This window comes from Streptomyces sp. NPDC046860 (assembly GCF_040645115.1).
In the GTDB taxonomy this organism is placed as follows: Bacteria; Actinomycetota; Actinomycetes; order Streptomycetales; family Streptomycetaceae; genus Streptomyces.
Map to the genome: position 1 here is coordinate 1 of NZ_JBEYXQ010000024.1, position 56,168 is coordinate 56,168.

Consider the following 56,168-nt stretch of genomic DNA (forward strand, 5'->3'; position numbering starts at 1 on the left):
CCTCCGCCTTGCAGCCGCACGCACCAGACCCCGCTCGGGTCGGCCGACAAGGCGCCGTCGGCCCGAGCCGGCCTGATCCGGAAGAAAGGCCCTAGGCCGGGACAACGGAAAAGACCCCCGCGATGCGAGGGTCTTCCACTGGTGTCCGAGGGGGGACTTGAACCCCCACGCCCGATAAAGGGCACTAGCACCTCAAGCTAGCGCGTCTGCCATTCCGCCACCCGGACAAGGTGTATGTCGCCTTGCGGAGGCGTTCCCCGCGGCGACATGGACAACAATACCAAGGTTTCGGAGTGCCTTTCACCTGCGTATCTGTGCCCCTCGGCGCCCGCGGGGACAGAAGGTGACCGTGCCGTCACGCACGGGCCGGGGCCGCCCCTCAGGGGCAGCGGATCACCTGGCCCGCGTACGACAGGTTGCCGCCGAAGCCGAACAGGAGGACCGGGTCGCCGGTGCGGACGGCGCCCTGCTCGATCAGCTTGGACAGGGCGAGCGGGATGCTCGCGGCGGAGGTGTTGCCGGACTCGGTGACATCACGGGCGACGACGGCGTTCACGGCGCCGATCTTCAGCGCGAGCGGTTCGATGATGCGCAGGTTGGCCTGGTGCAGGACGACCGCGGCGAGGTCCGCCGGGGCGATGCCCGCCTTCTCGCAGGCACGGCGCGCGATCGGGGGCAGCTGGGTGGTGGCCCAGCGGTACACGCTCTGCCCCTCCTGGGCGAACCTCGGCGGCGTGCCCTCGATCCGCACCGCGTTGCCCATCTCCGGCACCGAGCCCCACAGCACGGGCCCGATCCCCGCCTCCTCGCCCGGCGCACACGCCTCCACCACGGCCGCGCCCGCGCCGTCACCGACCAGGACGCAGGTGGTGCGGTCGGTCCAGTCGGTGACCTCGGACATCTTGTCGGCGCCGATCACCAGCGCCCGGGTCGCCGCGCCCGCCCGTACGGTGTGGTCGGCGGTGGCCAGCGCGTGGGTGAAGCCGGCGCAGACCACGTTGACGTCCATCGCGGCCGGCTCGGGGATGCCGAGGCGGGCCGCGACCCGCGCGGCGGTGTTCGGGGAGCGGTCGATCGCCGTGGAGGTGGCGACCAGCACCAGGTCGATGTCGCCGGGGGCGAGCCCGGCGGCGGCGAGCGCCTTGGCGGCGGCGTGCGCGGCCAGCTCGTCGACCGGCTCGTCGGGGCCCGCGATGTGCCGGGTGCGGATGCCGACCCGGCTGGTGATCCACTCGTCGCTGGTGTCGACCATGCGCGCCAGGTCCTCGTTGGTGAGCACCCTGGCGGGCTGGTAGTGGCCGATCGCGGCGATACGCGAGCCGTGCATGTCGGGGTCCCCTCGTTGCTGCCGTGGGTAGCGGGACTCTCCAGTCTGTGCGGTGACTCACGGGTACGGGGGCACGTGAAGCCACAGGAATCGGGCATCCCCTTTGTCGGCTTCTTGCAGACCCCGTACAGATGCTCGGACATCCGAATTCCGCTCATACGCTCGGCGTTTCGCCCGTGAGGGAGAGGCCCGGACCGGGCGCCCGTGCGGGAGCGCGGTCCGGGCCTCCGCCCCGCTGTCACCCCGTGAAGAGCTGGGTGGCCTTCCGTACCAGTTCGTACAGCCCGTAGGCGAGCGGGGCGGTCACCCAGAGCCAGGACAGGGCGATCAGGGCGCGCCGGTCAGGCCGGCTGCTCTCGCTGGACATCGGGGGCCTCCTTCTCGGCGGGGACGTGGTGGCGGGGGTCGACGGGGCGGACGAGTTCGTTGGCGACGAAACCGACGAGGAGCAGGCCGATCATGATGGAGAACGACAGCCCGTACAGCGCCGGGCCGTGCTTGCCCGCCGCCTCCTGCCGGTCGGCGATCCAGTTGACGATCAGCGGTCCGAGGACGCCCGCGGTGGACCAGGCGGTGAGCAGGCGGCCGTGGATGGCGCCGACCTGATAGGTGCCGAAGAGGTCCTTCAGATAGGCGGGGACGGTGGCGAAGCCGCCGCCGTAGAAGGAGAGGATGACCAGCGCGCACAGCACGAACAGCGGCTTGGCCGTGTCGCCGAACAGGGCGAGGAGCAGGTACATCACCGCGCCGACGCCCAGGTAGACGCGGTAGATGTTCTTGCGGCCGATGAGGTCGGAGGTGGACGACCAGCCGATCCGGCCCGCCATGTTCGCCGCCGACAGCAGCGCGACGAAACCGGCCGCCGCCGAGACGGAGACGGGCGTGGAGCTGTCCGCGAAGAAGTCCGTGATCATCGGGGCGGCCTTCTCCAGGATGCCTATCCCGGCCGTGACGTTGGTGCACAGCACGACCCACAGGCACCAGAACTGCGGAGTGCGCAGCGCGCTGCGGGCCGACACCTGGACGCCCCCGGTCGCGCTCGGCCCGCTCCGCGCCCGCTCGTCCGGCCGGGGCACCCGGACCAGCAGGACGCCGAGCGTCATGAACACGGCGTACGTGAGGCCGTGGACGAGGAAGGCCAGCGCGATCCCGGAGTGATCGGTGCCGAAGGACTCCAGCATCTGGGCGGACCAGGGCGAGGCGATCAGGGCGCCGCCGCCGAAGCCCATGATGGCGATGCCGGTGGCCATGCCGGGCCGGTCCGGGAACCACTTCATCAGGGTGGAGACGGGCGAGATGTAGCCGATGCCGAGCCCGATGCCGCCGACGAAGCCATAGCCGAGGACGATCAGCCAGTACTGCTGGGTCTGCGCGCCGAGGGCGGAGATCAGGAACCCGGAGGAGAAGCAGACCAGGGCCACGGTCATCGCCCAGCGCGGGCCGTTGCGCTCCACGAGGGTGCCGCCGAACGCGGCCGACAGCCCGAGCATCACGATCGCCAGCTGGAACGGCAGCGCGCTCTGGGTGCCGTCGAGGTCCAGCGCGGATTCCAGAGGCGGCTTGAACACGCTCCAGGCGTACGCCTGGCCGATGGACAGATGGACGGAGAGCGCGGCGGGCGGTACGAGCCAGCGGCTCCAGCCCGGGGGCGCGACAGGGGGGCTGCTCATGGGGCCGGACGGTAGGTCGGGGCAGGTGGGATGAGAAGGCGGGGAGCGGGGCGGTGCGGTGAACGGTCGGCTCCGTGCGTCGGGCGGTCGGCGGGGTGGCCTGCGGCCGCGCGCCTGCTCCCCGCCTACGCGGTCAGTCCCCTTCCCGCCCGAACTCCAGCCGCGCCGCCGTGGTGACGGTGCCCAGGCGGGGGAAGTCCAGCCGTACGGACGCCTCGTGCTCGGCGGTCGTGAACGCGGCCATCGCGTCCTCCACGAAGACCAGCTGGTAGCCGAGGTCGGCGGCGGCGCGGGCGGTGGACTCCACCCCCAGGTTGGTGGCGATGCCGCCGAGGACCAGGGTGTCGACGCCGTGCGCCCGCAGCCGCTCGTCCAGGCCGGTGGCCTGGAACGCTCCGATGGTCCGCTTGACCACCTCCAGGTCGCCGTCCCTCAGCAGTCCGGCGGCCAGCCCGCTGCCGGGCGGCTGTTCCGGGACGCCGGGCCGTTCGACCCGGACGAGCACGACGAGCACGCCCTCGGCGCGGCAGCGCGCCGCCAGTTCCTCACCGGCGGCCAGCACGTGGGTGCCCTTGTGGGGTTCCAGCGGCAGCGCGACGAGGCGGTCCATGAGGTCGACGAGGACGAGGGCGGTACGCCCGGGGTCGAGTACGGGAGCTGCGGTCATGACGGAACGTTAGCCGTCGCGGCCTGTCCGTGCCGGAAATCCGGCGGGAAGGACCCGTGAACGGGACGCGTTCGGATGCCTACGGGGCTCCGCGCCCGCCGGGCCGCACACGCGGACGGGGTACGCGCGCGGTCGGCTCCGCGGGCTCCTCCAGGTCGCGGGCGCGGCGTTTGGCGATGACCGCGCAGACCATGAGCTGCATCTGGTGGAAGAGCATCAGCGGGAGCACGGCGAGGGAGGCGTGGGCGCCGAACAGGACACCGGCCATGGGCAGTCCGGAGGCGAGGGACTTCTTCGACCCGGCGAACTGGATGGCGACGCGGTCGGCGCGGCCGAAGCCGAGGGCGCGTGCGCCGTACCAGGTCAGGGTGAGCATGACGGCGAGCAGGACCGCCTCCACCAGGAGCAGCGCGCCGAGCCGCGCGGGGCTCACCTGATGCCAGATCCCCTGGGCCATGCCCTCGCTGAAGGCGGTGTAGACGACCAGCAGGATCGAGCCCCGGTCGACCAGTCCGAGCACCTTCTTGTGCCGGGCGACGAAGTCGCCGATCCAGCGTCGCAGCACCTGTCCGGCGAGGAACGGCACCAGCAGTTGGAGCACGATCTTCACCAGCGCGTCGGCGGAGAGACCGCCGCCCGGGCCGCCGAGCAGGACGGAGGCGAGCAGCGGGGTGACGACGATGCCGACGAGGGAGGAGAAGGAGCCCGCGCAGATGGCGGCGGGCACGTTGCCGCGCGCGATGGAGGTGAAGGCGATGGAGGACTGGATGGTCGACGGCACCAGGGTGAGGAAGAGCAGGCCCTGGTAGAGCGGCTGGGTCAGCAGGGCGGGGACCAGTCCTCGCGCGGCCAGGCCGAGCAGCGGGAAGACGAGGAAGGTGCAGGCCAGCACGGTGAGGTGCAGCCGCCAGTGGCGCAGGCCGTCCATCGCCTCGCGGGTGGAGAGGCGGGCGCCGTAGAGGAAGAACAGGAAGGCGATGGCGGCCGTGGAGGCGCCGGAGGCCACGTCGGCGGCGACGCCCCGCGCGGGCAGCAGCGCGGCCAGGCCCACCGTGCCGAGGAGCAGCGCGATGTACGGGTCGATGGGCAGCCGGCGTTTCACAGTTCTCCGTGGCTTCTCGGTACGGGCGGACGATCTCCATCGTGCCTGTCCGCCGCCGATCACGGAATCCGGCATACCGCTCTGACAGCGATCGCGTCTCGTGATGACCGAGCTATCGTGGCCGTCATGTACGACCCCACCCAGCTGCGCACCTTCCTCGCGGTGGCCCAGACGCTGAGCTTCACGCAGGCCGCGCGGCGGCTGGGGCTGCGGCAGTCCACGGTGAGCCAGCACGTGCGCAGGCTGGAGGAGGCGGCGGGCCGCCAGTTGTTCGCGCGGGACACCCACTCGGTGGAGCTGACCGGCGACGGGGAGGCGATGCTCGGTTTCGCGCGGCGACTGCTGGAGGTGCAGGAGCAGGCGGCGGCGCACTTCTCCGGGACGCGCGTACGGGGGCGGCTGCGGTTCGGCGCCTCGGAGGACTTCGTCCTCACCCGCCTCCCGGAGATCCTTGAGGGCTTCCGTCACGACCACCCCGAGGTGGACCTCGAACTGACGGTGGAGCTGTCCGGCACGCTCCACGAGCGCCTGGCCGGGGGCGGGCTGGACCTGGTCCTGGCCAAGCGGCGCCCCGGGGACCCGCACGGCCGTCTGGTCTGGCGGGACGACCTGGTGTGGATCGGCGCGCCACGGCTGCGCCTCGACCCGGACCGCCCGGTCCCGCTGATCGTCTATCCCCCGCCGGGCATCACCCGGGCCCGCGCGCTGGAGACGCTCCAGGCGGAGGGCCGGGAGTGGCGGATCGTGTGCACGAGCGGCAGCCTCAACGGCCTGATCGCGGCGGCCCGGGCCGGCCTCGGCGTGATGGCCCACTCCCGCCGCCTGATCCCCCCGGGGCTGGTCCGGGTGCCCGACCGTGCGGGCCTGCCGGACCTGGGCCCCGTCGACTTCGCCCTGACCCACGGCCATCGCGGCGGGCCCGCCCAGGACGCGGCGGACGCGCTGGCGGACGCGGTGCTGGCGGGCGGGGAGCGGCTTCGGCGGCGGGACGGCTGAGAGCGGGCGCCGCCCCGGCGGGCCCCGTGACAGGCCCGTACAGATTCGGTGGAGATTGCGCCAGCGGTACGTACCGACCCCTCGGTATCGTGTCCGGCCCTTCCCCATGTGCGGTGATTTTCCCGGTGCCGTCCGCGAGGTACGTGAGGTTTGGCCGGTTTCCGGACCCCTCCCATCCGGCCATTCGGTGGGGTAGCTTTCACGGCGCTGTGCGGAGCGTCGCGGGGTGTGACCGAAGAGCGAGGAAGGGGGAGCGAGGTTGCGCGAGTTCACCAACCAGTTCACCGACCCTGTGACGGAGACCGAGCCACCGGTCGGCGGGCTGGCCGACGCCGTCTTCGACAACGCGCGCAACGATCCGCAGCACGTCGCCCTCGGCCGCAAGGACGAGAGCGGGCAGTGGCGTGACGTGACCGCCGCCGAGTTCCGGGACGAGGTCGTCGCCCTCGCCAAGGGCCTGCTCGCCCAGGGCGTCCGCTTCGGCGACCGGGTCGCCATCATGTCCCGCACCCGCTACGAGTGGACCCTGTTCGACTTCGCGCTGTGGACGATCGGCGCCCAGGTGGTGCCCGTCTACCCGACCTCCTCCGCCGAGCAGTGCTTCTGGATGCTGCACGACGCCGAGGTGACCTCCGCCGTGGTGGAGCACGAGGACCACGCGATGACGATCGCCACGGTCATCGACCGCCTCCCCCGGCTGAACCGGCTCTGGCAGCTCGACTCGAACTGCGTACGGGAGCTGTACGACGCCGGGGCGCATCTGGACGACGAGGTGGTGCACCGGCACCGCAAGGCGGTCACCCCGGACTCGACCGCGACCGTCATCTACACCTCGGGCACCACGGGCCGCCCCAAGGGCTGTGTGCTCTCGCACGGCAACTTCATGTTCGAGGCGGACACGGTGATCCGCCGCTGGGAGTCGGTGTTCCACTCCAAGAAGGGCGACCAGGCGTCCACCCTGCTCTTCCTGCCGCTGGCCCATGTCTTCGGCCGCATGGTGGAGGTGGCCGCGCTCAGGGGCCGGGTCCGCTTCGGCCATCAGCCGCAGCTGCACGCGGCCGCCCTGCTGCCGGACCTGGCGGCGTTCCGGCCGACGTTCATCCTGGCGGTGCCGTACATCTTCGAGAAGGTGTTCAACTCGGCCCGGCGCAAGGCGGAGAAGGAGGGCAGGTCTGCGCCCTTCGAGAAGGCGGTCGAGGTGGCCGTGAAGTACGCCGAGGCCCTGGAGGCGAAGGCGTGGGGCATCGGCCCCGGACCCTCGGCGGGCCTGCGGATGCAGCACCAGTTCTTCGACAAGCTGGTGTACTCCAAGGTCCGCGCGGCGATGGGCGGCCGTATCCGCAACGCGATGTCGGGCGGCTCGGCGATGGACCGCAGGCTCGGCCTGTTCTTCGCGGGCGCGGGCGTGCAGATCTACGAGGGGTACGGCCTGACGGAGTCGACGGCGGCCGCGACCGCCAACCCTCCCGAGCGCACCCGTTACGGCACGGTCGGGCAGGCCGTTCCCGGTGTGACGGTGCACGTCGCGGACGACGGCGAGATCTGGCTGCACGGCGGGAACGTCTTCCAGGGGTACCTGAACAACCCCAAGGCGACCGACGAGACCCTGCACGACGGCTGGCTGGCCACCGGCGACCTCGGTTCGCTGGACGAGGACGGCTACCTCACGATCACCGGCCGCAAGAAGGAGATCCTGGTGACCTCCGGCGGCAAGAGCGTCTCCCCCGGTGTGCTGGAGGAGCGGGTGCGGGACCATCCGCTGGTCAGCCAGTGCATCGTCGTCGGCAATGACCGCCCGTACATCGCCGCGCTGATCACCCTGGACCAGGAGGCGGTCGACCACTGGCTCCAGATGCGGGGCAAGCCGAGGTCGACGCCGGCCGACCTGGTGCGCGACGGGGATCTGGAGGCGGAGGTGCGCCGGGCGGTGGTGGCCGCGAACACGCTGGTGTCGCAGGCGGAGTCGATCCGCACCTTCCGCATCCTGGCGCAGCCGTTCACCGAGGAGCACGGGCTGCTGACACCGTCGCTGAAGCTGAAGCGCAAGGCGATCGAGAAGACGTACGAGCGTGAGGTGGAAGCTCTTTACCGCTCCTGACCGGCAGGTCAGGAATGCACTTCGGCGTGTGATCGTTGACGATGGGTGGAGCACCTGTCCACTACCGAAGGATCATGAGCCCGTGAGCAGCAAGGTCCCCCCGATCATCCTCAACAACGGTGTCGAGATGCCCCAGCTCGGCTTCGGCGTCTGGCAGGTCCCGGACGACGAGGCTGAGCGTGCGGTCTCCACGGCGCTGGAGACCGGGTACCGCAGCATCGACACCGCGGCGATCTACGGCAACGAAGAGGGCACCGGCAAGGCCATCGCCGCCTCCGGCGTCCCCCGTGAGGAACTCTTCGTCACCACCAAGCTCTGGAACAGCGACCAGGGGTACGACTCCACCCTGCGTGCCTTCGACACCTCGCTGGAGAAGCTCGGTCTCGACTACCTCGACCTCTACCTGATCCACTGGCCGCTCCCCGCGCGGGACAACTACCTCGACACCTACAAGGCGTTCGAGAAGCTGCTCTCCGACGGCCGCATCCGTGCGATCGGCGTGTCCAACTTCCTGCCCGAGCACCTGGAGCGGCTGATCGCGGAGACGTCCGTCGTCCCGGCGGTCGACCAGATCGAGCTGCACCCGCAGCTCCAGCAGCGCGCGGCGCGGGAGTTCAACGCCGAGCGGGGCATCGCCACCGAGGCGTGGTCGCCGCTCGGCCAGGGCAAGGGCCTGCTGGAGGTCCCGGCGATCGTCGCCATCGCGCAGAAGCACGGGCGTACGCCGGCGCAGGTGGTGCTGCGCTGGCACATCCAGCTCGGCAACATCGTCATCCCGAAGTCCGTGACGCCGTCGCGGATCAAGGAGAACATCGAGGTGTTCGACTTCAGCCTGGACGACGAGGACCTCGCCGCCATCAGCGCGCTGAACGAGGACAAGCGGCTGGGTCCGGACCCGGCCACCTTCGACATGGTCTGATAGCCGTACGCCCACAGGGCCGTCCGCCCCCGCACGGGGGCCGGGCGGCCCTGCGCGCTACGCCGAGCTTTCGCCGACCGAAGGGCCACCGCGCCGTGCGTCTTCGTCCACTGGGTCTCGCCACCGCCGCCGGGACCGTCCTGCTCGCCGCCGCGGCCCTCGCCGCCGCCACCGGGGACTCGCCGAGGCGGGCGCGGGAGGGCACGGTCGCCGCGGCCGACCTGCTGGCGAAGGTGCGGTCGTGCGACCGGATCTCCGACGGCCTGTACCGCACCGACGCGGAGAGCGCCGCGACCGTCCCGGTGTGCGGGCTGAAGGGCGCGGTGTTCTGGAAGGCGGACATGGACGTGGACTGCGACGGGCAGCGCACGGCGGACTGCAACGAGGACCGCGACCCCTGGTTCCAGGACGACACCGCCTTCCACCAGTCGGACGGCCGGCCGCTGCGCGCCGACACGCTGCCCTACGTGGTGGTGCCGGGCAAGAGCGCCCTGTGGGACCACGCGGCGGCCGGCATCCGGGGCGGCGGTGTGGTCGCCGTCGTCCACGGCGACCGGGTGGAGTACGCGGTCGTCGGGGACACCGGCCCGAAGGAGATCATCGGGGAGGCGTCGTACGCCGCCGCCGAGGCGCTGGGGATCGACCCGGACCCGGCGACCGGGGGCGCCGAGTCCGGGGTCACGTACATCCTCTTCAAGGACTCCCTGGTCTCCCCCGTCGAGAGCCACGCGGCGGCGGTCGCCCTCGGGGACCGGCTGGCGCGGGAGTTCCTCGCCGCGAACTGACCCTCAGCGGGGGCGTACGGCGGTGTGGACGGTGTAGGCGTCCAGCACGAACAGGTCGGCCCGCCGGTGCACGCTCGCCGGGTCGGCGGGGTCGAGGAGGCGGTTCAGGGTGTCGCGGTCCTCGGCGTCCAGGGTGTCGCCGAGGCCGTCGCGCAGCCGGGTGAAGTAGGCGGCGGCGTGGTCACGGGCGGCGGCGCCGGCGGGGGCGGGCAGGTCCAGCAGGAAGGTGCGGGTGCGGGTGGGCTTCAGCCCGGCCGAGGAGAGCAGGGCGGGCCAGTCCTCGGTCTCGGAGACCGCGCCGGGCAGTTCGGCCCGCATCCGGCTGAACCACTCCTCCTCGGCCGCGCCGAGCCGGGACTGGAGGCCGGGGCGGCCGATGCCGATGTCGCGGGGCAGATGGCGCGCGGGCAGGCCGCCCTCCAGGAGCGCGAGGGTGCCGCCGGGGGCGAGCCGGTCGGCGAACGCGGCGAGTCCGGCCCGCTGGTCGCCGAGGTGGTGCAGGCTGCGGCTGGCCCACAGCAGGTCGGCCGGCCGGTCCAACTCGTCCAGGGCCTCCGGGAGTTCGCCGGTCACGGTGGTGAAGCGGCCGGCCACCCCGAGGCGGTCGGCGCGGGCGCGGGCGCGCTCCAGGAGCGGTCCGCTGCCGTCGACGGCGGCCACCCGCGCGCCGGGGAACTCCTCGGCGAACAGGCAGGCGACGACGCCGGGGCCGCTGCCCGCGTCCACGATCAGCTCAGGCGCGGGGGCCTCCTCGGCCAGCCAGCGCATCGCCTCCCGGTACAGCGGCGCGAGCAGCTCCGCCTGGGACTCCAGCACCGGGCCCATCTCGGCCCAGTCGATGTCGGTGTCGTGCCCGTGCGCGTGTCCCTGTGCGTGTCCGTGCCCGGCGGGTGCGTGGTGGTGGTCGTGCGCCATGCTGGTCGGCCTCTCTTCCCCGGTTCTGCTCCGGCTGCGCCCAGCGTGCGACGGCGTGGCCTCCTGCGGCAAGCTCTGTTGCCGATACCGCAAACCGGCAACGGCGGAACGGTTCGGTGTCCGCGGGCGTCCTGGACCGGCGAGGCACGAAGGCCGTGCCGCGGGAGGGGACCGGGATGAGCGACGGCGGCTTCGGCCGGTGGGCGGACGCGTTCGAGGCGGAGCGGACACGGAGAGCGGCCCGGGCCGACCCGGACTGGACGGCCGCCGCGCGGCAGGACCCGGCGGTGTGGGCGAGCGTCCAGCGCTTCCAGACCGGCGAGGACGGTGACGGCGCGAACCTCATCGCCAAGGCCGACCGGGCGGGCGACCCCGCGTACGCCCGCGCGGTACGGCTGTTCGTCGCCGAGGAGCGGAACCACGCCCGCCTCCTCGCCCTGCTGCTGGCGGCGGGCGGCATGCCGACCCTGGCCGGGCACTGGACCGACACCGCCTTCGTCCGGGTACGCCGGCTGCTGGGCCTGCGCCTGGAGCTGCTGGTGCTGATGGTCGCGGAAGTGGTGGCCCTGCGCTACTACCGCGCCCTGCGCGACGGCAGCGAGGACGCCCTGACCTCGGAGGTGGCGGCCCGCATCCTCGCGGACGAGGAGCGGCACGTGCCGTTCCACTGCGCGCGGCTGCACGACGCGGTGGCCGGACTGCCGCGCGGGCTGCGGCGTCCGCTGCTGGTGCTGTGGCGGGGGCTGCTGGCCGGGGCCTGCCTGGTCGTCGTCGCCGACCACGGCCGGGCCCTGCGGGCGCTGGGCGTGAGCCGGTCCCGCTTCCTCGCCGACGTCCTGGTGTCGTCCCGCCCCATGGTGGCCGCGATACTGCACCGGCGCCCTGATGCGTGGACGGACACCACCCCTACCCGGACCGCCGATAGGCGTGCAGGGTGAAGACGGGGTCCGCGCGGGGCCGGTCCTGGTGGGGCAGCCTGGCCAGCCGCTCGGCGAACTCCTCGGTACGCGGCTCACCGGGCGGCAGCAGGGTGAACCACCCCCGCCGGAGGTCCTTGACGGTCCGGCGGGGGCTGCGCCCCTGCCCGACCCCGGTGAACCGCGCCTGACCGGTCCTCACCAGCCCGGCCTCGGCGGCGTACGCGTCCACCTTGGCCGGGTCGTCGGAGGCGGCCCGCCGGGGCCGCGGGCCGAGCACGGCGTCGATGTCGCTGCCGACGTCGTGCGCCTTCGCCTTGTCGACGGTGGTGACGTAGGTGCCGCCCGGCCGCAGCACCCGTGCCGCCTCGGCGAGCACGGCGCGCAGGTCGGCCGGGTCGTCCATCAGATGCAGCAGCCAGACGGTGGTGACCGCGTCGAACGTGCCGTCGGGGAAGGGCAGCCGTCGGCTGTCGGCGCGCACCACGCCCCCGGGCAGCCGGGCGGCGGCCCGCTCGGTCATGGCGGGCGTGACGTCCACCCCGGTGATCCGCAGCCCGGGCCGCGCCCCGGCCAGGAGACGGGTGACGATGCCGGTGCCGCAGCCGTTGTCCAGCAGGCGGCCTTCGTGGTCCGGGATCAGGCCGAGGACGGCGTCGGCGGCGGCGCGGGCGCGGGGCTCGCCACCACGGAGCGTGTCGTAGGACTCGGCTTCCTTGTCGTAGTCGAGCACAGACTTCAGTGTGCCCGCGCCGGGGGGTGCCATGTCCGTTGACTCCAGGGGGAGTTGACGGATTCCGGTGCGGTGGCCGGACCCGCCGCCGGAAGCGCCCGGTGCGCCTCACCCTGCTCACCGACTCCGCCCTCACCCTGCCCACCTCGGCCAACTCCCGTCCCAGGTTGGCTGATTGATCCCCCGTGTGCGGTGGGCCCACGCGTGGCACACTGCCCGCAGGCTTCGGGGGAGGGGAGGTCGGGGTGTGAGTGAGCGGCGGGCCGCTCCCACGGTGGGGCAGGTGGTGCTCGGCAGACGGCTGCAGGAGCTGCGGGAGTCGACCGGGCTGAGCCGGGACGAGGCTGCGCGGGTGCTCCGGGTGGCGTCGGCGACCGTGCGCCGGATGGAGACGGCCGAGGTCGCCCTGAAGATCCCGTACGTGCAGGCGCTGCTGGCCGCCTACGGGGTGGGCGAGGAGGAGGCCGCCGCCTTCGTGGGGCTGGCCGAGGAGGCCAACCGGCCCGACTGGTGGCAGCGGTTCCACGACGTGCTGCCGGACTGGTTCAGCCTGTACGTGAGCCTGGAGGGCGCGGCGCGCCTCATCCGCTCCTACGAACCGCACTTCGTCCCCGGCCTGCTCCAGACCGAGGCGTACGCGCGGGCGGTGCTGGAGGCCGGGACGATCGGGCAGCACGGCCCGGAGACGGTGGAGCGGCATGTGGCGCTCCGGCTGGAGCGGCAGCAGCTGCTGGACCGCGAGGACCGGCCGCACCTGTGGGTGATCATGGACGAGACGGTGCTGCGGCGCCCGGTGAGCACCCGCTCCGAGGTGATGCGCGACCAGCTCGACCATCTGCTGGAGTGCGCCGAGCGGGACCGGATCACGCTCCAGCTCGCGGAGTTCGCGGCGGGCCCGCACCCGGGGACCTACGCCCCCTTCACCCTGTTCCGGTTCGCCGAACGGGAGCTGCCGGACATGGTGTTCACCGAGTACCTGACCGGCGCGCTCTACCTCGACTCGCGCGAGGAGGTGGCCGCGCACCTGGAGGTGCTGGACCACATGACGGCGCGGGCGGCCTCCGCGCAGCGCACCCGGAAGCTGCTGCGGGAGTTCCGCGAGAGCCTGTGACCGGTGCCGCGCGCGTGACGCGGCACCGGGGGGCGAGGAGGCTTCAGGCCAGCTCGGCCGTGAGGGTGATGTCGGTTCCGGTCAGGGCCTGGCTGACCGGGCAGTTCTTCTTGGCGTCCTCGGCGGCCGCGTGGAAGCCGTCCGCGTCCAGGCCGGGCACCTCGCCGCGCACGGTGAGGTGGATGCCGGTGATGCCCTCGCCGGGCTGGAAGGTCACGTCGGCCTTGGTCTCCAGCCGGGTGGGAGGCGTGCCGGCGCCGGTCAGACCGTGCGACAGGGCCATGGAGAAGCAGCTCGAGTGGGCGGCCGCGATCAGCTCCTCGGGGCTGGTGCGGCCGTTCGCCTGCTCGGCGCGCGACGGCCACGACACCGGCTGGGAGCCGATGCCGGAGGAGTCGAACGTGACGGTGCCGCTGCCCGACAGCAGTTCGCCTTCCCAGACCGTGTGTGCGGTGCGCGTGGTAGCCACGGTGGTTCCTTTCGCGTGAGTTCCCGGTTCTCCGGGTCCTTCTTGGTGCCCCCGTACCCCCATCCGATCACATTCCGGGGCGCGGCAGCGTGAGGACCCCTCGGCGCGCTCAGGCCGCCCGGCGCTCGGGGTCCGCGTCCAGCGGTACCTCGGGCCCGCTCAACTCGCCGAGCCAGCGGCGCAGTACGTCGTGCACCCGCTCGGCGCCGGACAGCGCCGTGCCGTCCTCCTCGGGCACAGAGAGGGTGAGCGGGGAGAGCAGGAAGGGGCGGGACTGGGCGCCGCCGAGGCCGCCGTGGGAGCCGATCTGCTCCTCGAAGGCGTGCACTTCGCCGCCGGCCGGGTCGTGCCAGGAGTTGACCATGATGTCGGCGGTGTGCGGGAAGGAGTGGGCGCGGCGTACGGCGTCGGCGGCGCCGGGGCCGAAGCGGGCCAGCGGGCCGGGCCGCTGGTCGAGTTCGGCGAGCGGGATCTCGGTGCCGCAGGGGCCGAGGACCACGCCGTCGTGCTCGGCGCTGCGCACCAGCAGGAAGCCGATGCCGGGGTGGTTGGCGAGGGTGGGGAGGAGCGCCGGGTGGCGGGCGTCGATCTCCTCCTTGGTCATCCGGTGGGGGACGTCCGGGAAGGAGACCAGGCCGAGGTTGCCGGAGGCGAGGACGACCGGTTCGAAGTCGCGCTCCTCGGCCACGGGTTCGCCGTCGGCCCGGCCCAGGGCGGCGCGTACGGCCGCGCGGGCCTCGGCGCCGCTCGGGGTGCGCCCGGCGCCGCGCGGCACGGGCAGCCCGCTTCCCGCCCGGACGAGGTCGGTGAGGGTGAGGCCGTAGCGGGAGCGGAAGGTCTCGCCGGGGCTCTGGCCGTGGTCGGAGAGGACGACCAGGCGGTAGGGGCGCGGGGCGTGCTCGGCGGCCTTCTCGATCAGGGCGAGGGACCGGTCGAGCCGCTTGAGGACGTGGCGGGCGTCGCGGCTGCCGGGGCCGGAGTGGTGGGCGACCTCGTCGTAGGCGACGAGGTCGGCGTAGACGGCGCTGCGGCCGGCGAGCAGGTCGCCCATCACGGCGGCCACGACGACGTCCCGTTCGACGACGGTGGCGAAGGCACGGACGACCGGGTAGAGGCCGCCCCGGCCGACGCGCGGGTGCGCTCCGGCGAACCGGGCGCGGGTGGACTGGCCGATCTCGCGGCCGATCTCGGCGAAGAACGACAGGGCGGTGCGCACCGCGTTGGCCGGGTCGGAGAAGTAGGCGAAGTAGCCGGCGCGGGAACGGTTCTCCCGGCCCCGGCGGCGGGTGGCGATGGAGAGCACGAGGGCCTGTTCCCCGGCGCCGCCGCTGAACAGGTTGCCCCGGCTGGCGCCGTCGACGGCGAGCAGTCCGCCGTCCCCGGTGCGGGCGACGGCACGGCGCTGCAGCTCGGCGGCGGAGGTGGGCCGGTTGCAGACCATGACCTCGCCGCGGTCCTTCTCGTACCAGCGGAAGGCGGGGACGTCGAAGGTGCTGCCGTGCAGGATGCCGAGCTGGCTGGCGCCGGTCTGGCTGGACCAGTCGGTGCGCCAGGCGGTGAGCCGGTGGGTGGGCGGGAGGACGCCGTCGGCCGCCAGCCAGCGGGCCACGGTGGGCATCAGGCCGTCGCGGACCGCGGCGGTGAGCACGTCGTGGCCGACGCCGTCGAGCTGGACGCAGACCAGGCCGGGCGTGCTCGCGCAGGGCAGGGTGGCTCTGCGGCGGCGGTCGGCCAGGCGCAGCAGGCGGCGCCGGTAGGCGTCGTCGTCGCGCACGGCGAGCGCGCCCCCGGTCGCGGAGGCGACGGCGGACATGACGGCGGCGACGATCACCGCGGTCTCGGGCGCCACCTCGCCGCGGCCGGAGGGGTTCACGCGCAGGGCGAGCAGCAGCAGGGAGCCGTTGAGGAAGAAGACCAGCAGGCCGAGGAAGAGGGCGGGCACGAGCAGCAGCAGCCGCACCAGCACCGGCCAGACCAGGGCGGACAGCAGGCCGAACGCCCCGGCCCCGCAGGCGGCGGTGACGGCGATACGGGTGGCGCTGTCACCGTCGGGGGACTGGAGCCGGAAGTCGGGAAGGAGTCCGGCGAGCGCGAGCATGGTGAGCGTGGAGACCGCCCACACCGTGACGCTCCGCCCGATCTGACCGGCAACCCGCCGCCATCGCACGCCCCGCGCACCTCACGTCCCGGCCCGCCCCTCGGAGCCTGCCCCCACCTTGTCATACCCGGCGAAGGCACCGGGGCGGCTTATTTGCCGTCGTACCCCGCCGTGGGCATCGACAGCCGCCGGTGCACGCGGGCCTTCATCCGGGCGTCGTAGGCGGGTTCGGCGCTGCCCACGGTCTCCACGCGCACTCCGCGCCGGGCGCATTCGGCGGTGAACTCCTCGACCGTGCTGAGCGCGCGCTCCAGCACGCGTCTGCTGGGGGCGACGAACACGTCCACTCCGGGGCGCACCCCGTCCCACAGCGCGTCGTGGTCGAAGCGCAGTCCGCCGACGAGGAGTTCGCGCGTGATCACATGCCCCTGCTCGGCGGCCCAGCGGGCGCACATGGCGTGCTGGCTGCGGGAGTCGACCAGGAACGGGTCGGCCTCCAGCTCCTCCAGCGGGGTCAGGCTGGCGATGGCGGTGATCCGTACGGCCGCGGCCGAGGCACCCTGCGACGCTCCCATGGTGTCCCCTCACCTCCGGGTTCGCCGCCGACCCTACCGCTGCCCGTAGGCTTCGTGGGAGTCGCGCGCGGAGGTGAGAGAGGTGCCGGTGGAGGTCACCTGGTGGGGTCACGCCACCTGCACGATCGAGGATTCGGACACCCGGGTGCTCACCGATCCCCTGTTCGTCTCCCGGCTGGCGCATCTGCGCCGCCGCGCGGGCGGGCCGCCGGCCGCCGAAGCCCGCCGCGCCGACGTGGTGCTCCTCTCCCACCTGCACGCCGACCATCTGCACCTGCCTTCGCTGGCCCAGCTGGCGCCGGGCACCCGCCTGCTCGTGCCGAGGGGGGCGCCGCGCGCCGTGCCGGGGCTGCGCCGGCTGCGGGGAGTGACGCTCACCGAGGTGGCGCCCGGCGACGAGGTGCGGGCCGGGGAGCTGCGGGTGCGGGTGGTGCCCGCGCTGCACGACGGGCGGCGGCTGCCGTTCGGTCCGCACCGCTCCCCCGCGCTCGGCTATGTCGTGGAGGGCGAGGCGCGCACCTACTTCGCCGGTGACACCGGGCTGTTCGACGCGATGGCCGAGGAGGTCGGCCCGGTGGACGTGGCGCTGCTGCCGGTGGGCGGCTGGGGACCGTACCTGGGCGAGGGGCATCTGGACGCGGGACGGGCGGCGCGGGCGCTGGCCCGGCTGGCGCCGGGCTGGGCGGTGCCGGTGCACTGGGGCACGTTCTGGCCGATCGGCATGGACGCGGTGCGCCCGCACGAGTTCCACGCGCCGGGCGAGGAGTTCGTACGGCTGGCGGCCGAGGCCGCGCCGAAGGTGGCGGTGCACCGGCTGGGGCACGGTGAGGGCGTACGGCTGGAGGGGCTGCGGTGAGACAGGTGGGGGGCGCGGTGGTGCTGGCCGCCGCGGCGACCGGTGCGCCGCTGGAGCCGACGCAGCAGGCGTTCGGGTATCCGTCGCTGTTCCTGCTGGTGCTGGTCGGGGCGCTGATACCCGTGGTGCCGACGGGGGCGCTGGTGAGCAGCGCGGCGGTGGTGGCGGTGCACCGGTCGGCGCCGTTCTCGCTGGCGCTGGTGTTCGTGACGGCGTCGCTGGCGGCGTTCCTGGGGGACGCGGCGCTGTACTGGCTGGGGCGGCGCGGGCTGGGCTCGCAGAGCGGGTCGCGCTGGCTTCAGGCGCTGCGGTCGCGGGCGCCGGAGGAGCGGCTGGAGCAGGCGCGGGGGAAGCTGGCCGAGAACGGGGTGACGGTGCTGGTGCTGTCCCGGCTGATACCGGCGGGCCGGATTCCGGTGATGCTGGCGTGCCTGCTGGCCGAGTGGCCGCTGCGGCGCTTCGCGCGGGGGAACCTTCCGGCGTGCCTGGCGTGGGCGCTGACGTACCAGGTGATCGGCATTCTCGGGGGTTCGCTCTTCGCCCGGCCGTGGGAGGGCGTGGCGGCGGTGGTCGTACTGACCGTGCTCGTCGGCGCGGCTCCGGGACTGGTGCGCCGGGTGCGGGGCGGGGAGCGTTAGACCGCGGAGCTGGAAGCGCCCGGAGCGTCGGCGCGAGGGGCCTCCTCCAGGACGCGGGAGGCGCCCACCGGCAGATCCCACAGGTCGCCCCGGGCCAGTCCGGCCTGCTGCCAGGCGGCGCGGGTGCGGGTGAGGGGTTCCATGACGGGTTCGGCGGAGAGCACGAACGTCCCCCAGTGCATGGGCGCCATCCGGCGGGCGCCGAGGTCGAGGGTGGCCTGTACGGCCTCCTCGGGGTCGCAGTGGACGTCGCTGAGCCACCAGCGCGGGTCGTAGGCGCCGACGGGCATCAGGGCGAGGTCGATGCCGGGGTAGCGGCGGCCGATCCGGCCGAACCAGTGGCCGTAGCCGGTGTCGCCCGCGAAGTAGAGCCGCTGCCCGTTGCGCGCGGTCATCACCCAGCCGCCCCACAGGCTGTGGCAGGTGTCGGTGAGGGTGCGCTTGGACCAGTGGTGCGCGGGCACGAAGTCGAAGCGCACCCCGCGCAGCAGCGCGCCCTCCCACCAGTCGAGCTCGGTGACGCGGGTGAACCGCCTGCGCCGGAACCAGCGTCCGAGCCCGGCGGGCGCGAACACCGGTGTGTCGCGCGGGAGGCGGGCCAGGGTGGGGGCGTCCAGGTGGTCGTAGTGGTTGTGGCTGACCACGACCGCGTCGACGGGCGGCAGGCTGTCCCAGGCCACGCCGACCGGGGTGACGCGGGCCGGGGTGCCGAGGATGCGGCGCGACCACACCGGGTCGGTGAGGACGGTCAGGCCGCCGATGCGCACCACCCAACTGGCGTGCCCCGCCCAGGTGACGGCGAGACGGTCGGCGCCGACCCGGGGCAACGGGCCGGGTTCGTAAGGGAGTCGGGGGATGTCGACGAGGCCCTCGGGGTCGGGGCGTACGGCGCCCTCGCGGGCGAAGCGGGCCATGGCCCGCCAGCCGGGCAGGGGCGCGGTGAGCCGGTCGTGGAAGGTCCTGGGCCACACCCGGTGCTCGCCCAGCGGGCGGGGTTCGGCCAGCGGCGGCGAGGCGGGCGCGAGCGGGGCCCGGACGACCGCCTCGGGCACGGCCGGGGCGGACGCGGGGGCGTCCGGCCGGGCCGTGAAGGCCGTCGTGGCGGTGGACCCGGGCTCTTGCGTCTGCTGCGTCATCGCGGAGGCTCCCCTCGCTGAGCTTCGTCACGGAGTTCGTCGAGCACCGACCCCAGGGTCAGCAACGCGTCCCGCACGTGCGGCAGTTCCGTCGGATCGGGCGCGGCGAGCGCGGCCTCGCGGTCCTCGTCGGTGCCGCCCAGCAGCGGGGCGGTGGACAGCCGTACGCGCAGTGCGCCGAGGTCGTCGCCGAAGCGGTGGCCGCCGGGCGCGGGCATCCCGAGCCGGGCGGTGAGGAAGTCCTCCAGGTCCTGCGCGTCCCCGACACCGCGTGCGGCGAGGGCCTCGCGCAGCGGGCCGAGGTCGGCGTAGAGGTGGCGGCCGGCCTGCGGGGGCGGGGCGAGCGCGCCGCCTCCGAGGACCGTGCGGTACGCGGCGGCGGCCAGCCGCGCGTGCAGGCGTACGGCGGCCTCGCGGCGGGCGGTGACCGGCCGGGGTTCGTCCAGCGCGTACCGCGCGGCCTCGGCGACGGGGGCGGCGAGGCGGGCGCCGAGCGCGGTGAGCACGTCCAGCACGCGGGCGTGGGCGCGTTCCCCCGCCTCGTCCTCCGGGAAGCGGGCGACGGCGGCGGTCCAGCCGGCCGGGAGCAGCGATCCGGCGAGGTCGGAGACGACGGTGACCCCGCGGGGCAGCATCTCGGCCGGGCTGACCAGGACGGTGTCGTGGGGGTCGTGCAGGGTGTCGCGCCAGGTCTCGTCGCTGATGACGTGCAGGCCCTCGGAGGCCGCCGCCTCCACGGTCTCGTGCAGCGGCTCGGGCGGGGCGACGGCGGCGGTCGGGTCGTCGGCGACCGACAGCACCAGCAGCCGGGGGTCGCCGCCCTCCTCGCGGACCCGGCGGACGGTCTCCAGCAGCGCGTACGGGTCGGGTATGCCGCCGCTCCCGGCCGGGGCCGGCACCGTGAACAGGCGCTTGCCGAGCAGCCGGGCGCAGGGCGCCCACCAGGCGGCGCGGGGGCGGGGGGCCAGGATGTCGCCGTGGTCCCCGGCGAGCGCGGCGGTCAGCGCGAGCAGCAGCGGGGGCGCGCCGGGGGCGAGGGTCACGCGGTCGGGCGTGCAGGGCAGCCCGCGCCGGGTCCAGTAGCCGCAGGCGGCCTCCAGCAGGGCCGGGTCGCCGCCGGCGGGCTGGGCCTCGCCGTGGTGTTCGGCGGTGGCCAGGCGGGCGGCCAGCTCCGGGAGGACGGGCAGGCCGTCGGCGGGGAACGGGGGGCCGAAGCGGACGGGGCCGTGGCCCTCGGGTTCCCTCCGCCGCATGTCCGCCTCCGCGCGGTCCGTGTGCCCTGTGCCCCGCGCCGGATGCCGTGTGGCGGGTGTGCGGGGTGCCTGCTGGTGGTGCCCTCGGGAAGGTGTGTACCCGGCGAACGGCCCGGCATGGCTCGCGTCCGGCGTCGTCCCGGTCACGGAGGCCTCCGGTGCCCGCCGTCAGTGCCCGGCCGCGCGCCTGCGGCCGTACAGCCGGTAGCCGGCGCCCGCGGCCGCCGCGGCGATCAGCGTGCCGCCCGCCACCAGGGCGGGCACCGAGTCGGTGAAGGTGCCGCCGGTCCCGGCCCGCACGCCGTGCTCCAGGGTGGGCGGGTCGTCCTGCGCGGGGCCGGAGTACCGGTCGTCGCCGCTCTCGTCCTCCTCCCAGGCCGGTTCGTCGCCCTGTTCCGCCTTACCCACGGCGCCGTTCCCGCAGTCGCCCGCCGGGCCGCCGGACGCCGTGCCGGGGTAGGGCGCTCCGGGCAGCGCGGCGGTGCCGTCGTACGACGTGCCGGGCGACCGGGGCGCCGAGGCGGCGGGATCGTCGCAGGGGGCGCCGGACTCGGCGGACGCGGGCCCGGCTATGGCGAGCGGGGCGCCGGCCAGGGCGGCGGCGGTGGTGAGGGCGCGTACGGTGCGGCGCATGGGGCGGGCTCCTCGGCGGTACGGCGGTCGGGGCACGCGTTCGGTGCCCTCGCTGCCATCAGAGCCCCCGGGGCGCCGCCCCGCGCGCGGCCGGACCCCATTCGCGGGACACGGACGGCACCCAACGGGTGACGGTGCCCCCCGGAGCCGCCGGGAACCGGCGCCCGGCGGACCTCATGCCTCCCCCGGGTCCCCGCCGCCCCGTTCGCGGGCGCCCTCGCGGGTGCGGCCCGCGCTGACCAGGCGGCGTGGGTTGCGGCGGAGGTACTCGCCCTCCAGCTGCGCCATGCGTTCGTTGTGGGCGCGCAGGGCGTCGTTCGAGGCGTACAGCAGGGTGTCGTGGCGTGTGCGGTGGATCGTCTCCAGCTCTTTCATGAGCTGCTGGTCGTCCAGTCGGCTGGGGTCGACTCCGGTCATGGCGGTACCCCCGCTCGTCGTGTCCGCGGTCCTGAGCTCCACTGTACGAAGATCCCGCTCCCCCGGCCTCCGCGCGTCCGTACCCGAGCGGACGCACAAGAACGGGCCGCTTCGGGGTAAGGGGTCGAACATGAGCGCAGATGTCGACCTCACCGCTGTTCCGGCCACGGGCCGCAACGTCCTGCGACGGCTGCTGGCGGCCGATTCGCGGCTCTTCGAGGTGGCCGCCGAGCGGAACTGGCCCGGCGGCCAGAAGGTGCTGCCCCGCCTGAGCCGCAGCGCCAACCACGGCGTGCTGTGGTTCGCCGCGGCCGGCGCGATCGCCGCGAGCCGCACCCCGCGGGCGCGCCGCGCCGCCGCGCGGGGTCTGGCCTCGCTGAGCCTGGCCTCGCTGACGATCAACACCCTGGGCAAGCGGTCGGTGCGCCGCACCCGGCCGGTGCTGGACTCGGTGCCGCTGTCCCGGCAGCTCAAGCGGCAGCCGATCACCACCTCCTTCCCGTCGGGGCACGCCGCCTCGGCGGCCGCGTTCGCGGCCGGGGTCGCGCTGGAGTCCCCGGCGTGGGGCGCGGCGGTGGCGCCGGTGGCGTTCTCGGTGGCGATGTCGCGGGTGTACACCGGCGTGCACTTCCCGAGCGATGTGCTGGCCGGCGCGGCGCTCGGGGTCGGCGCCGCGTTCGTGGTGCGGCGGCTGGTGCCCACGCGGGCGGCCGCCCGTCCGGCCGCCCGGCCGCGCGCGGACGCCCCGGCGCTGCCGGAGGGCGAGGGCCTGGTGATGGTGGCCAACCGTTCCTCTGGCACCGCGGACCGGGTGAGCGCGCTGCGCGACGCGCTGCCCCGGGCGGAGATCGTCGAGTGCGAGCCGGAGGACATCCGGGCCGAGCTGGACAAGGCGGCCGCCCGGGCGCGGGTGCTGGGCGTGTGCGGCGGCGACGGCACGGTGAACGCGGGGGCGGAGGTCGCCCTGATCAACCGGCTGCCGCTGGCGGTGCTGCCCGGCGGCACCCTGAACCACTTCGCGTACGACCTGGGCGTGGAGGACGCGGCCGACCTGGCGGCGGCCGTCCGCGCCGGGGAGGCGGTCCAGGTGGACGTCGGCCGGTTCACCGCCGACGACCGCTCCAGCGTCTTCCTGAACACCCTCAGTCTGGGCGTCTACCCGGAGCTGGTGCGCGAGCGCGAGCACTGGTCGCCCCGGATCGGCGGCTGGGCGGCCGGGGTGCTGGGCGCGGTGAAGGTGCTGCGCGCCGACCGCCATCCGCTGGAGGTGGAGGCGGGGGGCAAGCGGCACCCGCTGTGGATGCTGTTCGTCGGCAACGGCGTCTACCGCCGCAGCGGCCTGGGCGCGGGACGCCGTACGGAGCTGTCGGGCGGCCCGCTGGACGTGCGGGTGGTGCACGGCAGCGGCTGGCCCGCGCTGCGGCTGCTGGCGGCCGCGGTGGCGGGGCCGCTCACCCGCTCCCAGGGCCACGCGGCGGTGCAGCTCGGCCGGCTGCGGCTGTCCGGTCTCGCGCCGGACACCCCGCTGGCCTACGACGGTGAGGTGACGTCGGTGACCGGCACGGTGACGGTGGAGAAGCTGCCCGAGATCCTGACGGCCTACAGCCCCCACCCCGGCACGTCCTGACACATCGTCAGTCCGTATCGCGGACCGGATGTCTCAGCATCCGGTTCACGGCGTACCGTTCCGACCCTCCACGGCCGCGACGCCCCGCACGGGCGCCGCGGCCGGACCGTCGAAGGGGGCACGTCATGCCGGAACCGCGTCAGGCCGCCGTCTACACCCACGGACACCACGAGTCGGTGCTGCGTTCGCACACCTGGCGCACGGCCGCCAACTCGGCCGCCTATCTGCTCGGTTCGCTCGAACCCGGCATGCACGTCCTGGACGTCGGCTGCGGTCCCGGCACCATCACCGCGGACCTGGCCGCACTGGTCCCGCACGGCCGGGTGACCGGCGTCGACCTCGCCCGCGACGTGCTGGAGCGGGCCCGCGCCACCGCCGCCGGGCGCGGCCTGGACAACGTCGCCTTCGAGGTCGCCGACGTGTACGCCCTCGGCCATCCCGACGACACCTTCGACGTCGTCCACGCCCACCAGGTGCTCCAGCACGTCGGCGACCCGGTCGGGGCGCTGCGCGAGATGGTCCGGGTGACCCGGCCCGGCGGGATCGTCGCGGTGCGCGACGCGGACTACGCGGCCATGACCTGGTACCCGGCCGTACCGGGTCTCGACGACTGGCTGGACCTGTACCGCCGGGTGGCACGCGCCAACGGCGGTGAGCCGGACGCCGGGCGGCGGCTGCGGAGCTGGGCGCTGGCCGCCGGGCTCAGCGACATCACCGCCACCTCCGGCACCTGGACATACGCCACCCCCGAGGAACGCGCCTGGTGGAGCGGCCTGTGGGCGGACCGTACGCTCGCCTCCTCCTACGCCGGAGCCGCGGTGGAGGGCGGCCACGCGACGGCCGGGGAGCTGGAGGCGGTGTCCGCGGCGTGGCGGGAGTGGGGGCGGCGGGAGGACGGCTGGTTCGCGGTCCTGCACGGCGAGATCCTGTGCCGCAAGCCGGCCTGAACACCTCGGCGGGCGCCGCGTGCGCGACGCCCGCCGTGGAGTGGACCGCCTAACTGACGACGGCCTCGCCCACGAGCAGGCGGGCGGTGGCCGCGATGTTCTCGGCGTCGATGCCGGCCGCGTGCAGTTGCTCCTCGGGTGTGGCGGAGCCCGGCATCGCGCGGACCGCGAGGCGGACCAGACGGGGCACGGGGCGGCCGTCGGTGAACGCCTCCACGACCGCGTCGCCGATGCCGCCCTCCTCGTGGTGGTCCTCGACCGTCACCAGGCAGCCGGTGTCGTCGGCGGCCCGGCGCAGCGTCTCCACGTCGACGGGCTTGACCGAGTACAGGTCGATGACCCGGACGCGGATGCCCTCACCGGCGAGCCGGTCGGCGGCCGTCAGCGCCTCCTGCACGGTGACCCCGGCCGCGACGACGGTCAGCCGGTCCTCGTCGCTGGAGCGCAGCACCTTGCTGCCGCCGACCGGGAACTCCTCGTCGGCGGAGTAGATCACCGGGCTCTTGCCGCGCGAGGTGCGCAGGTAGCGGACGCCGTCCAGGTCGGCCATGGACGCGACGAGGCGGGCGGTCTGGTTGGCGTCGCAGGGGTAGAGCACGGTGGAGCCGTACACGGACCGGAACATCGCCAGGTCCTCCAGGCCCATCTGCGAGGGGCCGTCCTGCCCGATGGCCACGCCCGCGTGCGAGCCGACCAGGTTGATCCCGGCGTCGCTGATCGAGGCCATGCGCACGAAGTCGTAGGCGCGGGTGAAGAAGGCCGCGAAGGTGGACGCGTACGGCAGCCAGCCGCGTGCCGCCATGCCGACGGCCGAGGCGACCATCTGCTGCTCGGCGATGTAGGACTCGAAGTAGCGCTCGGGGTGTTCCTCGGCGAACATCTCGGTGCGGGTGGAGTCGCCGACCTCGCCGTCCAGGGCGACGACGTCGCCGCGGGCGGTGCCGAGGGCGGCGAGCGCCTTGCCGAAGGCGTCGCGGGTGGCGACCTCCTCGCCCTTGTCGAAGCGGGGCAGGCTCAGCGGCTCGTGGACGGGCTTGTCCGGGGTCGCGGCGGCCGGCTCGCCGACGTGGACGCGGATGTCGCGGCGGCCGCCCAGTTCCTCGACGGCCGCCTTCGCGTCCGTCAGCGGCTTGCCGTGCTTGCCCTCCTTGTCCTCCACGGCGGCGACGCCCTTGCCCTTGAGGGTGCGGGCGATGATCGCGGTGGGGCGGCCCTCGGTGTTCCGGGCCTCGCTGTAGGCGCGGTCGATGGCGGCGACGTCGTGGCCGTCGATCTCGATCGTGTGCCAGCCGAACGCCTGGAAGTGGCGGGCGTAGGCGTCCAGGTCGTGGCCGTGCCGGGTCTGGCCGCGCTGGCCGAGCCGGTTGACGTCCACGATGGCGGTGAGGTTGTCCAGACCGTCGTACGCGGCGGCCTCGGCGGCCTCCCAGATGGAGCCCTCGGCCATCTCGCTGTCGCCGCACACCACCCAGACGCGGTGGTCGGAGTGCTCCAGCCGCTTGCCCGCGAGCGCGATGCCGACGCCGACCGGCAGCCCCTGGCCGAGCGAGCCGGTGGCGGTCTCCACCCAGGGCAGCCTGCGCGGGGTCGGGTGCCCTTCGAGGCGGCTGCCGAGCTTGCGGAAGGTGAGCAGCTCGGCGTCGTCGATGGCACCGGCCGCCTTGTAGACGGCGTACATCAGCGGGGACGCGTGTCCCTTGGAGAGCACGAAACGGTCGTTGGCGGGGTGGTCGGGGCGTTCGAAGTCGTAGCGCAGATGGTTGGCGAGCAGCACGGCCAGCAGGTCGGCGGCGGACATCGAGGAGGTCGGGTGGCCGGACTGCGCCGCGTCCGCGGCCCGCACACTGTCCACCCGCAACTGCTGTCCGAGTTCGGCGAGTTCATCGGTGTTCATGAGTCTCCCTTCCACGTGTCCGAGTTCGGCCCGGACGGTCCTCGGCGCACCGGGCGGGCGTCCACCAGCCCATCACGCTGGGTGACCGGTCATGGGCGCCGCGGTGGTGCGGTTCGTCCGAGGTGTTCCGCGTATCCGGGGTCACGGCACCCAAACCCGTTCCAGGTCACCCGGCCGGGGCCCCGCGTCCGCCGGGCCGGAACCCCGGAGCGCGGCGACGGCCTGTGCGCCGCGCCCGGCCCCAACTAGGCTCGTGGGCATGGAGATTCTTGGCGCCACACTGCGCATCTGCGTCGACGACCTGGAAGCCGCGATCCCGTTCTACGAGCGTCTGACGGGGAGCACGGCGGCGCGCTTCGAGCGCGGTGGCGTACGGGTCGCCGCGATCGGCTCGTTCCTGCTGATGAGCGGGCCGGAGGCGGAGCTGGAGGTGCTGCGCAAGGTGACGGCGACGGTCGCCGTGAAGGACGTCGACGAGGCGCACCGGCTGCTGGCGGGCATGGGCGCGCAGATCATCGCGGGCCCGGTGCCCACCCCGGTGGGCCGCAACCTGCTGGTGATGCACCCGGACGGCACGATCTTCGAGTACGCCGACCAGTCCGGGGCCTGAGCCGGGGGGAGCGGCGGGGCCTGGTCAGCCCTCGTCCCGCATCTCCGTGGTGAGTGCCCACCGCTCGTGGTCGCGCCACTCGCCGTCGACCTGGATCATCTTCGGCGAGAACCCCTCCAGCCGGAATCCCGCGCGCTTCGCCAGAGCGATGGACGCGGTGTTGCCGGGCTGCACGTTGATCTCCAGCCGGTGCAGCCCGAGCGGCCCGAAGGCGTACCCGATCACCAGCTCGAGGCCCTCCCGCATCAGCCCCCGCCCGGCCGCGTGCGCGAAGGCCCCGTACCCGAGCGCCCCGCACCGGAAGCCGCCCATGACGATGTTGTTGATGTTGACGAACCCGGCGATGTCCCCGCTGTCGCGCTCGCACACGAGGAACCCGGCGCGGTTCGCGTCGCCGGTCAGCCGCCCCTCGTAGACGGCGTACGCCTCGTCGCTGTCGGGCATCACCAGCCAGGGCCGGTGCAGGTCCTTGCTCTCCCTGACCCGGGCGGTGAACTCGGCGCCGTCCTCCGCCCGGAACCGGCGGACGGCCACGCGGGGGCCCTGGGCGAGGTAGTGGGGTGCGGTGTGGGGCATCGGGCCAGCCTACGCCCGGCGGACGGCTCGCGGCTCAGCTCAGGGCGGGCTCCTCCAGCGTCAAGGTGCCCGCGTCCGCGTCCAGTTCCGCCGCCGCCCCGAAGGGGATCGTCAGCGCGTCCGGGCAGTGGCCGAAGCCGGCGTCCTCCAGGACCGGGACGCCCAGCGGGGCCAGGCGGTCGGCGAGCATGGGGCGGAGCATGTCGTAGGGGTCGCAGTCGTGCCAGGAGCCGAGGAGGACGCCGTGGACGCCGGCCGTCCAGCCCGAGCGGAGGAGCTGGGTGAGGTAGCGGTCCAGGCGGTAGGTCTCCTCGCCGACGTCCTCCAGGCAGAGCAGGCCGCCGCGGGCACAGGGGCGGGCGTGCGGGGTGCCCCGTTCCGCCGCGAGGAGGGACAGGCAGCCGCCGAGGGTGGTGCCCCGGGCGCGGCCGGGGACGAGGGGGCGGCCGGCGGTGGCGATCTCCTGGACCTTCTCCGGGGTGAAGAGGGTCGCGTGGAGGTGGTCGCGGGCGCGTTCGCCGCCGATGAAGTCGACGCCCGCCGCCATCGGGCCGTGCAGGGTGGCCAGGCCCAGCCGGGTGGCGAACGCCTCGTGCAGCGCGGTGATGTCGCTGAAGCCGACGAACACCTTCGGGCCGGCCCGGCGCATCGCCTCCCAGTCCAGAAGGTCGGCCATCCGCTGGGCGCCGTAGCCGCCGCGGGCGCAGAGCACCGCGTCCACCGACGGGTCGCACCAGGCCCGCTGGAGGTCGTCGGCGCGGGCCGCGTCGGTGCCCGCGAGATAGCGGAACCGGTCGTGGCGGTCCAGCACATGGGGTGCCACGACCGGGTCCAGGCCCCAGCTCCGCAGGACGTCGAGGCCCGCGCGCAGCCGTTCGGCGGGCACCGGCCCGCTGGGCGCGACGACGGCCACGCGGGCGCCGGGGGCGAGCCGTCCGGGGCGCGTGAGTGGCTTCACGTACCGAGCTCCAGTTCCGGGACGCCGGGCAGGTCGAGCCCGAACACCAGGGCGTACAGGGACAGTTCGGCTTCCAGCGCGCGGACCATGGTGTCGGCACGGCGGAAGCCGTGGCCCTCCCCGGCGAAGGTGAGGTAGGCGTGCGGCACGCCCCGGCCGGCGACCTGGTCGAGGAAGTGCTCGCACTGTTCGGGCGGGCAGATGACGTCGTCCAGCCCCTGCAGGAGCAGGAAGGGGGCTTTGAGCCGGTCGGCGTTGGTGGTGGGCGAGCGCTCGGCGTAGCGTTCGGGCACCTCGGCGAGCGGGCCGACCAGGGACTCCAGGTAGCGGGACTCGAAGTCGTGGGTGCGGCCCGGACCCCAGGTGGCGAGGTCGAGGATGGGGTAGCTGATGGTGCCGCAGGCGTAGACGTCGGTGCTGGTCAGGGAGGCCGCGGTGGTCCAGCCGCCCGCGCTGCCGCCCCGGATCGCCAGCCGTTCCCGGTCGGCCGTGCCTTCCTCGGCCAGCGCCAGGGCCACCGCCGCGCAGTCCTCGACGTCGACCACGCCCCACTGGTGCCGCAGCCGCTCCCGGTAGACGCGGCCGTAGCCGGTGGAGCCGCCGTAGTTGACCTCGGCGACGCCGATGCCGCGCGAGGTGAAGGCGGCGATGGCGAGGTCCAGCACGAGCGGGACCCGGCTGGTGGGGCCGCCGTGCGCCCAGATGACGTAGGGCGGCGCCTCGTCGGCGGGGCCGGTGATCTGGGGGTGCCGGGGCGGATAGACGTGCGCGTGCACCTCGCGGCCGCCGGGGCCGGTGAAGGTGCGGACCTCAGGCTCGGGGTAGTACGCCGGGTCGACGGGGTCCCGGTGCCGGGCGCCGACGGTGCGGGCGCGGCCGGTGCCGGTGTCCAGCTCGATCACCTCGTACCCGGTGCGCGGACTCGCGCCGATGGCCGCGACCCGGCTGCCGTGGACGGCGAGCGTGGAGGCGAACTCGGTCCAGGGCCCGGCCGCGTCGGCGATCTCGCCGGTCTCGGGGTCGAGTATCCCGAGCACGGCGGCGCCCCGGCCGTGCAGGACGGCCAGCGGCCCGTCCGGAAGGGGCGCGAACCAGCGCTGGCCGAGCTTCCACAGCGGGCCGCCGAACTCCTCCTGGCGCGGGCACAGCGGTACGCCGTCCCGGTAGAGGTTCCACCAGCCGCCCCGGTCGCTCGCGTACAGCAGCCGCCCGTCCGGCGCCCACTCCACCTGGGCGACCGCCTCGTCGGGACCGCCCGCGACCGTGCGCGCGTCCCGGTAGCGGCCGTCCTCGCCGATCTCCGCGACGAGCAGCTCGGTGCCGTCCCAGGGCATGCGGGGATGGTCCCAGGCCAGCCACGCGGCCCGTCGGCCGTCCGGTGAGACCCGGGCGCCGGTGACGAACCGGTGCCGTCCGTCGGTGAGTTCACGTACCGCCGTGCGGTCGTCGGCGGCCGAGCCGTCCAGCGGTACGGCGGCCAGCACGCGCCGCACGTCCCCGCTGCCCTCGCCGGTGAACTCCTCCAGCACACAGCGGACCTCGCCCCGCCCGAGGTCCAGCTCCGGTTCGGCCCAGCGCAGTCCGCCGCCGGCAGCGGAGAGCGGGGTGAGCGGGACCGGCTCGCCGCCGCCCGGCTCGTAGCGGTAGAGCCGCTGGTCGCCGAAGTGGGTGAAGACGACCAGCGGACGGTCCTCGCCCGGGGCGGCGGTCCAGGGGCGGCCGCCGTACTCGATGACACGGTTGCGCACGTTCCACGGCGGCGGCAGAACCGGTTCCTCGGTCCCGTCGGCCGTGCGGCGCACCAGGGCCCGGCGGCCGCCCTCGGCGGGCCGGGGCTCGGTCCACCAGACCTCGGCGCCGACGAACCCCACCCACTCCGGGTGTCCGTCGTGCGCGGCGGCGAGCTCCGCGTCGACGGGCGTCGGCCAGGAACCGTACGGCATGACGCGCATCTCTTCCCCCATCTCCATCAGGCCGTCCGCAGGAAGCGGTCGAGCACACGGACGCCGAACCGGAGCGCCTCCACGGGCACGCGTTCGTCGACGCCGTGGAACAGCGCCTGGTAGTCCAGGTCTTCGGGCAGGCGCAGCGGGGCGAAGCCGTAGCCGGTGATGCCGAGCCGGGAGAACTGCTTGGCGTCGGTGCCGCCGGACATGCAGTACGGGACGACGTGCGCGCCGGGCGCGAACTCCTCCACGGCCGAGCGCATCCTGGCGAACAGCGGGGCGTCCACCGGGGCTTGGAGGGCGACCTCGCGGTGCACGTACTCCCAGTCCACGTCCGGGCCGGTGAGCCGGTCCAGCGTCGACTCGAACTCCTCCTCGCCGCCCGGCAGGAAGCGCCCGTCGATGTGCGCGTGGGCGTCGCCGGGGATGACGTTGACCTTGTAACCGGCGTCCAGCATGGTCGGGTTGGCGCTGTTGCGGACGGTCGACTCGACCAGCCTGGCGGCCGGTCCGAGCTTGTCCAGCAGCAGCTCCATGTCGTCGAAGTCGGGCTCCAGGCCGTAGAGCGCGGCGAGTTCGGTGAGCGCGGCCCGCACGGTCGGGGTGATGCGCAGCGGCCACTCGTGCTCGCCGATGCGGGTGACGGCGGCCGCGAGCCGGGTCACCGCGTTCTCCCGGTTCACCTTGGAGCCGTGCCCGGCACGGCCGCCCGCGCTCAGCCGCAGCCAGCCGGTGCCCCGCTCCCCCGCCGCGACGGGGTAGATCTCGCGCCCGGTGCCGTCGTGGAAGGTGAAGGCGCCGGACTCCCCGATGGCCTCGGTGCAGCCCTCGAACAGCTCGGGGTGGCGGTCGGCGAGGAAGCCGGAGCCGTCCTCGGCGCTGGCCTCCTCGTCGGCGGTGAAGGCGATGACGAGGTCCCGGCGCGGCCGGACGCCCTGCCGGGCCCAGCCGCGCAGCACGGCCAGGATCATCGCGTCCATGTTCTTCATGTCGACGGCGCCGCGTCCCCAGACCATGCCGTCGCGGACCTCGCCGGAGAAAGGATGGACGCTCCAGTCGGCGGGCTCGGCGGGCACCACGTCCAGGTGGCCGTGGACGAGCAGCGCGTCGGCGGACGGGTCGGTGCCGGCGACCCGGGCGACCACGTTGGCCCGTCCCGGCGTCCGCTCCAGCACCAGCGGGTCCAGCCCGGCGCCCGCCAGGCGTTCGGCGGCGTACTCGGCGGCGGGCCGCTCGCGGCAGTCGCCGCCGCCCCGGTTGGTGGTGTCGATCCTGATCAGCTCGGAGGTGAACGCGACCACCTCGTCCAGCGCGCACTCGTCAGCCATACTGCTCCTCCACGGCGGCGGAGGCGATCGTGGTGACCGCCTTGAACGTGCGAATTGCCTCGTACATCGTCCCGGCGGTGTAGGCCACCTTCCGTTCCCCGACGCGCGCGACCCCCGGCACGACCGTGACGGCCATCGCCAGATGTTCGGCGTCGAACTCGACGGCGACGGTGAACGGGCCCTGCTGGACGGTCTCGGCGCGTACGGCGAGCCGGGCCGCCTCCTTGGCGGCCGCGCGGATGTCGGCGGCGGTGCGGGCCGGGGTGCGGCACACGGCCGCGTACCGCGAGACATGGTCCTTGACGGCGACCTTCAGCGCCTCGGGCGCGTAGCCGAGCGCGTCGTCGCAGGCCAGGTCGTCCCCGGTGACCAGCACCACGGGCACCCCGTACTCCGCGACGACGTGCGCGTTCAGCAGGCCCTCGCTGGCGCGTACGTCGTTCAGCCAGACGCCGGTGATCTGGTTGGCGAGGTAGGTGTGGGCGAGGACGCCCTCCATGCCGGCGCCCGCGTGGTAGCCGACGAACGCGATGCCGTCGATGTCGCCCTGCTGGACGCCTTCGACCATCGACAGCGTCTTGTGCCGCCCGGTGAGCATCTCGACCCGCTCGTCCAGCTGCTCCAGCAGCAGGTTCCGCATGGTCCAGTGGGCCTCGTTGACGAGCACCTGATCGGCCCCGCCGTCGAAGAAGCCCAGCGCGGCGGCGTTCACGTCGGAGGTGAACATCCCCCGGCACCGCTCCCACTGCGGGGTCCCCGGCAGCACGTCGGCGGGCCAGGTGACCCCGGTGGCACCTTCCATGTCGGCACTGATGAGGATCTTCATGCCGCGCAGGGTACGCGCCCGGCCGGGCGGCGGCCACGACATGGCCGCGGACCGCCGTCCGGCCGGCGCGGTTCTCACTCGCGCGCCAGCACGAACCACCGGGCGGGCAGGTCGATGCGGGTGCCGTCCGGGAAGTGCTCGGTCTGGGGCAGCACGGTCTCGCCGGTGGCCAGGATCTTCAGGCCGGCCTCGGCCAGGAGGCGGGGGATCTCGTCGTCGGCGGCGTCGGCCGGCTTGAGGTCGTGGTGGAAGACCCGGCGGAGCTTGGGGGGCGGCCCGTCCGGGCCCCCGGCGGCCCGGCGCAGGACGTCGCGGGAACCGGAGGTCAGTTCGACGACGAAGGCGCGGCCGGCGTCGCCCAGGAGCGTGGCCACGGCGGCGGCGACCGCGGGCCGGGCCGCCGGCTCGCTCTGGTGGATGACGGCGCGCATGTAGACGTTGCTGTCGCCGAGGCGGGCGTGGAGGGCGTCCACGGCGTCGGTGTCGGTCAGGTCGAGCTGCTCGAACTCGGCGGCGGCGCCGGCCGTGGCGCGGCGGGCGTGGTCGACGGCGGCGTGCGAGAGGTCGACGCCGAGCGCGCGGGCGAAGCGGGTGGCGAGGTAGCGGGTCTGGGTGCCGTTGCCGCAGCCGAGGTCCACGATGACGCGGCCGGCGTCGGCGTGCGGCAGGAGGAGTTCACTGTGGGGCTCGGCGGTCAGGGAGGGATCGGCGTCCCAGATCGCGTCTCCCCGCTCGCCGGAGGTCTCCCGCCAGTAACTCTCCCAGTTGGAGCGGTAGTCGTCGGAAACGTTCACTGCGATCTCCCCAAGGTCGGTGCCTTGATCGGGATATCGCGCCGGGCGCCCCCGGACAAGGGGTCCGGGGGCACCTTTACGGGATCAGCGCCTGCTCGAACCACACCGTCTTGTGGCGCCCGCTGGTCGTCGCGCCCCACTCCCTGGCCAGTCGGCTGACGACGCGCAGGCCACGGCCCGCCTCGTCCGTGGCTCCCGCGGTGCGCAGGTCGGGCAGTTCCGGCTCCTCGTCCGTGACCTCGAACAGCAGGGCGTCGGTGCGGACCACGCGCAGCCCGACCGGGCTGCCCCCGCCGTGCCGTACGGCGTTGGTGACGATCTCGCTGACCAGCAGCAGCGCGGTGTCCACCGCCCCGGGCAGGCCCCACTTCAGCAGGCGCTCGCGGACCAGGTGCCGGGCGCGGGAGACCTCGCGCGGGTCGGGGTCCAGCCGCCACTGGGCCACATGGTCGTCGGGGATGCCGTTGAGCCGGGCCATCAGCAGGGCCACGTCGTCCTTGCGGCCGCCGCGGGTGTTCAGCGCGCGGATGATGGTGTCGCAGGCCGCGTCCATGGAGGCGGCCGGATGCGCGGCGGACTCGCAGAGCGCGGCCAGCCCGTCCCCGATGTCGGAGCCGCGCACCTCCACCAGGCCGTCGGTGCACAGCACCAGCCGGTCGCCCGGCTCGACCCGTACCGTGGTGACCTCGAAGGGGACGCCGCCGACGCCGATCGGCGCACCGGTGGGCAGTTCGAGCAGTTCGCTGCCGCCGTCCGCCGCGCGGACCAGCACCGGCGGGATGTGTCCCGCGTTGGCGATCTGGAGCTCGCCGCGGATCGGGTCGTAGACGGCGTAGAGACAGGTGGCGAGGTAGTTCTCGCCGAGCCGCCGGGCCAGGTCGTCGAGGTTGCGCAGCAGTTGGGCGGGCGGGGTCTGAAGCGCGGCCATGGTCTGGACGGCGGTGCGCAACTGGCCCATCATCGCGGCCGAGTTGAGTCCGTGCCCCATGACGTCACCGACGACGAGGGCCGTGCGGGAGCCGGGCAGTTTGACGGTGTCGAACCAGTCGCCGCCGATGCGGCCGAGCCGGGTGCCGGGCAGGTACCGGGTCGCCACGTCGCACCCGGCCATGCGCGGGGTGACCTGCGGCAGCATGCTGTCCTGGAGGGTCTCGGCGACGTTCTCCTGGTACGTGTACATGCGGGCGTTGTCGAGCACGAGCCCGGCGCGGGCGGCGAGTTCGGCGCCGGTGGTGCGGTCCATGCCGTCGAACGGCAGCCGGTCGGCGCGGCGCAGCAGCACCATGAAGCCCAGGACGACGTTGCGCGCCTTGAGCGGGACGATCAGCAGGGAGCGGCCGTTGATGAGCGGCCTGAGGTCGCGCTTCTCGAACTCGCCGGAGATCCGGTTGCCCAGCTCGTCGCTGATCCGGGGGATGAGGACGGGTTCGCCGGTGACCATGCACTGGTAGAAGGGCGTGTGCTCGGGGAAGGCGAACGCCTCGCCGACCGGGACGGTGTCGTCCCACCGGCCGGGTTCGTCGTTGTGCTCGACCCAGACCCGGTGCATCAGGGTGCTGGCGTCGGGCGGGCCGTCGGGGAAGCCCTCTCCGGCGAGGACTGCGGAACGCAGATGGGTGCCGGCGAAGTCCGCGAACCGGGGCACGGCGGCACTGGTGACCTCGCGGATCGTCTCGCCGAGATCGAGGGAGGTGCCGATGGCGGAGCTGACCTCGTTGAGGAACTCCAGCCGCTCGCGCACGGCCGCGTACTCCAGGTCGGCCAGCGCCTCGGCCGGGATGAGCGGCTCGGTCCGGGGACGCGGGACAACGCTGTCAGAGCGGCCGGGGCGCCGGGGGACACCCCAGTACGGGGTGACGGGCACGCGCTCGAACTGGCTGAACTCCAGCACCGGATAGCCGAGTTCGAGCACCTGGGAGACGATGCGGGCGCTGAGTCCGGGCCCCATGTTGGGCAGGATCTCGGGCAGCCTGCGCTCCAGGTCGGCGGCGGTGGGCAGTTCGGTGTGGCGGGCGAAGCCGGGCGCGATGCGCTCGGTGCTCTCGTCGAGGTGCCCGCGGGCCTCCCGCAGGCGGGTGGCGTCGGCGGCGAGCACCAGCAGCCGGGAGGGCCCGGGCCCGACCAGCGGGTAGGCCCACCACAGCACGTCGATCCGCTCGTCGTCGACGCGTTCGGGCGGGGTGAGCCGGGCGCGGCCCGCGGTGGGATAGCCGGTGTGCCCGCCGAGAGACGCCTCAAGGTCGGGGCCGCTCCCGTCGGGAGCGCCGCCGGGCGGGCCGTCCAGCAGGTCGTCGGGGAGGGCGCCCGAGACGGGCAGCAGATCCGCCACCGGCCGTCCCACGGCCTCCTCCCGGGCGGTGCCGAACATCCGCCCGGCCCCACTGCTCCAGTGGGACACCAGGCCCGAGCGGTCGACGATCACCACGGCCAGCGGGATACGGCCCGCCGCGGAGTCCTCCGCACCGCGGCCGGGAGACGCGTCCCGCTCGCTGCCACGGTCCATGGCCAAGGCCCTCTCTCCCCACGGCTGTACGCGAACGATCTGTGCCGCCCGCCACTACCGTACGGGGGAGTCACGTCGCCATGTGTGGCAATCCGCGAATTGCGTCCCCGAGATCACACCGGCACGCCCGGGCCCCTCACCGCTCAGTCCTCGTGGCCCAGTTGCAGGTCACGCTCGGTGCGGCCGCCGCCCGCGACCTGGAGGACCGTGGCGACCGGCGGATAGCCGGCGGCGATGACGGTGTACTCGCCGGAGGAGAGGTCGACGAAGCGGAAGCCGCCGTCCGCGCCCGTGGTGAGGGTGTCGACGACGTTCCCGGCCGCGTCCAGCAGGGTCACGCGCGCGTCCTCCACCGGACGCCCTCCTCCGGCCCGGACCGTGCCCTTGAGGACGGCTCCGCCCGCGAGTTCGACGTCCTGGCGGGTCTCGCGGGACGCCTGCACGCTGACCGGGAGGGCGGCCGGGCGGAAGGCGGGCGCGCTGGCGGCGAGGGTGTACTCCCCCGCGACCAGTTCGGTGATGACGTAACCGCCCTCGCGGCCGCTGCGGGTGGCGGCGACGACCTCGCCGTGCACGTTGGTCAGGGTGACGGTGGCGTCCCGTACGGGGCTGCCGTCCGCGGTGAGCATGGCGCCCGCGAGGCGCCCGGCGCCGCCGAGGACCACGTCCAGCTCGACGGGCCGTTCGCCCACGGTGACGGAGACGGCCTGGGGCTGGTGGCCGCCGGCCGCCGCGATCAGCACGTAGGAGCCGGCGCCGGGGGTGGCCAGGGCGTAGCGGCCGTCGTCGCCGCTGGCGCCCCGGCCGATCTGTACGCCGCCGATGTCGATGAGGGTGAGCGCGGCGCGGGGCACCACGGTCCCGTCCGGGTGCTGGACGGTGCCGCAGACCGCGATCCCGGCGGTGTGCGGCGCGCGGGCCTGGGGCGGGACGGGGATGCCCGGCACGGTGTCCGGTTCGGTGGCGGTGGGGACGTGCTGGGACACCAGGGGTTTCTCCTTGAGGAAGAAGGCGATGACCAGGCCGAGGACGAGCACCGGCACCAGGTACAGGAAGATGCGGGGCATCGCGTCGGCGTAGGCGTGGATGTAGGCGTCCCGCAGCGCCGGGGGCAGGGCGTGGACGAGCTGCGGGGTGATCGCCTCGGGGTCGGGCAGGGCGGCCGCGGCGTCCGGCGGGAGGTCCTCGCGCAGGGCGTCGGTGAGCCGGTCGGCGAAGAGGGTGCCGAAGACGGCGGCGCCGACGCTGCCGCCGATCTGCCGGAAGTAGTTGTTGGCGCTGGTGGCGGTGCCGAGGTCGGCGGGGCGCACGGAGTTCTGCACGGCGAGCACCAGTACGGGCATGACCAGGCCGATGCCGGTGCCGAGGACGGCCATCCAGACGCTGTAGGCCAGCCGGGAGGTGTCCACCTCCAGCCGGGACAGCAGCCACATGCCGAGCGCGGAGAGCGCGCCGCCGAGCAGCGGGTAGACCTTGTAGCGGCCGGTGCGGCTGATGAGCTGTCCGCCGACGATGGACGCGCCGACGATGCCCGCCATCATGGGCAGCATCAGCAGCCCGGACTCGGTGGCGCTGGCGCCGTCGACCATCTGCAGGAAGGTCGGCAGATAGCTGGCCGCGCCGAACAGGGCGACGCCGACGACCAGTCCGACCAGCCCGGTGATGTTGAAGACGGAGTCCCGGAACAGCCGCAGCGGGATGAGGGGTTCGGCGGCGAACCGCTCGGCGACGACGAAGAGGATCACGGCGGCCAGCGCGCCCGCGCCGAGCCCGATGATCTCCCTGGAGTCCCAGGCGTACTCGGTGCCGCCCCAGCTGGTCAGCAGCACCAGGCAGGTGGAGGCGGCGGCGAGCAGCAGCGCGCCGGGCACGTCGAGCCGGCCGCGCTTGTCCGGCCGGGGCAGCTTGAGCACGACGGCGACGACGGCGAGGGTGACCAGGCCGAAGGGGACGTTGATGTAGAAGCACCAGCGCCAGGAGAGGTGGTCGGTGAAGTAGCCGCCGAGCAGGGGGCCGGCGACGGAGGCGAGGCCGAAGGCGGCGCCGATCAGGCCCATGTAGCGGCCGCGCTGCCGGGGCGGCACGATGTCGGCGATGATCGCCTGCACGCCGATCATCAGGCCGCCCGCGCCCACGCCCTGGACCGCGCGGAAGGCGATCATCTGGTCCATGCTCTGGGCGCGCCCGGCGAGGGCGGAGCCGACGACGAAGACCAGGATGGCGAACTGGAAGACGCCCTTGCGGCCGAAGAGGTCGCCGAGCTTGCCGTAGAGCGGCAGGCCGATGGTGGAGGTCAGCAGGTAGGCGGTGATCGCCCAGGACATCTTGTCCAGGCCGTGCAGCTCGCCGACGATCTTCGGCAGCGCGGTGGCGACGATCATCTGGTCCAGCGCGGCCAGCAGCAGCGCGAGCATCAGCCCGACGAAGACCAACCGCACCCGGCGTGTGCCGAGTTCGGGGCCGGCGGCGGGCGGTGGGTCCGGGTGTCCGCCCGGAGCCGGGACCGCTTCAACGCCCGGCTCCTCGCGCACCAGCGTCGTTCCGCCCACGTACCGCTCCCCTCGCTCGCATCTGTCGCACATCCCGCGTTACGCGACAACTGCGAACACATACGGCGAGTTACGGCATGAATCCGGTCCCGGCGCAGATCACTCGAACCGGTGAGGGGGACAACGCCCCCGCACCGGCCGGTGTTTGGGGTGTTACTTCTCGACCTCGGCGGCGAGCTTGTCGAGCACGGAGTCGTAGATCCGGCCGAGACCCTTGGGGGCGAAGGTGCGCTCGAAGAAGCCGCCGATGCCGCCCGCGCCCTTCCAGGTGGTGGTGACCACGACACGGGAGCGGCCCTCGCCGGCCGGGGTGACGCGCCAGGTGGTGACCATGGTGGAGTTGCGGTCCTTCTCGACCAGCTCGCCGTCGGTGGGCTCGCCGACCTCCAGCAGACAGTCGCGCACCCGCTTGCTGGTGGCCTGGAGCTTCCAGTGGACGAGGGTGCCCGCGCCGTCGCCGCCCTCGCGCACCTCGTACTCGCTGAAGTGCTCGGGGAGCAGCCGGGGGCGGGTTTCCCGGTAGTCGGCGAGGGCGTCGAACACCTTCTCCGCGTCCGCCGCGACGACCCGTTCCGTAGTGGCCTCGACCTGCGCCATTGCTTCCTCCACGAGCTCATTCCTCAGGGTTTCGGCAAGCCAACCACCCCGGCGCCCGGCCGCCCAAATCGGGGTCCGCCCGATCATGGGAACAGATGTTCTATTGTGGGTTTCGAGCTACCGAGGGAGGCGTCATGCGCTGGGAGAACCTGACCGACGAGTCCGGTGGTCACGGCCGGACCCCCGACGGCTCGCTGTTCGGCGCGGACGCCGTGGTGACCCGGACCTTCGACACACCGGAGTTCCGCGGCATCACCTTCCACGAGGTCCGGGCCCGCTCGGTCCTGAACCGGGTGCCGGGCGCCTCCCGGATGCCGTTCGAATGGACGGTGAACCCCTACCGCGGCTGTTCGCACGCCTGCGTGTACTGCTTCGCCCGGAAGACCCACAGCTATCTGGACCTGGACACCGGGCTCGGCTTCGACTCCCAGATCGTGGTCAAGGTCAACGCGCCGGAGGTGCTGCGCCGCCAGCTCGCCTCCCCGCGCTGGGGCGGGGAGCACGTGGCGATGGGCACCAACGTCGACTGCTACCAGCGGGCCGAGGGCCGCTACCGGCTGATGCCGGGCATCATCGACGCCCTCACCGAGCGGGCCAACCCGTTCTCGATCCTCACCAAGGGCACCCTGATCCTGCGCGACCTCGACCGCCTGGTGCGGGCGGCCGAGGTGACCGACGTCGGCATCTCGGTCTCCGTGGGCTTCACCGACCCCGAGCTGTGGCGCACCGTCGAGCCGGGCACCCCGGCGCCCGAGCGGCGGCTCGACGTCGTACGCGCGCTCGGCGAACACGGCATCGGCTGCGCGGTGCTGATGGCCCCCGTGATCCCCTTCCTCAGCGACCAGCCCGAGCGGCTGCGCGCCACCGTGCGCGCCATCGCGGAGTCCGGGGCCACCTCGGTGACCCCGCTGGTGCTGCATCTGCGGCCCGGCGCGCGGGAGTGGTTCATGAGCTGGCTCGCCCGGCACCATCCGCACCTGGTGACCCGGTACGAACGGATGTACGCGGGCGGCTCGTACGCCCCGACCTGGTACCAGCGCCGGGTCACCCGCCAGGTGCACGAGCTGGCGCGGGAGTACGGCATCGGGCCGACCCGCGCGGGCACGGCCCGGCGCGTCCGGCGGCCGGCCCGCCCGGAGGAGCCGCAGCCGACCCAGCTCACCCTCATGTGAGGGCGTTCGAGGGCATCCGGCGACCCGTTCGGGTCAACCGCGGGGCGAAGACGCCCCCGAGGCGGGGATTGCAGGGACGATGCCGCGAGGACCGCGGCCCGCGCGGCCCGCGTCATCCCCCGTCCCGTGGAGTGCCCCCGCATGAGAACACGCGCAGCCGTACTGGGCGCGACGGCCGTCCTGCTGGCCGCCTCCGCCACCGCACTGCCCGCCCGCGCCACCCCCGCCGCACCGGGCCTCGCCTGGAAGGGCTGCGCCACCGAGGACCACCCGACCCTCCAGTGCGCGTCCCTGACGGTCCCCCTGGACCACGCGCGGCCCGCCGGCCGCCAGATCACGCTCGCCCTGTCCCGCGTGCCGCACACCGCGAAGACCTCCGAGGGCCCGCTGCTGGTCAACCCCGGCGGCCCCGGCGGCAGCGGGCTGGGCCTCGCCGGGTTCGTCGCCTCCGCGCTGCCCGCGGAGGTGGCCGCGCGCTACGACGTCATCGGCTTCGACCCGCGCGGTGTCGGGAAGAGCACCCCGGCCCTGACCTGCGCCCCGGACCACTTCGCGCCGGTGCGCCCCGACACCGTCCCGGCCACGGCGGAGCTGGAGCGGCGCAACCTGGACCGGGTGCGGTCCTTCGCCGCCGCCTGCGGCAAGGCGCACGCGGACGTGCTGCCGTACATCGACACCGTCTCCGCCGCCCGCGACCTGGAGTCCGTCCGCGAGGCGCTCGGCGCCGAGCGCCTCAGCTACCTCGGCTACTCCTACGGCACCTACCTCGGCGCGGTCTGGGCCAAGCTGTTCCCCACGCGGGTGCACCGGCTGGTGCTGGACTCGATCGTGAACCCGACCGGCGTCTGGTACGCGGACAACCTCACCCAGGACCACGCCTTCGACGCCCGCCACAAGGCCCTGATGGCGTGGATCGCCGGGCACGACGAGGCGTACGGCCTGGGCACCGACCCCGCGCGGATCGAGGCCGACTGGTACGCGATGCGGGCCGTGCTGGCGGAGCACCCGGCGGGCGGCAGGGTGGGCGCCGCCGAGCTGGAGGACACCTACATGCCGGGCGGTTACTACGACGGCTACTGGCCCTACCTCGCCCAGGCGCTCGCCTCCTACGTCCACGACAAGGACACCCGGCCGCTCCAGAAGGCGTACGACGCGTTCGCCGTGGTCGACGCGGCCGGGGCCAACAACTACAGCGTCTACACGGCCGTGCAGTGCCGGGACGCCCAGTGGCCGCGCGACTGGCGGCGCTGGTCCCGGGACACCTGGGCGACGCAGCGCAAGGCACCCTTCATGGCCTGGAACAACACCTGGTACAACGCGCCGTGCGCGTTCTGGCCGGCCCGCACCCGGCAGCCCGTCAACATCGCCAACGGCAAGCTGCCCCCGGCCCTGCTGTTCCAGGCGACGGACGACGCGGCGACGCCGTACGAGGGCGGTGTGCTGACCCATCGTCTGCTGGCGCACTCCAGCCTGGTGGTCGAGCGGGGCGGCGGCAACCACGGCATCACCCTGACCGGCAACTCCTGCCTGGACGACCACCTGACCGCCTACCTCACCGACGGCACGGTCCCGCGCGGCCGGGGAGAGGCCGACGCGGTCTGCGACAAGTCCCCGGCCCCGAAGCCGCTGGACCCGAGAACGGCCCCCGCCCCCGCTCGCGGCGCGGCCCTCCACGGCCTGCTGGGCTTCCGCGGCTGACGTCCGTCCGGCCGGCCGGAGCCGTACGGCGCGCGGCGCGCCGGAATCCCGGTGCGCCGCCGGGCCGGCCGTGACACCCTCCGCTCATGTCGATCATCGCTGTGTCGCCCGGGGTTTCCCTCGCGTACGAGACCTTCGGAGACCCCGGCGACCCGCCGGTCCTGCTCGTGACGGGGTTCGGCACGCAGCTGCTCGGCTGGCACGAGGACTTCTGCCGCGCGCTGGCCGGCCGCAGCCGCCATGTGATCCGGTACGACAACCGCGACTGCGGGCTGTCCACCATGTTCGACGACCATCCCGTCGACATGGGCGAGTTCATCGCCGCGGTCAGCTCGGGCGACCTCGCCGCCGCGCTCGCGATGATCCCCTACCGCCTCTCCGACATGGCCGACGACGGCCTGGGCCTGCTCACCGCGCTCGGCATCGAACGCGCCCATGTCGTCGGCGCCTCGATGGGCGGAATGATCGCCCAGACGATGGCGCTCTCCGCCCCGGAGCGGGTGCTCAGCCTGACGTCGATGATGTCCTCGACCGGAGAGAGCGCGTACGGCCGGACCAGCCCGCAGGCACAGGCCGTGCTGTTCGGTCCGAGGCCCGCGGACCGGGAGGGGTACGTCGCGGCGGCGGACAAGGAACTGGTGTGGGCCTCCAGGCGGTACGGCGACGCCGCGGCGCTGCGTGAACTGGCTGCCGCGAGCTACGACCGCGCCTACCGGCCCACCGGCGTCGGGCGGCAGCTCGGCGCGATGGTCCTCAGCGGTTCCCGCGCGGACCGGCTCCGTGAACTGCGGGTACCGACCCTGGTGATCCACGGTCTGGACGACACCCTGATCGACCCCAGCGGCGGCAGGCGCACCGCGGAGCTGGTGCCCGGTGCCGAACTCCTGCTGGTGCCCGACATGGGCCACGACCGCCCCCGTGAACTCTGGCCCACGCTCATCGACGCCCTGGTGGCCCACACCGGCTGAGCACGGGCGGTGTGCGGGCGGTGGGCCGGTGGTGTATGGGTCGGCGTCAACCGCCGTGCCGCTGGCGGGGGATGCGGCCCAGTGCCGTCATCGCCGGTCCCGCCAGGGCCGGGTGGGCCAGGGCCTCGGTCAGGACTCGTTTCGCCCTGGGGTCGGCCAGGGTGCCCAGGCCCTCGACGCAGGCCAGGGCGACCCGGTGGTAGGGGTCGTGGGGGCGCAGTCTTCGTTCGAGGGTGGTGATGAGGGCGGGCACCGACTCGGGGGCGCGCAGCCGGACGAGGAGGCGTACCGGGTGCAGGGCGTAGGCGACGCGGAGTTCGTTGGTGGCGAGGGCGGCGGCCGCGCGGGCGGTACGGGGGTCGCCGAGGGCCGCCAGGGCTTCGGCGGCGGAGGCGCAGCGGGGCGGGTCGCGGTGGTTGAGGAGCAGCACCAGTGATTCGAACGCCCGCCGGTCACCGGCGACTCCGAGCCGGAAGGCGGCCAACTCCCTGGCCCACAGCGGCTGTCCGGGCGCGGTGAGCACATGGGCCAGCTCGTCGTGATCCCCGGTGCCCACCAGCCTCTCGTACGCGGCCACGCCCCGCGACTCCTGCCGTAAGCGTTCGGTGAGCACTCGCAACTCTTCGTCCACGTACCCAGCGTAGGCGCGTGGTGACGGCTGAGGGAGGTACATCACAAAGCGAGTTGGCGCCGACCACTGGCGCGCTCGTTACTCGCTGGTTAAGCTCAGACGAGCGAGTTACCCACTCGCGCTTCGGCTGGCGACGGTCTGGTGACGCAACCGTCGAGAGCACGACCCGGCTCCGGGACAGGGCCGGTCAGTTGACCGTCAGGGCGTGTGCGCGCCCGACCACGACGGCACCGGGCGTGTGCGCTTCGCGGCCCGGCAACACCCGCATCTCCGCGCTTCCTCGCGCGTCCCCGACGCGTCGGCGCGTTCCTCGTCGTCACCACTCTTCCTGGAGTTCCGCGATGGCCACTCCCCTGTCCCACACCCCTCCCTCCGCGCTGCGCACGATCGCCGTGGTCGGCCTCGGCACCATGGGCACCGGTCTCACCGAGGTCCTGGCCCGGGCCGGCCGCGAGGTGGTCGGCATCGACATCGACGCCTCACAGGCCGCCACCTGCGTCCGGGCGCTGGAGGCGTCCACCGCCCGTGCCGTCGGGCGCGGCCGGCTCACCGAGCCCGAGCGCGCCGCGCTCCTGGGCCGGGTCACCACCTCCACCGACCTCGCGGCGGCGGCCGGCGCCGACCTCGTGATCGAGGTGGCCCCGGAGTCGTACGAGATCAAGCAGCAGATCCTCTCCGAACTGGACCGGGTGGTGCGGCCGGAGACGATCCTGGCCACCGGCACCAACGCGCTGTCGGTCACCCGGCTCGCCTCGGGCTCGGCCCGCCCGGAGCGCGTCCTCGGCCTGCACTTCTTCAACCCGGTGCAGGCGATGAAGCTGGTGGAGGTCGTGTCCTCGGTGCTCACCGCGCCGCAGGCGGTCGCCGCCGTCACCGACCTCGCGATCGAACTGGGCAAGGAGCCGGTCGCGGTCGGCGACCGACCCGGATTCGTCGCGGACGGCCTGCTGTTCGGCTACCTGAACCAGGCGGCCGCGATGTACGAGGCCCGCTACGCCTCCCGCGAGGACATCGACGCGGCGATGCGGCTGGGCTGCGGTCTGCCGATGGGCCCCCTCGCCCTGCTCGACCTGATCGGCGTGGACACCGCCCGCCGGGTCCTGGAGGCGATGTACGCCGAGTCCCGCGACCGGCTGCACGCCCCGGCGCCGATCCTGAAGCAGCTCAGCCAGGCGGGCCTGACCGGCCGCAAGGCGGGGCGCGGCTTCTACACCTACGCGGCCCCCGGCAGCGCCGAGACCGTCCCGGACGCCCTCACCCCGGCGCCCGACGGCACCGCGGCGGCGGGCCGTACGGTGCGCTCGGTGGGTGTGGCCGGGTCGGGCACGATGGCCTCGGGCATCGCCGAGGTGTTCGCCAAGGCCGGGTTCGAGGTCGTCCTCGCCGCCCGCAGCGAGGAGAAGGCGCAGGCCGCGAAGGCGCGCGTCGGCAAGTCGCTGGACCGCTCGGTCGCCAAGGGCCGGCTGACCGCCGAGTCGGCTGCCGGGATGCTGGAGCGCATCACCCCGGCGGGCGGCTACGAGGCGTTCGCCGACGTCGATCTCGCCGTGGAGGCCGTCGCCGAGGACCTGGACGTCAAGCGGCAGCTCTTCCAGGCGCTGGACAAGGTCTGCAAGCCGGGCGCGGTCCTGGCCACCACCACCTCCTCACTGCCGGTCGTCGCCTGCGCCCGCGCCACCTCGCGTCCGCAGGACGTGATCGGCATGCACTTCTTCAACCCGGCCCCGGCGATGAAGCTGGTCGAGGTGGTGCGCACGGTGCTCACCGCCGACGACACGCACGCCACCGTGCGGGAGGTCTGCGCGCGGCTGGGCAAGCACCCGGTGGACTGCGGCGACCGCGCCGGCTTCATCGTGAACGCGCTGCTGTTCCCGTACCTGAACAACGCGATCAAGATGGTCGAGGAGCACTACGCGACCCTCGACGACATCGACGCGGCGATGCGCCTGGGCGGCGGCTACCCGATGGGCCCGTTCGAACTGCTGGACGTGGTGGGGCTGGACGTCTCGCTGGCCATCGAGAAGGTGCTGCACCGCGAGTTCCGCGACCCGGGTCTCGCCCCGGCGCCGCTGCTGGAGCACCTGGTGGCGGCGGGCTGCCTGGGCCGCAAGACCGGCCGGGGCTTCCGCGAGTATGCCCGCCGCTGACGGCGGCGGCTTCCGGGACCGGCCGGAGTGGGGCGGGCTGCTCGAACCGGGCGGCCTGACCCCGCCCGGCCGGGCTCCCGCCCCTCCCGGGGGCGAGGCGGCACCCGCGCGTGGGACGGCGTCCATGCAGTACGTTCGGGTCATGTCCCAGCCCGTCAGGTCCTCACGTACATCCGCCGCCTCCGACGCACCGGAGAGCGCCGCGGGCGGCCGCGCCGCCGCCCAGCGGCTGAAGATGCGCCGGGAACTGGCGGCCGCCGCCATGGAGCTCTTCGCGTCCAAAGGGTACGAGGCGACCACGGTCGACGAGATCGCCGCGGCGGCCGGGGTGGCCCGGCGCACCTTCTTCCGGCACTTCCGCTCCAAGGAAGAGGCGATCTTCCCGGACCACGACGACACCCTGATCCGCGCCGAGGCGGTGCTCAACGCCGCCCCGGCGCACGAGCACCCGCTCGACACCGTGTGCCGCGGGATCAAGGAAGTCATGAAGATGTACGCGGCCCAGCCGGAGATCTCGGTGGCGCGCTACCGGCTGACCCGTGAGGTGCCCACGCTGCGCGAGGCGGAGATCGCCTCGGTGGCCCGCTACGAGCGGCTGTTCACCCGCTATCTGCTGGGCCACTTCGACGAGCGGGCGCACGCCGACGACGCCAACGACGACCCGCTGCTGGCCGAGGTCGCCGCCTCCGCGGTGGTCACCGCCCACAACCACGTCCTGCGGCGCTGGCTGCGGGCGGACGGCCAGGGCGACGTGGAGGCGCAGCTCGACCACGCCTTCGCCATCGTGCGCCGCACCTTCGGCACCGGCATCGGAGCCGGCCGGAGCGCGTCCGCCCAGACCACCGCCCCGGCCACGGTCTCCGCGCAGGGCGAGGTGCTGGTGACGGTCGCCCGTACCGACGCCCCGCTGGACGAGGTCATGCGGACCATCGAGCAGGCACTCAAGGAGCGGTGAGCGCGCGTCTCCCGCAGTGACGACGGCCACCCTCCGGGGTGGCCGTTTTGCCATGTCCGGGCCTGTTTTCCGGCACCTTCCGGAGCCCATTCGATCGATCATCGCTCATTTGTTACGTAAAGATTTCATGTGAGTGGAAGTTCTGGCACTCAGTGCCTTGCCGCCTGACACGCGGTGTCATACGTTGAGAGTGTCCGGACGGCCGGCGCGTAGCGAAATCCCGCGCGTCGGCTGTCCCCGCAAGCCCCCCGGCTCGCGCGTCCGGACGCCTGCGTCACAGGCAACCTCCCGCGCCACAAAGCGCCGCCGAAGCACCAGCCGCCGAACAGACGGCACCACCCCTCGCACCCCAGAGCGCACTTCCCGCACCGACGAAACCCCAGCGCCCCTCCCTCGGGGCGCTCACCGCCGGAGGCAATACCGTGACCGTGAAGGACATCCTCGCCGCGATCCAGTCGCAGGACGCCACGTCCGCCGACTTCGCCGCGATCCCGCTGCCCGAGTCGTACCGCGCGATCACCGTGCACAAGGACGAGACGGAGATGTTCGAGGGTCTCCAGACCCGCGACAAGGACCCCCGCAAGTCCATCCACCTCGACGACGTGCCGCTGCCCGAACTGGGCCCCGGCGAGGCCCTGGTGGCCGTCATGGCCTCCTCGGTGAACTACAACTCGGTGTGGACCTCGATCTTCGAGCCGCTCTCCACCTTCGGGTTCCTGGAGCGCTACGGCCGCACCAACGACCTGGCCAAGCGGCACGACCTGCCGTACCACATCATCGGCTCCGACCTCGCGGGCGTCGTGCTGCGCACCGGCCCCGGCGTCAACGCCTGGAAGCCCGGTGACGAGGTCGTCGCGCACTGCCTCTCCGTCGAGATGGAGTCGAGCGACGGCCACAACGACACGATGCTCGACCCCGAGCAGCGGATCTGGGGCTTCGAGACCAACTTCGGCGGGCTCGCGGAGATAGCGCTCGTCAAGTCCAACCAGCTCATGCCGAAGCCGGACCACCTGAGCTGGGAGGAGGCCGCCGCCCCGGGCCTGGTCAACTCCACCGCCTACCGCCAGCTCGTCTCCAAGAACGGCGCCGGGATGAAGCAGGGCGACAACGTGCTGATCTGGGGCGCGAGCGGCGGACTCGGTTCGTACGCCACCCAGTTCGCGCTGGCCGGCGGCGCCAACCCGATCTGCGTCGTCTCCAGCGACCAGAAGGCGGACATCTGCCGCTCGATGGGCGCCGAGGCGATCATCGACCGCAGCGCCGAGGGCTACCGGTTCTGGAAGGACGAGCAGACCCAGGACCCCAAGGAGTGGAAGCGCTTCGGCAAGCGCATCCGCGAGCTGACCGGCGGCGAGGACATCGACATCGTCTTCGAGCACCCCGGCCGCGAGACCTTCGGCGCGTCCGTCTTCGTCACCCGCAAGGGCGGCACCATCACCACCTGCGCGTCCACCTCGGGCTACATGCACGAGTACGACAACCGCTACCTGTGGATGTCGCTCAAGCGCATCATCGGCTCCCACTTCGCCAACTACCGCGAGGCGTGGGAGGCCAACCGCCTCATCGCCAAGGGCAAGATCCACCCGACCCTGTCGAAGGTGTACTCGCTGGAGGACACCGGCCAGGCCGCGCACGACGTGCACCGCAACGCCCACCAGGGCAAGGTCGGCGTGCTGTGCCTGTCCCCCGAGGAGGGGCTCGGGGTGCGGGACGCGGAGAAGCGCGCCGAGCACATCGACGCGATCAACCGCTTCCGGAACGTCTGAGGGCAGCGGAGGCATCAGATGACACAGCGTCAGAAGGACCGGCCGTGGCTCATGCGCACGTACGCCGGTCACTCCACGGCGGAGGCGTCCAACGAGCTGTACCGGCGCAACCTCGCCAAGGGCCAGACCGGACTGTCGGTGGCGTTCGACCTGCCGACCCAGACCGGCTACGACGCCGACCACATCCTCGCCCGCGGCGAGGTCGGCCGGGTCGGCGTGCCCGTCTCGCATCTGGGTGACATGCGCAGGCTGTTCCAGGACATCCCGCTGGAGCAGATGAACACCTCGATGACGATCAACGCCACCGCCATGTGGCTGCTGGCGCTCTACCAGGTCGTCGCCGAGGAACAGGGCGTCGACATCACCAAGCTGCAGGGCACCACCCAGAACGACATCGTCAAGGAGTACCTCTCGCGCGGGACACACGTCTTCCCGCCGGGTCCCTCGCTCCGGCTGACGACCGACATGATCGCGTACACGGTCTCCCACATCCCCAAGTGGAACCCGATCAACATCTGCAGCTACCACCTCCAGGAGGCCGGCGCCACGCCGGTCCAGGAGATCGCGTACGCCATGTCCACCGCCATCGCGGTGCTGGACGCCGTGCGCGACTCGGGCCAGGTGCCCGAGGAGCGCATGGGCGACGTGGTGGCCCGGATCTCCTTCTTCGTCAACGCGGGCGTCCGCTTCGTCGAGGAGATGTGCAAGATGCGCGCGTTCGGCCGTATCTGGGACCAGGTCACCCGTGAGCGGTACGGCATCGAGAACCCCAAGCAGCGCCGGTTCCGCTACGGCGTCCAGGTCAACTCGCTCGGCCTGACCGAGGCGCAGCCGGAGAACAACGTCCAGCGGATCGTGCTGGAGATGCTGGCCGTGACGCTGTCGAAGGACGCCCGCGCGCGTGCCGTGCAGCTGCCCGCCTGGAACGAGGCGCTCGGCCTGCCCCGCCCCTGGGACCAGCAGTGGTCGCTGCGCATCCAGCAGGTGCTGGCGCACGAGAGCGACCTGCTGGAGTACGAGGACATCTTCGCCGGCAGCCATGTCATCGAGGAGAAGGTGGCCGCCCTGGTCGACGAGTCCTTCGCGGAGATGGCGCGGATCGAGGAGATGGGCGGCGCGATGGCCGCCGTCGAGTCGGGCTACCTCAAGTCCCAGCTCGTCGCCTCGCACGCCGAGCGGCGGGCGCGGATCGAGTCGGGCGACGAGAAGATCATCGGCGTCAACATCTTCGAGACCACCGAGCCCAACCCGCTCACCGCGGACCTGGACACCGCGATCCAGACCGTCGACCCGGCCGTCGAGAACCGGGTGATCGGGGCACTGGGCACCTGGCGGGACACCCGCTACCAGCCGCCCTTCAACCACCCGCGCCCGTGCAAGGCGCTGGAGCGGCTGAAGGAGGCCGCCAAGGGCACCGCCAACCTCATGGAGGCCACCCTGGAGTGCGCCCGCGCCGGGGTCACGACCGGCGAGTGGGCGGGGGCGCTGCGCGAGGTGTTCGGCGAGTTCCGGGCACCGACCGGTGTCTCCTCCGCCCCCGTGGCGGTCCCCGCCGAGGCAGGCTCGGCGATGGCCGGGGTGCGGGCGCGGGTGGACGCCACCGCGCGGGACCTGGGCGTGGGCAAGCTGCGGTTCCTGGTGGGCAAGCCGGGCCTGGACGGGCACTCCAACGGCGCCGAGCAGATCGCCGTGCGCGCCCGTGACGCCGGGTTCGAGGTGGTCTACCAGGGCATCCGGCTGACCCCGGAGCAGATCGTGGACGCCGCCCTCGCCGAGGACGTGCACGCGGTCGGCCTGTCCATCCTGTCCGGCTCGCACGCCCAGTTGGTGCCCGACGTGCTGGAGCGGCTGCGCGAGGCCGGGGCGCACGACATCCCGGTGATCGCGGGCGGCATCATCCCGAACGCGGACGCCGAACTGCTGAGGTCCGCCGGGGTGGCGGCCGTGTTCACCCCGAAGGACTTCGACATCACGGGAATCATCGGCCGTATCGTCGACGAGATCCGTACAGCGAACAAGCTCGACCCCCTGGAGGTCCCCGCATGACGTCCCCCGTCAACCGCCTTCGCCCGCGCCGCTCCTGTCTCGCGGTGCCGGGAAGCAACCCGCGCTTCCTGGAGAAGGCGCAGGGCCTCCCGGCCGACCAGGTCTTCCTGGACCTGGAGGACGCGTGCGCGCCGCTCGCCAAGCCCGAGGCGCGGCACACCATCGTCAAGTTCCTCAACGAGGGTGACTGGACGGGCAAGACGCGGGTCGTGCGGGTCAACGACTGGACGACCGAGTGGACGTACCGCGATGTCGTGACGGTGGTCGAGGGCGCGGGCCCGAACCTCGACTGCATCATGCTGCCGAAGGTGCAGAACGCCCAGCAGATCGTCGCCCTGGACCTGCTGCTGACGCAGATCGAGAAGACGATGGGCTTCGAGGTCGGCCGCATCGGCATCGAGGCGCAGATCGAGAACGCGCAGGGCCTGAACAACGTCAACGAGATCGCGCAGGCGTCCCCGCGCATCGAGACGATCATCTTCGGCCCGGCCGACTTCATGGCCTCCATCAACATGAAGTCGCTGGTCGTGGGCGAGCAGCCGCCCGGCTACCCGGCGGACGCCTACCACTACATCCTGATGAAGATCCTGATGGCCGCCCGCGCCAACGACCTCCAGGCGATCGACGGCCCCTACCTCCAGATCAAGAACGTCGACGGCTTCCGCGAGGTCGCCGGCCGCGCCGCGGCCCTCGGCTTCGACGGCAAGTGGGTGCTGCACCCCGGCCAGGTGGAGGCGGCCAACGAGGTCTTCTCGCCCTCCCAGGAGGACTACGACCACGCCGAGCTGATCCTGGACGCCTACGAGTACTGCACCTCCGAGGCGGGCGGCAAGAAGGGCTCGGCGATGCTCGGCGACGAGATGATCGACGAGGCCAGCCGCAAGATGGCCCTGGTCATCGCGGGCAAGGGCCGCGCGGCCGGCATGCGGCGGACGACCAAGTTCGAGATTCCGGAGGCGTGAGCATGCAGTTCGGGCGTACCTACGAGGAGTTCGAGATCGGGGCCGTCTACAAGCACTGGCCCGGCAAGACGGTCACCGAGTACGACGACCACCTCTTCTGCCTCCTCACCATGAACCACCACCCGCTCCACATGGATGCCAACTACGCCGAGAGCACCACGGACTTCGGCAAGAACGTCGTGGTCGGCAACTACATCTACTCGCTGCTGCTCGGCATGTCGGTGCCGGACGTGTCCGGCAAGGCGATCGCCAACCTGGAGATCGAGTCGCTCAAGCACGTGGCGCCGACCTTCCACGGCGACACGATCTACGGCGAGACGACCGTGCTCGACAAGTGGCCGTCGAAGTCGAAGGACGACCGCGGGATCGTGTACGTGGAGACCAAGGGTTACAAGCAGGACGGCACCCTGGTGTGCGTCTTCCGCCGCAAGGTCATGGTGCCGACCGAGACGTACATCAAGGAGCGCGGCGGCGAACAGCCGGGCCGCCCGGAGCTCAAGGAGCAGGTGAAGTAGATGGCGCGCCTCGCCCGGACCGCCGGTCTGACGGACATCCAGCAGGAGATCCTCTCCACGGTCCGCGACTTCGTGGACAAGGAGATCATCCCGGTCGCCACGGAGCTCGAGCACCGTGACGAGTACCCGCAGCAGATCGTGGACGGGCTCAAGGAGCTCGGCCTCTTCGGTCTGATGATCCCCGAGGAGTACGGGGGTCTGGGCGAGTCGCTGCTCACCTACGCGCTGTGCGTGGAGGAGATCGCCCGCGGCTGGATGTCGGTCTCCGGGATCATCAACACCCACTTCATCGTGGCCTACATGCTCAAGCAGCACGGCACGCAGGAACAGAAGGACCACTTCCTGCCGCGCATGGCGGCGGGCGACATCCGGGGCGCGTTCTCCATGTCGGAGCCGGCGCTCGGCTCGGACGTGTCGGCCATCACGTCCAAGGCGGTGAGGGACGGCGAGGAGTACGTCCTGAACGGCCAGAAGATGTGGCTGACGAACGGCGGCACGTCCTCGCTGGTGGCCGTGCTGGTCCGCAGTGACGAAGGACACCCCGAGGGCACCGCGCCCCACAAGTCCATGACGACCTTCCTGGTGGAGAAGGAGCCCGGCTTCGGCGAGGTCCGCCCCGGTCTCACCATCCCCGGCAAGATCGACAAGATGGGCTACAAGGGCGTCGACACCACCGAGTTGATCATGGACGGCCTGCGGGTGCCCGCGGACCGGGTGCTCGGCGGCGTCACGGGCCGCGGTTTTTACCAAATGATGGACGGAGTCGAGGTCGGCCGGGTCAACGTCGCGGCGCGTGGCTGCGGTGTCGCCCAGCGCGCGTTCGAGCTGGGCGTCCGGTACGCCCAGCAGCGGCACACCTTCGGCAAGCAGATCGCCCAGCACCAGGCCATCCAGTTCAAGCTGGCCGAGATGGCGACCAAGGTCGAGGCCGCGCATGCGATGATGGTGAACGCCGCGCGCAAAAAGGACTCCGGGGAGCGAAACGACCTGGAGGCCGGCATGGCCAAGTACCTCGCCTCCGAGTACTGCAAGGAGGTCGTCGAGGACGCCTTCCGCATCCACGGCGGCTACGGCTTCTCCAAGGAGTACGAGATCGAGCGCCTGTACCGCGAGGCGCCGATGCTGCTGATCGGTGAGGGTACCGCCGAGATCCAGAAAATGATCATCGGCCGCCGACTGCTCGAAGAGTATCGATTCCAGGGCTGATTGTCCGGGGACGGGGTGTTTTCTCCGAGAAGAAGATCACACACCGTCGACACTCTCCGGCCGCCGACTCGGCTTCCTGGCTTGCCCAGTTGCGCCCCGCGCCCGGTACGATCCCCGGAAAGCCGCCGTCCCCCGTCATAGCGCGGCATCATCCGCTACGAAGGTCATCCATGCCCCACAGCCAAACCTCTGCACCCAGCGACAGCCGAGCCGGCGGCGTACGCCTCGCGCGCGGAGCATCGCCGTGGCTCCTCCCGACCGTCGCCACCGCGGCCCTCAGCCTGGCGCGAGCCCGCCGCTCGGGCGTCGCCAAGGCCGTCGCCGTGCCCGCCACCGCTCTCGCGGCGGGCATGCTGTGGTTCTTCCGCGACCCGGAGCGCGAGATCACCGAGGGTCGCGTCATCTCGCCCGCCGACGGTGTGGTGCAGAGCATCATGCCCTGGAAGGACGGCCGCACCCGCGTAGCCATCTTCATGAGCCCGCTCAACGTCCACGTCAACCGGGCGCCCCTCGCGGGCACGGTGACGTCGGTCGAGCACATCCCCGGCGGCTTTGTTCCGGCTTTCAACAAGGAGAGCGAGAACAACGAGCGCGTAGTCTGGCATTTCGACACCGAACTCGGCGACATCGAAATGATCCAGATCGCGGGCGCGGTGGCCCGCCGCATCGTGCCCTACATCCCTGAGGGCACGAAGGTCGAGCAGGGCGACCGCATCGGTCTGATCCGCTTCGGCTCGCGTGTCGACCTGTACCTGCCCGAGGGCGTGGAGGTCGACGTCGAGGTCGGGCAGAAGACCGTGGCTGGGGTGACTCGCATTGACCGTGATTGATCCAGAGACACAGGCGGGCTGGGTGCCCGAGGCAGATGAGGCCGGCGACGAGGAGGAGATGCCCCTCTCTATGCGCCTGTCGATAGCGGACACCCTCACGCTCGGCAACGCTACCTGCGGCTTCATGGCGGTGTACTTCACCACCACCGGCATCCTCATCCCGCACCTCACCGGCAGCCAGGAATCCGGCATGGCCCGCCACAGCGCGGCCACTGCGGTCATCCTGATGCTCTGCGCGGCGGTCTTCGACCTGTTCGACGGGCTGGTGGCGCGCAAGCTGCGCTCCTCCCCGATGGGCGCGGAGCTGGACAACCTCTCCGACCTGATCAGCTTCGGCCTGGCCCCGGCGTACTTCGTCCTCGTCTACGGCATGGTCGCGGACGACGCGCACCAGCGGGTGGCCGCGCTGGGCGCGATCGTGGTGCTGCTGGCCGTGGTGCTGAGGCTCGCGCGGTTCTCCTGCGTGACGGTGAGGGACGGCATGTTCCAGGGCATGCCCTCGCCGTTCGGCGCGCTGACGGTCGTCTCCATCGTGCTGCTGGAGCTGCCCTTCCCGGCCACGCTCATGGCCATCCTGGGCACCGCCTGGCTGATGGTGAGCCGGGTCGAGTACCCGAAGCCGCGCGGCCGCCTCGCCGGCGCCATGCTCGGCTGGATCGTCCTCTCCATGGGTCTGCTGGCCGCCTGGGCCTTCGAGGCCCCGGGCGGACAGCTCCTCCTCCAGACGGGCTGCGCGCTGCAGCTCGTGATGGGCGCGGTGATCCCGCTGTTCGCCACGGCCCGCCGGGTGAACAACTTCCGCGACAACCGCCGCGAGGCGCGGGCGGCGCAGCTGCCGTAGCGCGCGAACGTTCGGCTTCGGGGCCCTGGACCTTTACGGTCCGGGGCCCCTTCGCTGTGCCCGGGCCCCTTCGCCGTGCCCGGCGGCAGGGGCTCGGCCGGGTTTCGGGTCAGGTGCCGCTCAGGTGCCGCTCCGCGATGCGGGACGCGAGCCGCTCCAGCAGGGGGCCCGCCTGGGCGATGCAGGCGGCGGGGTCGGGGTTCAGATCGGTCAGGGGGTAGGCCGTGGTGATGCCGGCCCGGTGGAGGGCCTCGGGGGGCAGGGCGAGGCGGCCGCACACCGCGACGACCTCCTTGCCCGCGGCGCGGGCCGCCGCGGCCACCCCGGCCGGGGCCTTGCCGCGCAGGGTCTGCTCGTCCAGGGCGCCCTCGCCCGTGACGACCAGATCGGCGCGGGCCAGGGCCTCGGCGAAGCCCAGCACGTCGAGCATGACCTCGATCCCGGGCCGGAACCGGGCGCCGAGCAGGAGGGCCGCGTACCCGACACCGCCCGCCGCGCCCGCGCCGGGCCGGTCGGCGAAGCCGGGCGGCAGGACGGCCGCGAGGCGGGCCAGCGCGGTGTCCAGCAGGGCCACGTCGGCCGGTGAGGCGCCCTTCTGCGGGCCGTAGACGGCGGCGGCGCCGTGCGGGCCGGTGAGGGGGTTGTCCACGTCTCCGGCGAGGATCAGCTCGACCGTGGCCAGGCGGGGGTCGAGCCCGCTCAGGTCGGCCTCGGCGAGGTCGGCGAGTCCGTCGCCGCCCGGCCCGACCGGCTCACCCCGCTCGTCGAGGAAGCGCGCCCCGAGCGCCGTGAGCATCCCGGCCCCGCCGTCCGTGGTGGCGCTGCCGCCGACGCCGAGGACGATGCGCCGGGCGCCCGCGTCCAGCGCGGCCCGCAGCAGCTCGCCGGTGCCGTGGGTGGAGGCGGTGAGCGGGGCGAGTGTCCCGGCGGGGAGCCGGCTCAGTCCGCTCGCCTCGGCCATCTCCACGACCGCCGTGTCCCCGCGTACCGCGATGGCGGCGGTCACCGTGTGCCCGAGCGGCCCGGCGACCTTCGCCTCGCGGCGGTCGAACCCGGCGGCGAGGGCCGCGGCCACCGTGCCGTCCCCGCCGTCGGCCACCGGCAGCGTCTCGACCTCGACGCCCGGTACGGCCCCGCGCAGCCCGGCCGCCACATGCGCGGCGACCTCGGCGGCCGTCAGCGATCCCTTGAACTTGTCCGGGGCGACGAGCACCCCGCGAACCACACCGTCGACCACTTGGCGTCCCCTCCGCTCGTCCCCCGCCCTTCCGGGCGGCGCGGCTGTCCACCCTAGGGGGTCATGATCGACAGCCCTGGCTACCCTGCCTGGATGACCACCTCTGACGACTTCGCCACCTACATCGCGGGGCTGCCCCGGGTCCTGTCCGCCGCCGCGACCCTGTTCCGGGACGCGGAGGGACGGGTCCTGCTGGTCGAGCCGAACTACCGGCCGGGCTGGGGTCTGCCGGGCGGCACGATCGAGTCCGACGACGGTGAGACCCCGCGGCTCGGCGCGCGCCGCGAGACGCTGGAGGAGATCGGCCTGGACCGCGCGCCGGGCCGTCTGCTGGCCGTGGACTGGGTCCCGGTCCCCGGCCACATCCCGATGGTCGCCTACCTCTACGACGGCGGTGTCCTCACCGAGGCCGACCTGAAGGCGATCCGCCTCCAGGAGGAGGAACTCCTCTCCTGGCGCCTGGTCCCCCGCACCGACCTCCCCGACTTCCTCCCGCCGCCCCTGGGCCGCCGGGTCCTCGCCGCCCTCGACGCCCTGGCGGACGGCGACGGCCCGGCGGAACTGGAGAACGGGCACCGGGCGGTCTGACGATGTCTGGTCCCTCCCCCGTGGACGACGACCGCCACTGGCTCGCCGCGGTGTTCGCCGTGCCGGTCACGCTGCTGACCCTCGTCTCCGCCTGCTTCTGCTGGTTCGCGCTGACGATCCGGCCGTCCGGGGCGTG

General features: G+C 73.2%; 51 protein-coding genes and 1 tRNA gene (1 of these 52 running past the window's edge). 25 read left to right on the plus strand and 27 right to left on the minus strand.

Annotated elements, in window-relative coordinates:
- Positions 1 to 139 precede the first annotated feature (139 nt).
- From ABZ898_RS26265 to ABZ898_RS26290, 6 genes are all read right to left on the minus strand, one after another.
- Positions 140 to 227, minus strand: a tRNA-Leu gene (locus ABZ898_RS26265).
- Positions 228 to 379: 152 nt separating this feature from the next.
- The gene (locus ABZ898_RS26270; protein WP_361663691.1) at positions 380 to 1,327 is read right to left on the minus strand and encodes a beta-ketoacyl-ACP synthase III; all 948 of its coding nucleotides are present in this window, start codon (positions 1,325 to 1,327) and stop codon (positions 380 to 382) included.
- Positions 1,328 to 1,565: 238 nt separating this feature from the next.
- Positions 1,566 to 1,694 (minus strand): hypothetical protein, encoded by a 129-nt coding sequence (locus ABZ898_RS26275; protein ID WP_361663694.1) that lies wholly within the window; start codon positions 1,692 to 1,694, stop codon positions 1,566 to 1,568.
- Positions 1,669 to 2,997 carry an OFA family MFS transporter gene (locus ABZ898_RS26280; RefSeq protein ID WP_361663697.1) on the minus strand — a complete coding sequence of 443 codons (1,329 nt, stop codon included), beginning with the start codon at positions 2,995 to 2,997 and terminating at the stop codon, positions 1,669 to 1,671. Before ABZ898_RS26280 ends, ABZ898_RS26275 begins: the two co-directional genes overlap by 26 nt.
- A 133-nt stretch (positions 2,998 to 3,130) precedes the next feature.
- A complete protein-coding gene (locus tag ABZ898_RS26285; protein WP_361663700.1) occupies positions 3,131 to 3,664 on the minus strand; it encodes an isochorismatase family protein in 534 nt (177 codons plus the stop codon).
- Between the two features lie 79 nt (positions 3,665 to 3,743).
- Positions 3,744 to 4,754 carry a bile acid:sodium symporter family protein gene (locus ABZ898_RS26290; RefSeq protein ID WP_361663905.1) on the minus strand — a complete coding sequence of 337 codons (1,011 nt, stop codon included), beginning with the start codon at positions 4,752 to 4,754 and terminating at the stop codon, positions 3,744 to 3,746.
- 138 nt (positions 4,755 to 4,892) lie between these two features.
- On the opposite strand from ABZ898_RS26290, the gene ABZ898_RS26295 reads away from it, so the two are divergent.
- The 4 genes from ABZ898_RS26295 to ABZ898_RS26310 all read left to right on the plus strand — a co-directional run bounded on the left by ABZ898_RS26295 (position 4,893) and on the right by ABZ898_RS26310 (position 9,564).
- Positions 4,893 to 5,762 carry a LysR substrate-binding domain-containing protein gene (locus ABZ898_RS26295; RefSeq protein WP_361663703.1) on the plus strand — a complete coding sequence of 290 codons (870 nt, stop codon included), beginning with the start codon at positions 4,893 to 4,895 and terminating at the stop codon, positions 5,760 to 5,762.
- A gap of 259 nt (positions 5,763 to 6,021) precedes the next feature.
- On the plus strand, positions 6,022 to 7,860 hold the full coding sequence (locus ABZ898_RS26300) for an AMP-dependent synthetase/ligase (RefSeq protein WP_361663706.1): 1,839 nt from the start codon (positions 6,022 to 6,024) through the stop codon (positions 7,858 to 7,860).
- Positions 7,861 to 7,942: 82 nt separating this feature from the next.
- Entirely contained in the window at positions 7,943 to 8,779 is an 837-nt protein-coding gene (locus tag ABZ898_RS26305) for an aldo/keto reductase (RefSeq protein WP_361663709.1), read from the plus strand.
- A 95-nt stretch (positions 8,780 to 8,874) separates the two neighbouring features.
- Positions 8,875 to 9,564, plus strand: a complete 690-nt coding sequence (locus ABZ898_RS26310) for a glycoside hydrolase family 75 protein (RefSeq protein WP_361663712.1) — start codon at positions 8,875 to 8,877, stop codon at positions 9,562 to 9,564.
- Between the two features lie 3 nt (positions 9,565 to 9,567).
- Here the strand turns inward: ABZ898_RS26310 and ABZ898_RS26315 are convergent, their stop codons facing one another.
- Positions 9,568 to 10,479, minus strand: a complete 912-nt coding sequence (locus tag ABZ898_RS26315; RefSeq protein WP_361663715.1) for a class I SAM-dependent methyltransferase — start codon at positions 10,477 to 10,479, stop codon at positions 9,568 to 9,570.
- Positions 10,480 to 10,655: 176 nt separating this feature from the next.
- Here ABZ898_RS26315 and ABZ898_RS26320 point away from each other — a divergent pair, with 176 nt between their 5' ends.
- Positions 10,656 to 11,417: a ferritin-like domain-containing protein gene (locus ABZ898_RS26320; RefSeq protein ID WP_361663718.1), complete on the plus strand. Its 762-nt coding sequence runs from the start codon at positions 10,656 to 10,658 to the stop codon at positions 11,415 to 11,417.
- On the opposite strand, the gene ABZ898_RS26325 is transcribed toward ABZ898_RS26320, so the two are convergent.
- Positions 11,386 to 12,129, minus strand: a complete 744-nt coding sequence (locus tag ABZ898_RS26325) for a class I SAM-dependent methyltransferase (protein WP_361663721.1) — start codon at positions 12,127 to 12,129, stop codon at positions 11,386 to 11,388. The genes ABZ898_RS26320 and ABZ898_RS26325 overlap by 32 nt on opposite strands.
- Positions 12,130 to 12,376: 247 nt before the next feature.
- Between ABZ898_RS26325 and ABZ898_RS26330 the strand changes: the two genes are divergently transcribed.
- A complete protein-coding gene (locus ABZ898_RS26330; protein WP_361663724.1) occupies positions 12,377 to 13,240 on the plus strand; it encodes a helix-turn-helix transcriptional regulator in 864 nt (287 codons plus the stop codon).
- A gap of 43 nt (positions 13,241 to 13,283) precedes the next feature.
- Here ABZ898_RS26330 and ABZ898_RS26335 read toward each other — a convergent pair whose 3' ends face one another.
- The 3 genes from ABZ898_RS26335 to ABZ898_RS26345 all read right to left on the minus strand — a co-directional run bounded on the left by ABZ898_RS26335 (position 13,284) and on the right by ABZ898_RS26345 (position 16,382).
- Complete coding sequence (locus tag ABZ898_RS26335) at positions 13,284 to 13,709, minus strand: OsmC family protein (RefSeq protein ID WP_361663727.1); 426 nt, start codon at positions 13,707 to 13,709, stop codon at positions 13,284 to 13,286.
- A 109-nt stretch (positions 13,710 to 13,818) separates the two neighbouring features.
- Positions 13,819 to 15,876 (minus strand): phage holin family protein, encoded by a 2,058-nt coding sequence (locus ABZ898_RS26340; protein WP_361663730.1) that lies wholly within the window; start codon positions 15,874 to 15,876, stop codon positions 13,819 to 13,821.
- 80 nt (positions 15,877 to 15,956) lie between these two features.
- Positions 15,957 to 16,382: a hypothetical protein gene (locus ABZ898_RS26345; RefSeq protein WP_361663733.1), complete on the minus strand. Its 426-nt coding sequence runs from the start codon at positions 16,380 to 16,382 to the stop codon at positions 15,957 to 15,959.
- Between the two features lie 82 nt (positions 16,383 to 16,464).
- On the opposite strand from ABZ898_RS26345, the gene ABZ898_RS26350 reads away from it, so the two are divergent.
- Complete coding sequence (locus tag ABZ898_RS26350) at positions 16,465 to 17,238, plus strand: MBL fold metallo-hydrolase (RefSeq protein WP_361663736.1); 774 nt, start codon at positions 16,465 to 16,467, stop codon at positions 17,236 to 17,238.
- A gap of 5 nt (positions 17,239 to 17,243) precedes the next feature.
- Positions 17,244 to 17,876, plus strand: coding sequence for a VTT domain-containing protein (locus ABZ898_RS26355; RefSeq protein ID WP_361663908.1), 633 nt, complete (start codon positions 17,244 to 17,246; stop codon positions 17,874 to 17,876).
- Here ABZ898_RS26355 and ABZ898_RS26360 read toward each other — a convergent pair.
- The 4 genes from ABZ898_RS26360 to ABZ898_RS26375 form a co-directional block, all read right to left on the minus strand.
- Positions 17,873 to 19,012 (minus strand): MBL fold metallo-hydrolase, encoded by a 1,140-nt coding sequence (locus ABZ898_RS26360; RefSeq protein ID WP_361663739.1) that lies wholly within the window; start codon positions 19,010 to 19,012, stop codon positions 17,873 to 17,875. The genes ABZ898_RS26355 and ABZ898_RS26360 overlap by 4 nt on opposite strands.
- Positions 19,009 to 20,265, minus strand: a complete 1,257-nt coding sequence (locus tag ABZ898_RS26365) for an aminotransferase class I/II-fold pyridoxal phosphate-dependent enzyme (protein ID WP_361663742.1) — start codon at positions 20,263 to 20,265, stop codon at positions 19,009 to 19,011. The genes ABZ898_RS26360 and ABZ898_RS26365 overlap by 4 nt, the downstream gene beginning before the upstream one ends.
- Positions 20,266 to 20,433: 168 nt before the next feature.
- Positions 20,434 to 20,898, minus strand: coding sequence for a hypothetical protein (locus tag ABZ898_RS26370; protein WP_361663745.1), 465 nt, complete (start codon positions 20,896 to 20,898; stop codon positions 20,434 to 20,436).
- A gap of 174 nt (positions 20,899 to 21,072) precedes the next feature.
- Positions 21,073 to 21,315, minus strand: a complete 243-nt coding sequence (locus tag ABZ898_RS26375; protein WP_361663748.1) for a DUF6158 family protein — start codon at positions 21,313 to 21,315, stop codon at positions 21,073 to 21,075.
- Positions 21,316 to 21,445: 130 nt separating this feature from the next.
- Between ABZ898_RS26375 and ABZ898_RS26380 the strand changes: the two genes are divergently transcribed.
- Both ABZ898_RS26380 and ABZ898_RS26385 read left to right on the plus strand, forming a co-directional pair.
- On the plus strand, positions 21,446 to 22,942 hold the full coding sequence (locus ABZ898_RS26380) for a phosphatase PAP2 family protein (protein ID WP_361663751.1): 1,497 nt from the start codon (positions 21,446 to 21,448) through the stop codon (positions 22,940 to 22,942).
- Positions 22,943 to 23,067: 125 nt separating this feature from the next.
- Complete coding sequence (locus ABZ898_RS26385; RefSeq protein WP_361663753.1) at positions 23,068 to 23,889, plus strand: class I SAM-dependent methyltransferase; 822 nt, start codon at positions 23,068 to 23,070, stop codon at positions 23,887 to 23,889.
- Between the two features lie 49 nt (positions 23,890 to 23,938).
- Here ABZ898_RS26385 and ABZ898_RS26390 read toward each other — a convergent pair whose 3' ends face one another.
- The gene (locus ABZ898_RS26390; protein WP_361663756.1) at positions 23,939 to 25,783 is read right to left on the minus strand and encodes a transketolase; all 1,845 of its coding nucleotides are present in this window, start codon (positions 25,781 to 25,783) and stop codon (positions 23,939 to 23,941) included.
- A 259-nt stretch (positions 25,784 to 26,042) separates the two neighbouring features.
- On the opposite strand from ABZ898_RS26390, the gene ABZ898_RS26395 reads away from it, so the two are divergent.
- Positions 26,043 to 26,393, plus strand: coding sequence for a VOC family protein (locus ABZ898_RS26395; protein ID WP_361663759.1), 351 nt, complete (start codon positions 26,043 to 26,045; stop codon positions 26,391 to 26,393).
- 24 nt (positions 26,394 to 26,417) lie between these two features.
- Here the strand turns inward: ABZ898_RS26395 and ABZ898_RS26400 are convergent, their stop codons facing one another.
- The 9 genes from ABZ898_RS26400 to ABZ898_RS26440 form a co-directional block, all read right to left on the minus strand.
- Positions 26,418 to 26,969 (minus strand): GNAT family N-acetyltransferase, encoded by a 552-nt coding sequence (locus tag ABZ898_RS26400; protein WP_361663762.1) that lies wholly within the window; start codon positions 26,967 to 26,969, stop codon positions 26,418 to 26,420.
- A 34-nt stretch (positions 26,970 to 27,003) separates the two neighbouring features.
- Positions 27,004 to 27,927: an LD-carboxypeptidase gene (locus ABZ898_RS26405; protein ID WP_361663766.1), complete on the minus strand. Its 924-nt coding sequence runs from the start codon at positions 27,925 to 27,927 to the stop codon at positions 27,004 to 27,006.
- Entirely contained in the window at positions 27,924 to 29,891 is a 1,968-nt protein-coding gene (locus ABZ898_RS26410) for a prolyl oligopeptidase family serine peptidase (RefSeq protein ID WP_361663911.1), read from the minus strand. The genes ABZ898_RS26405 and ABZ898_RS26410 overlap by 4 nt, the downstream gene beginning before the upstream one ends.
- 5 nt (positions 29,892 to 29,896) lie before the next feature.
- A complete protein-coding gene (locus ABZ898_RS26415; protein WP_361663769.1) occupies positions 29,897 to 31,201 on the minus strand; it encodes a M20/M25/M40 family metallo-hydrolase in 1,305 nt (434 codons plus the stop codon).
- Entirely contained in the window at positions 31,194 to 32,027 is an 834-nt protein-coding gene (locus tag ABZ898_RS26420) for a M55 family metallopeptidase (protein WP_361663772.1), read from the minus strand. Before ABZ898_RS26420 ends, ABZ898_RS26415 begins: the two co-directional genes overlap by 8 nt.
- A gap of 74 nt (positions 32,028 to 32,101) precedes the next feature.
- Complete coding sequence (locus tag ABZ898_RS26425; RefSeq protein ID WP_361663776.1) at positions 32,102 to 32,821, minus strand: methyltransferase domain-containing protein; 720 nt, start codon at positions 32,819 to 32,821, stop codon at positions 32,102 to 32,104.
- 76 nt (positions 32,822 to 32,897) lie between these two features.
- Positions 32,898 to 35,324, minus strand: a complete 2,427-nt coding sequence (locus tag ABZ898_RS26430) for a SpoIIE family protein phosphatase (RefSeq protein ID WP_361663914.1) — start codon at positions 35,322 to 35,324, stop codon at positions 32,898 to 32,900.
- Positions 35,325 to 35,467: 143 nt separating this feature from the next.
- Entirely contained in the window at positions 35,468 to 37,873 is a 2,406-nt protein-coding gene (locus tag ABZ898_RS26435) for an MFS transporter (protein WP_361663779.1), read from the minus strand.
- Between the two features lie 153 nt (positions 37,874 to 38,026).
- Entirely contained in the window at positions 38,027 to 38,470 is a 444-nt protein-coding gene (locus ABZ898_RS26440) for an SRPBCC family protein (protein ID WP_361663917.1), read from the minus strand.
- A gap of 134 nt (positions 38,471 to 38,604) precedes the next feature.
- Here ABZ898_RS26440 and ABZ898_RS26445 point away from each other — a divergent pair, with 134 nt between their 5' ends.
- The 3 genes from ABZ898_RS26445 (at position 38,605) to ABZ898_RS26455 (ending at position 42,308) form a co-directional block, all read left to right on the plus strand.
- Positions 38,605 to 39,642, plus strand: coding sequence for an Rv2578c family radical SAM protein (locus ABZ898_RS26445; protein ID WP_361663782.1), 1,038 nt, complete (start codon positions 38,605 to 38,607; stop codon positions 39,640 to 39,642).
- 141 nt (positions 39,643 to 39,783) lie between these two features.
- Positions 39,784 to 41,340, plus strand: a complete 1,557-nt coding sequence (locus ABZ898_RS26450) for an alpha/beta hydrolase (RefSeq protein WP_361663785.1) — start codon at positions 39,784 to 39,786, stop codon at positions 41,338 to 41,340.
- An 86-nt stretch (positions 41,341 to 41,426) separates the two neighbouring features.
- Positions 41,427 to 42,308, plus strand: coding sequence for an alpha/beta hydrolase (locus ABZ898_RS26455; protein ID WP_361663788.1), 882 nt, complete (start codon positions 41,427 to 41,429; stop codon positions 42,306 to 42,308).
- 46 nt (positions 42,309 to 42,354) lie between these two features.
- On the opposite strand, the gene ABZ898_RS26460 is transcribed toward ABZ898_RS26455, so the two are convergent.
- Positions 42,355 to 42,939 carry an adenylosuccinate lyase gene (locus tag ABZ898_RS26460; protein WP_361663791.1) on the minus strand — a complete coding sequence of 195 codons (585 nt, stop codon included), beginning with the start codon at positions 42,937 to 42,939 and terminating at the stop codon, positions 42,355 to 42,357.
- 341 nt (positions 42,940 to 43,280) lie between these two features.
- Here ABZ898_RS26460 and ABZ898_RS26465 point away from each other — a divergent pair, with 341 nt between their 5' ends.
- The 9 genes from ABZ898_RS26465 to pssA all read left to right on the plus strand — a co-directional run bounded on the left by ABZ898_RS26465 (position 43,281) and on the right by pssA (position 54,207).
- Entirely contained in the window at positions 43,281 to 45,086 is a 1,806-nt protein-coding gene (locus ABZ898_RS26465) for a 3-hydroxybutyryl-CoA dehydrogenase (protein WP_361663795.1), read from the plus strand.
- A 142-nt stretch (positions 45,087 to 45,228) separates the two neighbouring features.
- Positions 45,229 to 46,041: a TetR family transcriptional regulator gene (locus tag ABZ898_RS26470; protein WP_361663798.1), complete on the plus strand. Its 813-nt coding sequence runs from the start codon at positions 45,229 to 45,231 to the stop codon at positions 46,039 to 46,041.
- Positions 46,042 to 46,469: 428 nt separating this feature from the next.
- Positions 46,470 to 47,807: a crotonyl-CoA carboxylase/reductase gene (gene ccrA, locus ABZ898_RS26475; RefSeq protein WP_361663921.1), complete on the plus strand. Its 1,338-nt coding sequence runs from the start codon at positions 46,470 to 46,472 to the stop codon at positions 47,805 to 47,807.
- A gap of 18 nt (positions 47,808 to 47,825) precedes the next feature.
- Entirely contained in the window at positions 47,826 to 49,853 is a 2,028-nt protein-coding gene (locus tag ABZ898_RS26480; RefSeq protein ID WP_361663801.1) for a protein meaA, read from the plus strand.
- Positions 49,850 to 50,815: a CoA ester lyase gene (locus ABZ898_RS26485; protein WP_361663804.1), complete on the plus strand. Its 966-nt coding sequence runs from the start codon at positions 49,850 to 49,852 to the stop codon at positions 50,813 to 50,815. Before ABZ898_RS26480 ends, ABZ898_RS26485 begins: the two co-directional genes overlap by 4 nt.
- A 2-nt stretch (positions 50,816 to 50,817) precedes the next feature.
- Positions 50,818 to 51,330, plus strand: a complete 513-nt coding sequence (locus ABZ898_RS26490) for a MaoC family dehydratase (protein WP_361663924.1) — start codon at positions 50,818 to 50,820, stop codon at positions 51,328 to 51,330.
- Positions 51,331 to 52,536, plus strand: coding sequence for an acyl-CoA dehydrogenase family protein (locus ABZ898_RS26495; protein WP_361663807.1), 1,206 nt, complete (start codon positions 51,331 to 51,333; stop codon positions 52,534 to 52,536).
- Between the two features lie 170 nt (positions 52,537 to 52,706).
- Positions 52,707 to 53,366, plus strand: a complete 660-nt coding sequence (locus ABZ898_RS26500; RefSeq protein WP_031183665.1) for a phosphatidylserine decarboxylase — start codon at positions 52,707 to 52,709, stop codon at positions 53,364 to 53,366.
- A 22-nt stretch (positions 53,367 to 53,388) separates the two neighbouring features.
- On the plus strand, positions 53,389 to 54,207 hold the full coding sequence (gene pssA / locus ABZ898_RS26505) for a CDP-diacylglycerol--serine O-phosphatidyltransferase (RefSeq protein ID WP_161146182.1): 819 nt from the start codon (positions 53,389 to 53,391) through the stop codon (positions 54,205 to 54,207).
- A 109-nt stretch (positions 54,208 to 54,316) separates the two neighbouring features.
- Here the strand turns inward: pssA and ABZ898_RS26510 are convergent, their stop codons facing one another.
- Positions 54,317 to 55,444, minus strand: coding sequence for a glycerate kinase (locus ABZ898_RS26510; protein ID WP_361663810.1), 1,128 nt, complete (start codon positions 55,442 to 55,444; stop codon positions 54,317 to 54,319).
- Positions 55,445 to 55,537: 93 nt separating this feature from the next.
- Between ABZ898_RS26510 and ABZ898_RS26515 the strand changes: the two genes are divergently transcribed.
- Both ABZ898_RS26515 and ABZ898_RS26520 read left to right on the plus strand, forming a co-directional pair.
- Positions 55,538 to 56,032, plus strand: coding sequence for an NUDIX hydrolase (locus tag ABZ898_RS26515; RefSeq protein ID WP_361663813.1), 495 nt, complete (start codon positions 55,538 to 55,540; stop codon positions 56,030 to 56,032).
- A 2-nt stretch (positions 56,033 to 56,034) separates the two neighbouring features.
- On the plus strand, positions 56,035 to 56,168 hold the 5' end (the start) of the coding sequence (locus ABZ898_RS26520; RefSeq protein WP_361663815.1) for a hypothetical protein. The gene runs 178 nt beyond the window's last position; 134 of the gene's 312 nt are visible here — the first part of the coding sequence; the start codon lies at positions 56,035 to 56,037; its stop codon lies beyond the right edge, outside the window.

Coding starts and splice junctions, on each gene's coding strand:
- ABZ898_RS26440 (WP_361663917.1), bottom strand. CDS start 38,470: ATGGCGCAGGTCGAGGCCACTACGGAACGGGTCGTCGCGGCGGACGCG.
- ABZ898_RS26445 (WP_361663782.1), top strand. CDS start 38,605: ATGCGCTGGGAGAACCTGACCGACGAGTCCGGTGGTCACGGCCGGACC.
- ABZ898_RS26365 (WP_361663742.1), bottom strand. CDS start 20,265: ATGCGGCGGAGGGAACCCGAGGGCCACGGCCCCGTCCGCTTCGGCCCC.
- ABZ898_RS26415 (WP_361663769.1), bottom strand. CDS start 31,201: ATGGCTGACGAGTGCGCGCTGGACGAGGTGGTCGCGTTCACCTCCGAG.
- ABZ898_RS26455 (WP_361663788.1), top strand. CDS start 41,427: ATGTCGATCATCGCTGTGTCGCCCGGGGTTTCCCTCGCGTACGAGACC.
- ABZ898_RS26385 (WP_361663753.1), top strand. CDS start 23,068: ATGCCGGAACCGCGTCAGGCCGCCGTCTACACCCACGGACACCACGAG.
- ABZ898_RS26485 (WP_361663804.1), top strand. CDS start 49,850: ATGACGTCCCCCGTCAACCGCCTTCGCCCGCGCCGCTCCTGTCTCGCG.
- ABZ898_RS26380 (WP_361663751.1), top strand. CDS start 21,446: ATGAGCGCAGATGTCGACCTCACCGCTGTTCCGGCCACGGGCCGCAAC.
- ABZ898_RS26360 (WP_361663739.1), bottom strand. CDS start 19,012: ATGACGCAGCAGACGCAAGAGCCCGGGTCCACCGCCACGACGGCCTTC.
- ABZ898_RS26450 (WP_361663785.1), top strand. CDS start 39,784: ATGAGAACACGCGCAGCCGTACTGGGCGCGACGGCCGTCCTGCTGGCC.
- ABZ898_RS26370 (WP_361663745.1), bottom strand. CDS start 20,898: ATGCGCCGCACCGTACGCGCCCTCACCACCGCCGCCGCCCTGGCCGGC.
- ABZ898_RS26430 (WP_361663914.1), bottom strand. CDS start 35,324: ATGGACCGTGGCAGCGAGCGGGACGCGTCTCCCGGCCGCGGTGCGGAG.
- ABZ898_RS26515 (WP_361663813.1), top strand. CDS start 55,538: ATGACCACCTCTGACGACTTCGCCACCTACATCGCGGGGCTGCCCCGG.
- ABZ898_RS26420 (WP_361663772.1), bottom strand. CDS start 32,027: ATGAAGATCCTCATCAGTGCCGACATGGAAGGTGCCACCGGGGTCACC.
- ABZ898_RS26495 (WP_361663807.1), top strand. CDS start 51,331: ATGGCGCGCCTCGCCCGGACCGCCGGTCTGACGGACATCCAGCAGGAG.
- ABZ898_RS26490 (WP_361663924.1), top strand. CDS start 50,818: ATGCAGTTCGGGCGTACCTACGAGGAGTTCGAGATCGGGGCCGTCTAC.
- ABZ898_RS26480 (WP_361663801.1), top strand. CDS start 47,826: ATGACACAGCGTCAGAAGGACCGGCCGTGGCTCATGCGCACGTACGCC.
- ABZ898_RS26275 (WP_361663694.1), bottom strand. CDS start 1,694: ATGTCCAGCGAGAGCAGCCGGCCTGACCGGCGCGCCCTGATCGCCCTG.
- ABZ898_RS26345 (WP_361663733.1), bottom strand. CDS start 16,382: ATGGGAGCGTCGCAGGGTGCCTCGGCCGCGGCCGTACGGATCACCGCC.
- ABZ898_RS26280 (WP_361663697.1), bottom strand. CDS start 2,997: ATGAGCAGCCCCCCTGTCGCGCCCCCGGGCTGGAGCCGCTGGCTCGTA.
- ABZ898_RS26410 (WP_361663911.1), bottom strand. CDS start 29,891: ATGGGGGAAGAGATGCGCGTCATGCCGTACGGTTCCTGGCCGACGCCC.
- ABZ898_RS26400 (WP_361663762.1), bottom strand. CDS start 26,969: ATGCCCCACACCGCACCCCACTACCTCGCCCAGGGCCCCCGCGTGGCC.
- ABZ898_RS26315 (WP_361663715.1), bottom strand. CDS start 10,479: ATGGCGCACGACCACCACCACGCACCCGCCGGGCACGGACACGCACAG.
- ABZ898_RS26470 (WP_361663798.1), top strand. CDS start 45,229: ATGTCCCAGCCCGTCAGGTCCTCACGTACATCCGCCGCCTCCGACGCA.
- ABZ898_RS26465 (WP_361663795.1), top strand. CDS start 43,281: ATGGCCACTCCCCTGTCCCACACCCCTCCCTCCGCGCTGCGCACGATC.
- ABZ898_RS26390 (WP_361663756.1), bottom strand. CDS start 25,783: ATGAACACCGATGAACTCGCCGAACTCGGACAGCAGTTGCGGGTGGAC.
- ABZ898_RS26375 (WP_361663748.1), bottom strand. CDS start 21,315: ATGACCGGAGTCGACCCCAGCCGACTGGACGACCAGCAGCTCATGAAA.
- ABZ898_RS26285 (WP_361663700.1), bottom strand. CDS start 3,664: ATGACCGCAGCTCCCGTACTCGACCCCGGGCGTACCGCCCTCGTCCTC.
- ABZ898_RS26295 (WP_361663703.1), top strand. CDS start 4,893: ATGTACGACCCCACCCAGCTGCGCACCTTCCTCGCGGTGGCCCAGACG.
- ABZ898_RS26270 (WP_361663691.1), bottom strand. CDS start 1,327: ATGCACGGCTCGCGTATCGCCGCGATCGGCCACTACCAGCCCGCCAGG.
- ABZ898_RS26320 (WP_361663718.1), top strand. CDS start 10,656: ATGAGCGACGGCGGCTTCGGCCGGTGGGCGGACGCGTTCGAGGCGGAG.
- ABZ898_RS26395 (WP_361663759.1), top strand. CDS start 26,043: ATGGAGATTCTTGGCGCCACACTGCGCATCTGCGTCGACGACCTGGAA.
- ABZ898_RS26500 (WP_031183665.1), top strand. CDS start 52,707: ATGCCCCACAGCCAAACCTCTGCACCCAGCGACAGCCGAGCCGGCGGC.